The organism is Cytobacillus luteolus, assembly GCF_017873715.1.
In the GTDB taxonomy this organism is placed as follows: domain Bacteria; phylum Bacillota; class Bacilli; order Bacillales; family Bacillaceae_L; genus Bacillus_BV; species Bacillus_BV luteola.
In genome coordinates, this window is record NZ_JAGGKM010000005.1 from 115078 (window position 1) to 172748 (window position 57671).

The following is a 57671-nucleotide window of genomic DNA, read 5'->3' on the forward strand; positions in this document are numbered from 1 at the left end:
GAGGTAGAGATGTATGGCGAAGGTGTTAGAGATGCAGTTTACGAACTTAGAAGGTAAAGTTGCGAGAGTTACAATTGAAAACCCAATCGAGCCAGTTGATCCAATCGCACTAGCAGCTGCAATGGATACGATTATTACTAATGATGTATTCATCACTTCAGGTGGTGGATTTGTTGCAAAACATGGCGCACGCGTAGTTGAGCGTAATGTGGTAGATGTTGAATTAGCATAAGTGATAGGGCCAACTTTCTTTTCGAGGGTTGGCCCTTCTTTATAACAATGAAGGAGGATTTTTTATGGAGCAATGGTTACCATTCATTCAAGAAGTAGGTTTTCCGATTCTAGTGACATTTTATCTCTTGCATCGTATTGAAACGAAGCTTGATAGTGTCATAGAATCGATTCAAACCCTGCCGGTGAGAGTGTTGGAAGAACCGACGCAGATGAAAAGGACTGTGTGACTTTGGGGAATCAGGAGAGATGGTTAACTCACCTGGTTCTCTTTTTATGCACAAAAATAGGCAGAGTTTTTATTACTCTACCTACTAAAAACCTCTAGCTAAGTGTATTTATCATTGTCTTTCGAAGTTTCTTTACTGCTTCGCGTCTCCATGATTTAACTTTTTCCAGTGAAACCCCATGTTCTAAAGCAATCTCCTTACTTGTTTTGTCCTCGATGATTTTACCCTTTACCCACTTTCGTTGGTTCTCAGATAACTCCGAGCAATAGATCTCAAGAATATCCTCATTTAGTAAAATACTAGACCTCTCATCAACGATATCAAAATAACTTTCCTTTTTCACCCCTTGATGACGATCATAATAAGTAGTTTCCTTCGTCAGAAAAGTTTGTATCCTTCCCTTTATTGTTATATAGGCAAACGTCGAAAAGGCCCCCATATCTGGATTGTATCTTTTCTGTGCTTCCCACAAAGCAACAAGTCCAATCTGAAGATAGACATCGCGTTCCTTATAAATACATAGAGAATTTATGATTTTCAACACAAGAGGCTGGTGCTGTTCAACTATTTCTTCAAACGTCATTTGCTTAATTTCCATCTAGATACTTCCTTAAAGGAAGCGCGCTACCTATTTATTCCGCCGGTAGCTTTAAGATAAACGATTCTTTAAAGCATATCGAACAGGAGAAAATGACGTATTCAAAGGAGAGAAGGGCCCGTATGTTTCGTATCTCTAGGGAGTATGTAACGTATGAAGGAGGTGGGCTGGTTGGAATGTGGGGAATCTTGAAGTATTCGTGTTTTTTGGAAACAAAGGGACTTTTTCAGGGGTCTAGAACCGTCCCAGTGTTTCCGGAAAAGGCTTTTGTAGAATTAGTGGAACATTTGTAGTCTACCTTGGTTGAATTTTAATTGGATGATTGATTCGAGCATGTCTTGTGTAAAGCCCATCGATAGCAATTCGTTCATTGGGTATCGTGCTGTTAAGAGGTCATATTCTTCAATACACTGCACAAAGGATTTAAGAAGCAACGGGATATCTTTTTTAACAGAACCTAGACAATATTGAATAAAGCTATTTTCACTAACCTCTTTGTCCGCATTTTCAATTAGATTTTGCAGCTCCTCAATCTTCCCTTTTTGTGAGTAATAGAGAGCTTTAGGTAGGATGTGTAATGAATTAATTTCAACTCTGTCATATTCCTCAGCTTGTACAAGGCATAAGGGTAAAAACACGGATCGGTAAAATCCTTCATGAGGGATCGTAATACCATGCTTTTTTATAAACTCTAATGCATCATTTAATATTTCATAAAACTTCATCGGCTGATTATATTGATAGGTAGTACCAATATTATAGCGAGTTAGATAGTTCGTAAAATCAAGTATCGAATGTTCAAGTGCTTTTTTGAAATAGTTTCTTGCTTCCTCTAAAGTCTCTTCCGTTGGTGTACCAACTTTCATCACCAGGGTACCCATTTGATCATACCATTTATATTTAAAGCATTTTTTTAATAGAGTTTCAGGTAAATTGAAAATAGCATCTTTACACTTTTCTAATTGAAGTTTTGCTTTTACTGGATTCATTTCAATAACTAGATAGTAAAATGCAATTGTATATTGACGATACGCTTGTAGTTCTTCTGATTGAGTTTTGAATGAAATGACTTCGCTATAAAACTGCTCTCCATCTACCTTACCTTCACGATAATTTGAGAAGATTTCGTAAAAGTCAGCCCATTCACGGTCTTTTTGTTTTGACGCTTTTCGAATAATACTTATAATCTCCTTCTCGAAAGAAGGGTCTCGATTTAACCTTGCGATTTCAAGCATCGTTTTTAATGGTTGAATCGTCTTGTATTCTAACGATATTGCTTTTAATAAATTGTATCTTTCACTGTATATTGGAATAAGGAAATCTAGAACCTTTAGAAGCTCTTCAAGGCCGAGGACTCTTTCCCCATTCAAAAACTTATTTAGGGTGGAACGATTAATTTCCAGTGTTTTACTTAGTTCAGTAACTGTAATAGAGGTATCTGCCAATGCTTTACTTAATCTTGTTTTAATATGTAGATCCATTGTTGTGCTACCCTCCCGAAGTTGTATGATCTTTCAAATCTATTATACAAGAAAAATAGAAACATTTTGGGACAAAATCTCATCATAAGGAAATCTTATCCCAATATTAACGGATTTTAACTGAAGATAGAATTCATCAGGTAAAATTATAGACATTATATAAGTCATTAATGGTTACTAAAGGAAGGTTGACAAGTGTACAAGACGAGTTCTATTAAGTCATTAGCTGAGATTATTACGGCAGTAGATACCACAACTATTATTACAATTACAGATAAAACAGGTTTGATTACATATGCAAATGAAATGTTTTATGAAAAATCTAAGTATGACCAAGATGAATTAATTGGACAAAGTCAACGGAAGGTAATTGCTAATCACCATACAGATGAGTTTTTTAAAGATCTCTGGAATACCATTCGTCGGGGAGAGGTGTGGAAAGGGGAAATCAAGAATAAAGCAAAGGACGGAACCTATTTCTGGGTGTATGCAACCATTGTACCTTTTCTTAACGAAGCAGGAGAGCCACATCAATATGTATCTATTCAAACAGATATAACCAATCGGAAACAAACAGAAGAAACAGTAAAGAAAATGCTAGAACAGCTAACATTTTCAAATAATAATACGTTGTTAGATATTAAGCAGCTACTCACGGAATCTTCTATTATGGTGATCTCAGACACTGTAGGTAAAATTACATTTGTGAGTGATATGTTTTGTAAACTATCAAGGTTTAGCCGTGAGGACTTACTTGGTAGTGACTTTCGAGTTTTTAACTCTAATTATCATTCAAAGGAATTCTTTAAGGATCTTTGGACTACGATTAGTCAAGGGAATGTCTGGAAGGGCGATATTAAAAACAAAGCGAAAGATGGTAGTTGTTATTGGGTTTCAACAACCATTGTTCCGATTTTGGATGACTCAGGAAAACCTTATCAATTTGTGTCCATTTGGCATGACATTACTGCGCGCAAAAAAGCAGAAGACTTATTATTTAGGTCCGAAAAATTATCGGCTATTGGAGACCTGTCCGCAGGTATTGCACATGAAATCAGAAATCCATTAACTACGATAAAGGGTTTTATCCAATTTTTATCGCGTTATGAGGATGATCTTAAAAAGATGGAATATTTTCAGCTTATCAATGAGGAGATTGACCGAATTAACTTTATGGTAGGGGAGTTCATGGTCTTATCGAAGCCCCACGTTATTGAACGAAAACCAACAGCTTTACTTCCAATTATAAATAAGGTTGTCAAGCTTCTAGAATCAGAACTAACTAGCAATAAAGTTAGACTATCAATCAAATGTGAAGCTTCTAATATAAAGATAGATTGTGAAGAAAACCTAATGAAGCAAGTCTTCCTCAATTTAGTGAAAAATTCAATTGAAGCCATGCCTCAGGGAGGGATTATCTCTATATCAGTTTCTGTGACGGATACGGAGGTGTTTATTCATTTTAAAGATGAGGGAATAGGGATACCTGAAGAGAATCTTATGAAACTAAGAGAACCCTTCTTTACCACGAAGGAAAATGGGAACGGACTAGGACTTATGGTAAGTTACAAAATCATCGAAAATCATAATGGAAAGATACAGGTGGAAAGTGAAGAAAATGTGGGAACTACTATTACCTTGATTTTTCCAGCTATCTGCTAATTGGAGACATCCTAACTACATTTAGGAAAAGAAAACACCGATTTCCAATTAAGGGTAGGGGAAACGGAGACGCTTACAGGTGTATATACTTTAAAAAGGAAGGACATTTTGTCCTTCCCCTGTTCAACATTTATTGAATTAGTGGACTAGATTCAACTAAAAACCCATCCACATACTTCCACTGATTATCCTCAAGTTTAATAATATAAATCTTTTCACTAATGGAATCTGTAAAGTCTGCTTGATTAAGATTCTTCACCGTTTCAACATGTCTCACAACTGCTTCATGATAAAGATAAGAGATTAATTCTACTTCGACTGTTTCATAGTGGATATCATAAGTTTTAAACATCTCACTAACGTTTTGAAGATACTCTTCTCTGTTTGGATATTCAGAATGAATAGTAGCTGAAAAATCTTCTAAATCCTTGTTATTGTACGCCTCATTTGAAGCATTGATCATTTCCGTAATTTCATGTTCTTGAATAATAAAAGATGTTACATTTCTCATCATATAATAGTATCTTTCATACAATGCCTGGCCAGCTACTTCTGTTTCTACCTCATTTAGTAAGATAAAGAATTGTTCAATAGAAGGGTCAATGTTTTCATGCCAAACTCTCCTGTTAATCTGATCTTCTACCTCATCTAACTTCATTTTTGCAGAGACACCGTACTTCGTTTTTTCCAATTCTGTTTCACCAGGCGTTTTGAACGTGCTTAAGATGGCTTGTCTTGTTGAATAACCATACACTCGATATAGAAGGATGGCTTGTTTTCTAATTTCCGCTGACAAATCATGGTAGGCTTGCTCTGTAACCTCACCTATAGGGTCATTTGCATAAAGTATTGCATACTCATCTGCTTTATTTACAATTTTCTTTCCAGATGTAATGGCATCAATGTACCCCATTGCACGCTTATAATGAATACCCGCGTTGTTTTCTAGGCGTGTTTCTAATTTCGTTTTTTCTGAACCAGTCAACTGCCCAGCAGCTGCTTTTGCTTTTATGTAGGCATCCTTTGTCTGGTTAAAGATTTTCATATCTGGATATTTAATTTCCTTCGTATGTTCTACGGAAATTTGCCATTTAAGGGCACCGGCATGCTTCTCAGCCTCTGTGATCAGTCTTTCCACATTTGAAGATGCACTTGATTGAATGGGTGAAACTATAGATAAAAGTAGCATCACTACAATAGACAGATAAATATTTTTTCTCCCCACTAAAATTCCTCCTTAAAAAATTACTCTTCTATTAGACTATGGAAATATTAAGTGAGGATATAGTAAAGATAACTGGTAATGGTGGAATATCTAGTAAATCAAGGGTTTTAATATATCAAGGACACTTTTGAAGTATATGTAGAGGGAGATGTCTTTGAGGAGCGATATCAAGGACACTTTTGAACTGTGTGATGAGGGATATGTCTTTGAGGAGTGATATCAAGGACACTTTTGAATTGTATGATGAGGGAAATGTCTTTGAGGAGCGCTATCAAGGACACTTTTGAACTGTGTGATGAGGGAATTGTCTCTGAAAAGCGATATCAAAGACAAATGTGAACTTTTCATAAAAGCTATGTCCGTGAGCAAGAACTCTCAAAGGATATAATAGGGAAAAATGTATAATAAATGAATAATTTGTATAACTTTGTTATTTTATAGTCCGTTTGTTTGTTATAATAGTAATTAGTATAAATAATAACATCCCTATATAATCCACAAAAGTTAAAGTTTATCCATATACATATATAAAAGCATTTTATTGAATGTCTTATTCAGGAAAAGTTAAGTCTTAATAGATTTATAAATTAACAGGATTGGGAGTGTAGGCCATTTTTATTAAAGTAGAAAAAATAGCAGATTTAAATTCATTTAATCAAATATGGATGGATTGTTGGCTTGAAAAAGGCTATATGCTAGACCCCTCTTCAGACAAATCGGATAAATATATTATTCAGAATACAGATAAAACAAATGTTGGTACAATCGAATTTAAACCTTATACTATTAGTAATGAAAATAACATAAATACTGTGTTTCCTTTTAATGAGATAGCTAGTATTGTTACTAATCCAGAAAAAGTAGTAGAGATAGACAAGGTTGCTATACTGAAGCAATATCGTGGGAAAAATCTTGAGAGGTTAATTAAGTTATATGTGAGTTATACAGAGTCTAAAGGAATCGAATATTGTGTTGTTCTTTTAGAAAGAATTTTTTATAAGGCCCTAAAAAATGTCTATAAGATCCCATTAGAGTCTGTAGGGGACCCAATCTATTATAAAGGAGACCATGTTATACCTACCATTATGTACCCGCGCGCTATCTACTCAGCAAAAGATAATTATCAGCGGTTGGTTAACGTTGAATTAGAATACGAAAGACCCCTTATTAATAGTTAGGAGAAAGCTATGTTTAATGACAAGAAAGTTGCATACATATTTATAGCTAGTTTTATCGTGCTAAATCTTATATGGAACTATTTATTTGAAACGAACCAATTGTATTTGGACTGGGGCATTGCATTATTCCAAATCGTTGCTTGCGTCACAGCCTTTAGTTGGCTAGTGATCACTTTTAATAAAGACAAAGGGAAGGCAAGGAAGTTTTGGCTTTTTCTAGCATTAGGTATTTTAAGCTATTTAATGGGTATATTGGTATGGGCATTTTATTACTTTATTACATTGGACGTTTCTGCTGAGTTAGCTCTTCTTCCAAAGGTATTTTGGATCTTTCAGAATGTGTTCTATTTTTTAGCGCTGTTATTCATGATGAATGTCATGAAGAAAAATAATTTACTAACTATACGTTTTTTATTTGACATACTAATCGTAATGTCAGTAGCAGCAACCTTTATTTCACATTTTATCATGGGTCCTTTACTTACTAATGCTAAACATGCTTTTTCTATTATCGATTTACTATACCCAGTGTTTGATTTAGGTGTTTTAGCGGGTGTTCTAAGTCTTATTATCGCTTCCAATACATTTTTTACGAAGAGTACTTCTTATCTATTGGTTGCTGGACTATTAATTCAAGTTATAGCTGATTTGAATTTTTCATACTTAACTGTAAAAAATATTTATTCTGTGGGAAGTCTATCTGAGCCACTATGGATTCTTTCTCTTTTTGTCATCGGTTTAGCAGGGCTTCACCAGGAATCATTATCAAAGCAGGGAAGTATGACTTTCGTGAATATAGGTACTAAACGAAGTCTTTTTGTAAAGCACAGCTTTCCTTACGTAGGTGTTATATTACTGTCCATTTATGTTATTTCTGAAATTAGCCATAGTACACCTATTATAGTAGGCTTATTCATAAGTATCTTACTCGTTATACTAAGACAGGTGTTTACACTACTAGACAATGATAAATTAGTAACTGATCTTAATAACCTTAATGAAGCATTAGAGGTAAAAGTTAAAGAGAGAACAGATCGGTTAGTAGAAACGATTAATACAATGGAGCATCTTGCCTTCCATGATGTCGTGACGGGTCTACCTAATAGACGATATATCGAAAAAAGGTTGAGGCAAGCAATCGTAAATGCTAATCCTAAGAAAGGGAAAAAAATAGCATTCCTTTTACTAGACTTAGATCGTTTTAAACAAATTAATGATAGTCTCGGACATTCATACGGAGACTTATTATTAAAAGAAGTAGGTAATAGGCTAACTGATATTAAGCAACCAAATGAGCTAGTTTGTCGCATCGGTGGTGATGAATTTGCGGTATTACTTGAAAACGTCAACCACGCTAAGATCGATAAAAAAGTGAATGTGATATTAAATGTCCTTCGAGAAGTTTATGATATTCAAGGTGTTGATTTACATATCACACCTAGTATAGGAGTTTCGATTTATCCAGATCATGGAGAGAACTTTGAAGCCCTCCTTATGAAAGCAGATACTGCAATGTACAAAGTAAAGGACAGTGGAAAGAACCACTATACGATATATAATGAATCAATGGATAATGAATCTCAATTAACGATAGAAAATTCCTTAAGGAAAGCGATTGAGAGGGAAGAGTTTGAATTGCACTATCAGCCTCAGTTTATGTTAGAGAAGGGCCAGTTAATAGGAATGGAAGCCTTACTTAGATGGAATACTGCAAGCCAAGGATATGTTCCCCCATCAGACTTTATACCAATCGCAGAGGAAACAGGATTGATTCTTCCAATAGGAGAATGGGTTTTAAGGGAAGCCTGTAAACAATCTGTCGTATGGGAAAAGCAAGGTTTTGCTAGAATAAGAATTGCTGTAAATATTTCTTCATTACAATTTCAACAGAGTGATTTTATTGATTCAGTTGCTAAGATTCTTGCAGAAACGGAAGCAAAGGCAACTTGTATTGAATTAGAAATTACCGAAAGTGTTGCCATAGGTTTTATAGAAAATACAATTTCAAAGTTATCTAAATTAAAAGAAATGGGCTTTCACATTGCCATGGACGATTTTGGAACGGGGTATTCTTCGTTGCAATACATGAGTAAGCTACCAATCGACCGGATAAAAATCGATCGCTCTTTTATTTCTTTATTGAATACTAGCAATAAAAATGACACAATTGTGAAACTAATTGTAATGATGGCTAAAGGATTAAACTTTAAAGTCATTGCAGAAGGTGTAGAAACAGAAAATCAAAAAGCATTTCTTAAAAGCATAGATTGTGATGAAGTACAAGGTTATCTTATGAGTCGACCTCTAAAATTAGAAGACTGTAATAGGTTCTTAACTGAGACCGAGGGAAGGGTCCAACTTCCCACCGTGTTGATTTAAACAAAAAAAGCGAGTTCTCACTTTTGATAGTGAAAACTCGCTTTTTTTTTGGAATGTGACATTGGGCGGAACACGGGGACTGATCTCGTGTTTGTTTGTTTCGCTAAACGAAGCAAACACAAGAAACGTGTGCTAGTGTTTCAATGTTGAAGAGGAATACTGGTACCGTCTTTTTTGAAATATTACCAACCCAACTGTATGAAGTGTCTTTTTCTTTTTCCAAAAAAGCCTTATAATATCTTTATAAATCCAAATTGAGGTGATTTAAGATGGCCAAATCAAATGCAAAAAAATTGCGTAAAAAAATGGAACGAGAAGGTAGGAGAAACCCTGAATTAAGTAGAAGTCCCTTTGCACTTGTTGACTTGCGTTCCAGAAAAACGAAAACGAAAAAAGATGTTTTATACCGTAATAAGCACAAGAACCAGTTTTCCAAAGATGGAAGAGATGGTTCTTTTTATTTTGTTTTTCTCCTGAGTTAGAGTGTAATAGTAAAACTAAATTAGAAATTTTGTTCTGGTTGTTGTTAACATTCCATCAACTATCACAAATGCTAAAATACCTAAATAGATTACATATTATTACAAACAATAAGAAAATATGCCTATATTTATATTTTACTATAAATTCAAGAGAAAATAGGAGTAAATGAGTGATTATGTAAGGATTTTGGCCTGTAACCAAAAATTCAGAGATATGAAAAATAGAGTAAAATGTAGAAAAATGTGTTTTTTTGGAGGGGCAAAATATGAAGGAAATATCAATTGGATTGCTTAGTATTGTTAGCCATTTTTATTAATATGCTTTTCGAAACCTACACCATCTTAGTTCCTATCATTTTCCCCTTCACAGTTTTAGCCTTTTCCCTTTTGTTACTACGATCTAGTAAACGATATAAGAAAATAGTAAACGTTAAAAAAAGACTTACGTATATTTTAGAGTCTTTACCAGTTGGAATTATTACATTTGAAGCAAAAAACTCTGTCTATTCTCTGAATGTGTCAGCGAAAAAGATATTACAAGTAGATTGTCATGATGTGAAAAGAGTAGTCGATAAACCGACTGGGAAAGAGAATGAAGTGTTTTGGAATCTTTTATCCTCAGATGAAATGTTTCAGAATGTAAAATTAATATATAAAAGCTCAGATGGTAGTTATCGTATTTTACTCGTTTCTCAATCACCAATGATCAAATCCGATGACCATTTAATGGGGAGAATTTTTCATTTTATTGATGTTACTGAAGAAGAAGAGCGTAATAAGAGAATGTGGGAGTCCGAAAAGGAAGCTGTTCTTCGAGGGGTTGTGGCAAGAGCGGCCCATGAAATCCGAAATCCCTTAACCGTTATCAGTGGCTTTTTATCCGTTTTAGAGGAAAAATCAGAAGCGAAAGAATGGCAAGTTTCTCTTATGTTGAAAGAACTGGATAGGATGAATGCTATTGTAGACGATATGCTATTATTGGCAAAGCCTGGGGCACCTTTATTGAAGGAAGCTTATATTGAGGATATACTTAACGAGATTTTACCATTATATAATCAGTCACAAGACACTAAGAATATTCAATTTCAAGTGAAACTACATCCTGAGCCATTGCTACTAGATTCAAGACAAATAACTCAAGTTCTATACAATCTTATAAGAAATAGCTGTGAAGCAATGGGTGAGTTTGGTGAGATAAAGATTGAATCTTGTATTGAAGATGATAAGTACTGCCTTTTTATAAAGGATACTGGATCAGGGATACCTGTTGAGATACAAGAAAAGTTATTTGAACCTTTCGTTACCTGTAAAGAAACTGGTACGGGACTGGGACTGACAATTGTTCAGCAAATAATAGAAAATCATGGGGGAACAATTGAATTATACTCAAACTCAAAGGATGGGGTTACATTTTTAATAGTACTATCGTTAAAATAATATCTTTTTCACAAGAACCATTTCCAAGTCTGGATGAGATGGTTCTTTTTGGTTTTATTTTATAAGTGGATCAGAGCTGTTGTATATCCTTAGTATTTATTGACTAATACTTACCATTAGTAACCTTGTATGAATATACCAGTGACTTTAAATAGGGGATTATGATATATGAATAAAAGGGAATAGTTAATGGTAAGAAGTTTTTTTGAGCAGTCATTACTGTCATGGACGGTTTGAACAATCAAAAACGTAATATTAAGTCTAGGAAGTGATGTATTGCTAAGGATCCCATTTGATAATAAACAAAAAAGTATATATCTGTTACTTATTGCTCTTTTCACATTCGGGTGGTTAATTAAAACACTAATTTTCATTAGAGAAATGGAAATGGAACCACATATCCTCCTTCTGTTATTATCCTCGTTGAGTATAGGATTAGTAACAGTAGGCTTGTTATCAAATCATAAGTTCACAAATTATATGGCTGCCATTTTTTATATTTTAGTTTCATGCCTACATTATGCAGACGTTGTATATCAAAGGTATTATCATGCGATCTTACGAATTGAATTGGTGGCAGTAGCGGGACAATTAAGAACGGTTCATGATTCTGTTCTTTCGTTGTTAACCTGGAGTGATGTTGTATATTTCATTGATATTCCGATTCTCCTGCTTATTTTATTCTTAATAAAGCGGCCAGTCGTGAAAACAAAGCGTTATATGTTACTTCCAGGAATTCTCCTGCTACTTGTAATTTCTTTTACTTCTTTTAAATTTACCTACTCGGACCAATATAAAGTATCCTTAACAGGGGTGGTACCAGCCCATGTAAATGATGTCTTTAGAACACTTTATGATAAATTTTATATAGCAGAAACATTCCTTAAAGGGGAAACACTGAAAGAGGTAAGGGGAGCGCTTGAACAAAAGTTCGAAGAACAAAAGAGTTTGCCGGAATTCGGGAAGTATAAAGGGAAAAATTTAATTGTTGTGCAAGCCGAATCTCTTAACACCTTTCCGGTGGGTCTGAAGATTGAAGGAGAATCAATCACACCTAATATAGATGAATTGATAAACACAAGTCATTACTACCCCAATACCTTCTTACAAATTGGAAGAGGGAACACATCTGATGCGGAATTTGTAGCCAATAATTCTTTATACCCTATGAGTCATCTAGGTGTATATAAGCGATATCCAGACAATCACTATTTGTCTTTGGGAAATGTACTAAAGGAAAATGGGTACTCGACAAGTGCGACACATGGTAACCTCCCTGAGTTTTGGAATCGCCTCGCTGCTTACGATGCCCAGGGATATGAAGAGTTTTACCATAGTGAACACTCTAGCATTCGTTCAGATGAGATAATAGGATTGGGAATCTCTGACGAGAGCATGTTTACCCAAATGATTGACATTTATAAGCAAGAACAAAAGCCCTTTTATAATTTTTTTGTTACATTAACCTTGCATCGTCCTTTTATTTTACCTGAACAATATCAATACCTTCAATTACCCGGACACTTTGAAGATACTCCTACAGGAAACTACTTGCAAAGTGTACGCTATTTTGATGAGGCTCTAGGTATATTTATTGAAAAACTTAAAGAAGAAGGCTTATGGGATGAAACAATTTTCGTCATGTATGGTGACCATTATGGACCAGTGCCAAGTGATGCTGAAGAAATCTATGATTTAACAGGAGTTGTCTTTGATAAAAAGGAAAGCTTTAAAGTACCACTCATTATTCATCATCCAGGTCAAACGGAAGGTGAATTACACACATCAGTTGGAAGCCAAATGGATATTTATCCAACACTTTCTGTATTGCTCGGAATCAACCAACCACTAATACAACTAGGAACAAGTTTAGATGCGAATAAAGAGAAAATCGTTGGCTTTGCTTATGAAACAACAAAATATAGCTTTTACTCAGATGACTTTGATTATCTAGCTTCACATGACGGTGTGTTTGAACATGGTGTCTGTATAGACAATACTTCCAATTCAGAGATAGATGTAAGCTATTGTAGGGAAGGTTATGACAAAGTGCTGCAGGATATACGTCTCTCAGGAACACTTCTCAAACATAACTTTATAACGAAAATATTTGAATAGATGTTGTTTTAAAAAAGAAACCACCCGATATCAATGATCTGCATAATTAGAAGTGCAGTTCATTGACCGAGGTGGTTTTTTATTGGTTAGAAACATTGCAATCGTGTGATTGCGGCAACCATATAGTAAATGTTGTACCTTTTCCTTTTTCACTTTCTGCGTTTATTCTTCCCTTATGCAACTCTATCAAATTGTAGCTCATAGATAATCCTAGACCTAAGCCATATTTTTTAGTCGAATAAAAGGGAGTAGATAGTTTTTCTAACATATCTTTATCCATACCTATTCCATCATCACTTATTATTACTTCAATCCCGTTTTCAAGTTTACTCTGCTGGATAACAATTGATATGTTCCCATTAAAGTCCACAGCTTCAAAGGAATTCTGAAGAATATTTAAAAAGACCTGTTTTATTTTATCCTTGTCGATATAAACTTTATCTTTATAAAGAGCTTGGTAATGAATCTTTATGTTTTTACTTCTCCATTCATTTTCCATTAACGTCAAAATATCTTCAATTAGTTCATTTATGCCAACACTAGTCTTTACGATTTCTTTTTGTTCAGGTTTAGCCATCATTACAAATTGCTGAACTAGATTTTTTATTCTTTCTAATTCACTGAAGATGATTCTGAAATATTCATTTTGTCTATGGTCATCTGTTTTTAAATTTCTTTTAAGTAAATCTAATAACCCTATGATTGACGTGAGGGGATTTCTAATTTCATGAGCAAGTCCCGCACTTATTTTTCCTATTGCTGATAATTTCTCACTTACCATCAGTTGTCTTTCTAATTCTAATCTTTCTGTAATATCTCTAAACTGACCAAATACACCAATGATTTGGTTGGATTCATCATAGATTGGAAAAGAGTCAAACATAAAAATCCTTTTTGAGATCGATATTTCAATGTTTTCATACTTTTTTTTGTTTCGTAAAACAGTGCCCATATATTCGCCAATAACCATTAACTCAGTAACTGGACGATTGAGGATATCTTCTTTTTTACAGGCTAAAGTTGTCTCAGCATAAGGATTTATCTCAACTATTTTTCCTGCATCATTCGTTATAATGATCCCGTTTCGGCTGTTCTCAATCAATACCTGATTCAAAACTAATAATTTCTTATTCTGCTTCTTTACTTCAACCTCACGTTCAATGGAATCTACAGCAGACCGCAGTAATCCCAAATGGAAAGCACTTGACTGTTGCAAGGCCATCATGACCGAAATCGTCCCACTTATCTTATCTGAAGAATAAAATGGTACAGAAAAACAAGCACTTTCGTGTAAATAATGAAAGAAATGATCTGTTCCAAAGAGTTGTACAGGTTCCCTCATTTTTAGTGCCATTTCAATACTGTTGGTTCCTGCTTCGTCTTCCTTTAGTTTAATTCCGGTGGTTAAGCCTAATGATTCAATCTGACCTTTTATGGTCTCATCTCCGTAAATTTCTATAATATATCCTTCATGATTAGTAATAACGATCAAAACAGCTGTCCCAGCTAAATCAGATATTAATTTTGTCATAAATTTTCTTGCTACAGAAGTAATATCTTCAATCTCACCCTTCTTTTGCTCGAGCATACTTTTGGTAAGCTTTTCTTTAGGGGCAGAAAATTCATAAGGATTCAATTGGTGTTCAAAAAGACATCTTTTATGTGAATTCATGATATATGTTTCTCTAGATTCTCTCATCATTATAATCCCTATCTTCAAAAGTATTTGTAAGTAAGTTAATCAATTCAGATTATGATACTTTAATTTTAAAGGATAGTAAGATGCTTGTATATTGCTAATGTAACCCATTTATAATAACTTCCAAAGATAGATTAAACGTTTTTATGGAAATAGATAGTAAATATAATATAAGATATTACTAGAAACGAATATCTATAAACTGAAAGGTAAAATAACTATTATGAATAAATTAGTAAAAGAAGTGTTTGATTGGGTAAAAAGTATTCTTATAGCAGTTATAGTCATCTTCCTAATTTCCACTTTTATCACACAACATTACGCAGTCAATGGGGAGTCTATGGAACCAACTCTTGAAGGTAATGAGCCTAATCAGGATAGAGTATTGATTAATAAACTTGCTAAGCCAGATTATGGTGATATCGTGATCGTGGATAGTCGGCTTGAGAGAGAGAGGTCATTGAAAGATGAGATAATAGACAATCCTCTCGTGAAGCTTTTTAATGACAATAGCACAGAAACTAGTTTTTGGATTAAAAGAGTGATTGGCTTACCAGGTGACCTTATTGAAAGTAGAAATGGAAGTATCTATCGAAATGGAGAGAAATTGGAAGAGTCGTTTATATTAGAAGAGATGACGATTTCCTTTGAACCGGTAGTTGTACCTAAAGATGCCATATACCTTATGGGTGACAACAGGAATAATAGCCTCGATAGCACAGAAGTGGGACCATTCCCTATTTCAAATATTATAGGAGAGGTATATATTAGATTTTATCCTTTTAGTAGATTTGGATTGTTTTAAGCAACTTTAAATTGTATATCAACAAAAGGAGTTTTTACCCGCAACAATTTGCGGTAAAACGAAATGCGGATTTCGGTGCTAGGTCAGATGTCTTTTATTACACTTATCCTATAATCATTTTTATTTCGGGATGGGGTAGTAGATTGCATAATGTAAACAGACAGCAAATAATGAAAGAGATGATGAATTTACTTGAAGTTGATAACTTACACCAGCAATTTAAGTTTCTAGTAAAAGAGTGTTTAAATAGTAAAAGAAATTTTATCTTTGGAGAGCTCGCTATCCTTCATTATCGTATTTTTAAAGGGAAGGATAAGTTTATTAATAATAATAAGATAGCTGCAATTGTTGAACTTTTCATCATGTGCTATGAAATGATTGACAATTTAAGAGATAAGAAACAAATGAATATACCAGTATTTAACTCAATTGTGGTTAATAATGAGGTAGGGTTAATGGTATTGTGTAATAATTGGATTACTAGTATACCAATGCCTGAAAAGAATCGCGTTAAAGTAAAAAGAGCAATTCTTAATCACTTTTTAAATTATAGTAGTGGGAAGCCTCTGAAAAATGTTCATTCAGAAAAGGATTACATAGAAAGTGTTCGCTTAAAATCGGGAAAATTAACTTCTCTTGCCAGTGTAATCGGCTCATTGTGTGGGACGACTGATGAGAAGGACTTGACAACTGTTCGAAAGTATTCAGAACAAATCGGAGTCATTTCCCAGATAAATAAGGACTTAGAGAACATTTTAAGGACAGATGATGAAAATGATTTACTTAATTGGCCCAGCAGAACGCTACCAATTCATTATTTGTCACAAGGACAAAATCAGGAGTCACAAGATGTAATGTCAGCTATAAAGCTAGGTGAAGTTTACGTTGAACAGAAGTTACCACAATTAGTCGAAAAGGTAAAATGTTCGGGAGTCACCGATTATATTAAAATAGTTCACAAATTCCATCAACTTATAGCGTTGAGTTACCTTGTGGAATTAAATATAGATGAAAGTGATAGAAGACTTATTGAGGATTATATTCCGGCCCCTTAAATTACTCACCTTAACTAGAATTCCATTTTAAATATAGTATACTATAGTGGTAGACAGACTTCTTTAGAACTACCACTTTCTTGTTAAGGGATTGAAAAAATCGTGTTGAACTATAAAAAGTTGTTTATTTATACAACCCTCGTCGTTTCCTCTTTTCTGTTATTCTATTATGTTTTTCTTCTCTCGCAAAATCCTTATATAGGTCTTAGTGCAAAAGAGAAGGACGCTGAGAATAACTATATAGTTACAAAAATTTTTCCAAATAGCTGGGCCTATGAAACGGATATAAAAGAGGGAGACAAAATCCTCTTGCTAAATGGTGAAAATCCAGAGAAACACTATACATTGCGAATGTTTGGGAATGTTGAAAAGATAAATAGTCTAAGCATTGAACAAAATAATGAGAGTAAGACCTTTACTGTTAGTAATGAATCCAGTGTGAAAGAATTAATGATTCATCTAGTATATCCACTGGTCGTGTTTCTACTGTGTATTTCGCTTGGTCTCTATGTTTACTGGAGACATGAGAGCAATGTAACCTTTCATCTTCTCCTATTTATGATTTCGATTGGCATTACTTATTTAAGTGCCGGTGGTTCGGCCCGTGATGACATTTTAAGCAAGATTCTTAATATATCTTCTATGTTGTTAATGCCAGTATTTTTTATTCTGTATTTGAAAAGTTATTTTGAGTCTCGTTTTAACTTAGAAATTGTAAAAAAGAAAATAGTAATGGTTATACTTACTCTTTCTGTAGCTGTGATCGCTTTATTTGTTTCTAGTTTTTACTTTAACCAGATTTATAGTAGTACACTTACTGCAATCCTACTACTATTTGGCGTCCAAGTATTTTATATTATCTATCTACTAATTCGTAATTACATAAAACAAAACAGTCCTAAAGTGAAATTACACTTTAAAATATTATTGATCGGCTTCAGCTTGGCCTTTTTTCCTTTTATCTTCTTAAACATGATACCAGTAATAGTTGGTGGTGAAGAACTGATCTCGGGAGAACTTGGGGCTTCCTTTATTTTAATGATTCCTCTTACCATCGTTTATCTTGTTTTAGCTAAGCAATTTATCGATATTGATTTTGTCATAAGCCGACTAAGCTATAATGCTGTCATTTCTTTCATTTTTACGGTCGTAACAATGGTAAGTATCACTCTACTAGTCGATCATTCGTATTCTGGTATGAATTTAGTCAAATTCATGGTTATCTTGTTCTTAGCTTTGAATATCTTTTTGTATTTAATAAAAGATGTCTTTCATTACCAATTTAAAATGAGTGTTACTTCTGGTAAAAATTTTCACCAATATAGTCTCTATCGTTATATGGAGATGATTAAGAAAGAAAATTCAGAAGAACGTCTCTTTAAGGCACTTACTGATGAAGTGAAAAGTGTATTGAACGTAAAGGAAGCATCAGTTAAAAAGATACCTAGAGTGGGAGAACACTCTGAGATAGGAACTGTCTTGCAGGAGAAAGAAGCTTTTACTGTAAAACTTGACGATATAGCCGAATACCATCTCATCCTATCTAGTAGTCCTAAACCAAACGGTACGAAGCTGAATCGTGAAGAGAAGGAATGGCTCAATGCTATTGCGTACCATACAAATATAGCCTTAGAAAATATAAAGAAAATAGACGAACTAGTAACAGAATTAAGAGAAATAAAGGATTCCAAAAAAGGAAACTCCTCTTGGGCTGCAAAATTCATCTTCTCTCTATCTGAACAGGAAAGAATAAAGGTTTCAAAGGATATACATGATACGATTTTGCAGGAAACGATTTATCTTTATCGGAAACTAGAGGAATTAGAAGGATCAGATGACGCCAAGAAGATGAAAGAGGAAATGACTATGGTTCGTGAGATGCTGCTTGATAATATCTCCCTTATTCGAGAGGTTTGTCATGAGCTAAGACCTCCTTTCTTACTTGAAAATGGAATTCGCGCATCTCTTGAAGAACTTATTGACAAGGTTCAGTTACGAACGGATATTATAGTAGATTTTTATAGTGATTATCAGGCACCTATTGAGAAAGATGTTGATTTTTGCTTGAATATTTATCGGATATTTCAAGAGCTATTGAATAATGCTGTTAAACATTCAAAGGCTTCGACCATCCAACTAAGATTAGTTCAAGAGGGGGATACTCTTTCACTAGATTATACCGATGATGGAGTAGGGTTTGATAGTAATTATATAAAAAAAGAATCCCTTGGACTGATTAGTATGAAGGAAAGAGCGTATAGCTTTGATGGGACATGCTCCATCCATTCTGGAAAAAACAAGGGGACCTCTATTCAAATTATGTTTCCTCTTAAATTAGCAAAAGAAGCGCAGGTGATATAAATGATCAATTTATTAATCGTGGATGACCATCCTGCAATAGGTGAAGGAACGAAGCTTATCTTAGAACAGGAAGCTGACTTTAAGGTAGACTTCATAGACCCTAGTCTCGTTACAACAATTGATTTTAAAAAATACCAGGTATTTATTTTAGATTTATATATGCCTGAAATGAACGGGCTTGTTTTAACGAAGAATATTTTAGCTACTCATCCAGAAGCAATCATTCTTATTTATACTGGGTTTGAAATAAGTACGCATTTTACATTAATGATTGAAGCGGGCGTGCAAGGCTTTATTAGTAAAACCGCAACAAAGGAGCAACTAATCACATCAATTCGTTGTGCAATGAGAGATGAAGTTGTAATCCCACTGCAACTTTTAAAACAGTTAAAAAAGGTAGAGGCCAAGCCGGTGGGGAGTGAGTTGGAGGATTTCTCCTTGAACACGAGAGAACAACAAATCCTTGTCGAGGTTGCAAAGGGGAGTACCAATCGAGAAATTGCTGAAAATTTAATACTAAGTCAGCGAACAGTTGAGTATTGCCTAACAGGGATCTTCAATAAATTTGGGGTTAAATCACGAACCGAGGCATTAAACAAGGCAAATAAGTATGGGTTGATTCCGAGTCAGTTGATTGAAACAGAATGAACTGGGCATCAGGGGGACGGTAATTGCTTCACAAGATTAGTCCCTTTCGTTTTTGTGTAAAGCGCAAATGATTTGTTGGATAACTGATGTAATTTTTCGGTGCAATTCTACAAAATCCTACATACAATAGCTTTATAGAATTATATTTTTAGGAAGGTGAACGTATGTCAGAAGTTATCATTGAGAAGGAAATCCAACAGGAAATCATTGAAGAAGCTAAGCGGAAGGTAGAGATAACTTGGAAATCTCTCATTCTTTTCCTGTTATGTTACTTAGGAATGGGCCTAGCGGTTGGTTTAGTAATCGGGATCATTCAAGGTGTGTTGGGGGGAAATATGTTAGATACCCTATTCACGGGGTATAACGGTTTATTAATAGATGCAGCGATGTTCTTTGTTGTACTTCTTTTCTTTAAAAAAATAAGAGTTTCTGTTATGGCAGGAATGACCTTTAAACCGTTTAAGGAACGTAAAACGTATGTATACATGATTGCAAGCTTGCTCGTGTTTTTTGCTACACAATACATCCTTGTTGGAGTGTTAAAAGTGGATGATCCATCGGGCCAAACTCAAACACTAAATGTTGCAGGAGCCAGTGAGGGATTGTTACAAACATTCTTGTTCTTCCTAGCAGTTACCCTCGTTACCCCTATAAAAGAAGAAATTATCTACCGAGGCATTATACATAAGTTCCTTTCTGACCGTTATCACTTTTTAGTTGGCTTCTTGGTTTCTTCAATTATTTTTGGAGTTGCTCATATTGGCTATCCTATTTCAGCAACTATAATGGGAATGACATTCGTAGGCTTATATTATTTAACAAGAAGTTTAACCGTACCTATAGTAGTTCACATCATTTGGAATATAATAGCTTCTAGTTCATTATTTGTAAATTAACGGGTGTAAGGCGGTAGGCATAACTAGTATTTACTGGTTGTGTCTATTTTCTTTGTTAATCTTTTGTAATAGAATAGGTCCTTTTTCTGATGTATACTATAAAAAAGGAGGTGAAAAGGAATGATAGAACAAAGGCTTGATAAAATGGAAAATATGATTGCACAATTAATTCAAATGGTAGGAAATATGAACGAAAAAATGGACAAAAAGTTCGAAGTTGTAAACACCAAGTTTCAGGAGATGGATAGTAAGTTCGAAGTGAAGTTTCAAGAAATGGAGAATAGTAGTAATCTTCGCCATGAACAGCTAGTGGAACAAATCAAACAACTAGAAATGGATCAAGATTATCTATGGGAAAAGACGGCTAGAAATGAAAGAGAGATAGCGAAAATAAGAACAAGACTAGGTTAAATCTAACACTACATCGCACTCATTTCTTCATAAAAATAGCTCCATATTGAAATCCTCATCAGACATAAATAAAATCCATATCAAAAATGAGGTTCTCCTGGTTCATTTCGAACCAAGAGAACCTCTGTGTTTCTATCAATAAATATATTTCTGTTGGTGATTGCTAGGCAATAGTCAAAACTTCATGCTTACTTGCCAACTCAATGAAATGCCCCATACCGCTAATTTCTCCACCAACTAGCTTGTCTTCAACATTGTAATAATCCACACATGTTTTACAAGCTAATACAGGAACACCTGATTTTTCAATCTCTTGAAGATGGACCGAGACCAAGGATTGTTCAGTTAATGTAAACACTCCCCGATTCATTAAGAAAATGGCTACCGGCTTTTCCTCACGTTGTTTTAACAAGGTGAAAAAGGTTTCCAGTACTGTTTCACCAAGGTCTTTATCTCCTTTACCGAGTTGGTCTGAACTGACTAATATGACTTTGTTTTTCATGTGAAATTTCTCCTTTTATATGTAAACAAACTTTAGTTCATAGTTTATAGATTTAGTATGGTTGGTTAAAAACATGAACAATCAACTGATCCTTGAAAGTTTAAGCGTGAATTTGATCAAATCGCAGAAGTGTTTTAGATACATTGTGGGTGTCTTGTTTAATAACCTCACCAAAGGCCTTCAGGATATCTTCACGGTAAGCTATACCGCTTTCTTTCATAATTTCAGCATACGCCTTCTCTTGTGAAATTGCAGGTCGATAGGACCTAGGCGTAGTTAAGGCTAAATAAACTTCCACAATTCCTAGCATCTGTGAAAAGATTGGAACCTGGTCTCCAGAAAGTTGATAAGGATAGCCCCTCCCATCTATCCTTTCATGGTGATAGAGAAATATTTCCTTTATCTCATTCAGTTCAGGGACTCCAGAGAGTATTTCTTCAGCCATATAACAATGTTCCTCTACGACATTAAATTCAAACTCTGTAAGTTTCCCTTCTTTTTCAAACAAATAATCAGGTAATTTTACACGACTTACAAAATGCAGTAGACATAATAAGTCGATTTTCCAATCTTGTATATCTCTTAAACCATATTTATTAATTAGACGTTTTAATAGAAAGCTCATCTCATCAATTTCCTCACGAGAAGTTTGAGTCTTCCTTTCTACCACAGGTATGAAGCTATGTAAAATATTTATAATTTGCTTTTTTTGTTTTTGAAAATACAACTCACCGATATTCTCAGTATTCTGCTTAAAAACATGTAATATCATGAGTCCTAGTAATAGACTACCTATTCCAAAAAGGCTCCTAGAAATAATCATGAACAATTGTACTTGTTCATCGAATCCCTGGTAGCTTGGGTCGAGCACATTGAAGATAATAAAATAACCAACAAAAACAATAGACCAAACCACGGAAACCTGATGATTACCCAGTAAGTTAATAAACATAGGAAAGAACAATAGAAATACCCACATCTCGTTAAACTCCATTGGATTATATAAAGATACAAAGATAAATATAATAAAGATTAATAAAGCAGTAATTTGGTCTGTATACGGGTTGTTTCTCCCTATACTTCTTTGAATAATGTAAAATCCCCAATTAAATAGTGCAATGATAGAAAGTGTTACAAAAAAAAGCTTCGATAAAGATGATTGACTTAACATCCAGTTTACGAATCCAAAGAGAGCTCCAACGGAAAAGAGACAACCTAATAATACGATGATTAACTGACTGACAGGCTGTTTAGTAAGCATTTTAATAATCAACTAATTTTTCCTCCTTTTACTTGCAAGAAACCTTCTTGAAGAGCAAAAAGAACTGCTTGTGCACGATTGGACTGACCTGTTTTCTTTAATATATTTGAAACATGTGTCTTGACAGTAGTTTCAGATATATAGAGTTTTTTTGCTATATCAGCATTATTTAAGTTTTCAATAATTCCTAAGAGTACTTCATGCTCCCTTTCTGTTAATTTATATTTATCTATAAACTGATCCTTTTTATTTTCATTAGGCTCGTTAATTTTAGGTTGGAAAATTGAGTAACCGTCCATTACCATTCGGAGTGTATTTAATATTTTATCTGGTGATGTATCTTTCATAATATAACCATTAATTCCAGCCTTCATAGCCCGATATATATCTTCACTGTCATCAAATGCCGTTAATACAACAATCTTTATATTAGGTAGTTTCTGCTTGATCTTAACAGATCCGTTAATGATAGATGATCCAGGCATCTTTAAATCGGTTAAAAGAAGATCCGGCTTTGTGCGTATTGTTTTTTCCACTGCTTCATCACCATTACATGCCTCTCCGACAACTTCAAACTCCTGTGAAGCACCCAACAATATTTTTAATCCATCTTTTACAATTTGATGATCGTCTGCCACAACCACTCTATGCATAAGCCCTACTCCTCTCTCTCGGTATAAAGACAAGGACAGTAGTCCCTTTATTGGTTTCAGATTTTATTGTTAAGGTTCCACCAAGCTTTTCTATCCGATCAACCATACCGCCCAAACCGTAACTATCCCTCTTACCTTTTGATACTGCTAGATTTTCAATTCCCTTACCATTATCCCGAATCATGATTTTCCATTGTATACTTGAAACTTCAATAGATACTTGTAATTCAGAAGCATTGGCGTGTTTAATGACATTATTAGATGCTTCTTCAATCAAGTGAAAAATGGATTCCTCAATTTCAATCTTCTCCTCAGGTATCCAACCACTCATGATAAATCGTGGTTCTATATCCTTGTTTTCTGTTAATCTTTCAAGTAGATTTTCAACAGCATGAAATAAGTGAAACTGTCTTTTCTCATTCTTTAATTCCCCAATGTAGTTTCGAATACCTTGGTGAGTCTCTTTTACCTGAGTTTCAACACTATTTAATATGGACTCTAGCTCTCTCTTTGTATCTTCTGGGAGTTTATTTTTGAGTTGGAATAATTGAATTGAAATAAAAAATAGCTGTTGTGCTATACCATCATGGATATCTTGGGCAATTTTATCTCTTTCTTCTTTTAGTGCTTTCTTTTTCACTTCTTCTACTTGCTCAAGATTAGTTATTTTAATTTGCACCAATTGACTAATTAGTTTTGTGTAGATTTTTGTTGCCATAGATACTTGATTTGATCCCTCAACTAAAAGATATCCCCAATTCTTATCATTAAGAGCGTGAACATAAAATGTTTTTCTTTCACCACTGTAAGATGAAATATTTAAGACCCTACTTATCTTGGCTTGTCCGAATTGTTGAACTAAGTAATTATAGTAGTAATTTTGCTCCCAACTGTTATTTATGTGAGTGGCATATATGGGGTTTAGGCAAAGATAGACTTGTTTTTTTTCTACCATTCTAGAAAGTAATTTTTCATAAGATGGCAGTTCTTCACTTCCTGTAAATGAATAAAAATGTACAAGTTTTTTATAATGTTTTGATATATACGTTGAGTATAAATTTAGCGTAAATACCATACTATAGAATACAATTAGATAGAATGTATAATCTACGTTTTTAGATAAGTATAGTCCAACTGACACCTGATACAGACTACTTAAAACTATTGGAAGAAGTAACAGGAATATGGACGTTATCAGGTAGTACTTTTTCCAAGCGAAAAAGTTCTTAAACCAAAGTAGACTAGTAATTGAGTAATATAAAAACGGACTATCTAGTCCTCCGGTTTGCCAAAGGAGAAAGAGATTGGCACACAGATCGATTGTAATAACTAGCATAACAAGTATTTTATTTGAAAATTTTTTATTTATTAGTACACTATAATAAAAGTTAATGACCACTATTAGTAGAAATGACAGGTCAATTACTCCATCACCATTTGTGTAGGTCAAAAGACCTGTGAACAGGAGTACCCATCTTATTCCTATTACGAAAACATTTAGCTCTTTATATAAAGTAGACACACTTAATCCCCTACTTTTCTACATTTTGTAACCAATACAGAGACAGTATATCAGAGTAAACTTCAAAAAAATGTCACATCTTGTCGTAAGGAAATATTACTATAATCTCATACTGAAGTAGGAGGGGATTAGCACCTAAGGATGGTATACAATTGGGTAAGTTTGTAATAAACTGTTAGTAATTACAAAAATACGGAAATATACTTAAATTATATACATATAATTTATATTAAGAGGAACGCGAGGAGATACGACCTTTATCTGGGCACCTGGGTCGTATGGAGCAATTGGTGCAACCGACCTAATCAGACTACCTTCATTTGAAGAACTTGATTAGGTTTTTTTATGGGATGAAGGGAGGAACTTGAATGAAACGTTTGTTGATTGCAAGTGTATGTGCATTAGGAGCTACAGGATTTTTGCACCAAACTTATAGCTTTTCGACTGCAACAATTAATAATAGTACTGCATACTCAGTAGTTGATGAAGAAAATGCCCTAATTAGTATAAAGGCTGCTGATTATAACTTTGAAGCAGAAAATAACGGTAGTAAACCAGTAGAACCTACACTAACCATTAAAAATAACAGTTCTAAATCCATCTCTCTTGGCAATTTAAATTACATGAGTGATAATTTGTTGTTCACATGGAAGTTGCACAATATCGTAATACCTGCAGGTGAAGCAGAGACTGTATCTTTACTAGTTGTTAATACAGAACCGAGTGTAAAGTTAGAAGATAGTCTATATACTCTACCATTGCCATTCGAATGGGATGGTGGTGAGGCTATCATTAATACACAAATCTTTATAAAAGCTAAATCTAAAGTAGAGAAATCTAACAAAGAACAAGACAAGAAAAATTCAGGAGATCCAAAAGAAGAGAATTCTTCAAATGGCGAAGAGGAATCAATAGGTCAGAACGCTTTAGATGAAAATAAAAAAACTAAGCACGAATTCAAATCGGGTATCGATTTTCTAAAGAAGGATAAAGAAGAAAATAATTCGGGATTCACTAATTCTAAGGATATACATAAAGAAGAGTGAATCTTAAAAGTTATCGTTCAAAATTTATAGCTTAATGGTTAAATACGATAACGCTTCAAGGAGATGACGTTAAGTGAACTTAGAAACGCAAAAAAGCACCTTCAAGCCCGCCAGAAAGAAGGGCTTTTTCATTTTGGTTTCAGTCTGGGTTATACTGCTTTTTACCACTTTTTATACTTTAGTAACTCCAACCACAATAAAGCAAGAAACACTAGAAAACCTAATTCAAGACAAAACAATCTTTTCATACTCGGTTGATAGTAAACCAAGCACGCTCTACCCTGAAGGGGGACTTATTTCTCCTCCACCTAAAGTTGTGATTGGTTCAATCACTAATAGCATAGATTTATCAGTTGATAAAATAATTGTATCGAATGAACCTATACAAGTAGAAGGTACATACAAAGTAATATTAAAAGTCATTGCTGAAGAAATATGGGAAAAGGAGTTTAATCTAGTAGAAGAACAAGAGTTTAAAACTGAGGGCATAAATCTTGAGTTAATTAATGAAACTTTTAAGGTTGATCCACAGGCTATTCAAGATTTTATTGAACAAACAGAGAAAGAAGTAAAAGTTAGTGGTAAGTATAGTGTTCAAGTTATCCCAGTTGTTGAAGGTTTTATAACATATCGAGATAATGTCTATGCTTTAGATAAAGAAGGTAGTGTCTTATTTAATTATCAAAGTTATTTATTTAGCCTACAAAATGAAACACTTGAATTTGATAACGTAAGTGAAGTCATGAATACAATAGAACACTTGCGCAACTTTCAGTTATTTGGAATTCAGCTAGAGTGGGTTACGCTAAGATTGGCACTATTGATAATAACTCCACTTCTTTTTATTCCCATTATGTTATTATATCGAACTATTAAACCATTAGGACTACGTCAGTGGATTACTACAAAAAGAGATAGAAAAAAACATATCGACAATAAATATAAATCACATATTATTCAATTAACAGAAAAACCTGATATGGAAAATATGAAACCACTTCACGTTCCAACAATTGATGATTTAATTAGGTTAGCGGATGAAAAGGAACTGTCTGTTTTTACATACAAAGAGAAGAAAGATCAATCTATCTATTTCATATTAGATGGGAATTTTACCTATCTCTTTAAAAGTAGTTTAGCTACCTCTCATTCTAGTGAAATGGAGGAATTATAAATGAGTAAAGTGTTAATAATTGATGATCATCCTCTTGTTAGGCAAGGAATTCAAACAATCATAAGCATGGGGCAAAATTTAGAGTTTGTTGGTGAAGCTTCCTCGATTCGTGAGGCATTATCTCTATTAGAAGAGACTAAGCCAGATGTAGCTTTAGTAGATCTTAACCTAGGTAAAGAGTATGGACTAGATCTAGTAAAACAAGCTACAGAAAGAGGATATAAAGGGAAGTTCATTATTGTAACTTCTTCCTCCACAAAGGAAGATATTAAAAAAGCTAAAACCGGAAATGTTGATGGTTTCTGTTTAAAGGATGCAATGCCTGAAGACTTATTATATGCCATTGAAGTTGTATTAAGGGGTAGAAAATATTATGATCCAGCGTTAATGGAATATATGATGGATAATCCGGTTACGGATGTGGACAATAGTTTAGATGAACTTACCCCTAAGGAATTAGAAGTTTTAAAAGCACTTGGAAAAGGAATGTCTAATAAAGAAATTGCAGAGGACTTATTTATTACAGAATATACAGTGAAAAAACATGTCAGCCAAATCCTTTCTAAATTGGATTTAGCTGATCGAACGCAAGCTGCACTATTTGCTAATGCTAAGGGGATAGTACAATTTGATTTACATCATAGGTAACCTTTTCTTCATCCGCCGTGTACTCCGGCGGATTTGTTTTGCCCAATTTCGTCTGACTTTCTTATCGAAGAGCGGGTACATCATGATTGGAATACCTGGTAGTAGTGAAACTATTGCTAAAGCAAACCAGTAATTTATAGATGCTAATTGATATATTAACGATTTAGGGAGTAAAGGTAAGAAATAACCTATATGTACGGTAGAAGCAAATTGTCCTTCTACTGATGACTGAACAGTTAACTCTGGTAATACTCTATCCCCTTTTTTCATCCGAATTACACGTGGGTTAATTTTTATCTGAGGGTCTTTTGATGTAAACGTAACAGTTAATGGGAATGCACCTGGATGATGAATCTCCTTTAGAGCTATTGTTTTGGGTTCTCCTAGTTTAATTATACCTACATCACTACCCATTATAACACCTTCAGACTTTTTTGATATTTCGTATGGTAGTTTATAAATTTGTGTCGTAGAAAGCATTGTTCCTGCTAGTAATACAGAAATTGTTAAGCCACCGAAAATATAAAGATATTCGGATCCCAATTTTTCTTTCTTCTTTTTCTTCTTTGGCTTTTTAATAAGCTCAGATACAGCAATTAAAAATGTTATAATGATAACTAAAATAGGAAGAGTCATCGGATTAGTCTGAAGTTTCTTTATCCATTCCCCAAGCCATAAGGTGATATAACCGATTTTAGGTAATACTAAAGGGGTATTTCCAATTGTAATAGCTTTACTTACAATCCACTCTCTTTCTATTGGTATATTCCCACCATAAGATTGGTCAGTATAATCATTATTATCTCCTTTAGTAATATAGCCGGTACTGTCGTCCCCTTCAATGACTCTATGAAAAATCCAGCCCTTATCGCGGAGATCGCCTTCCTTTGAGCGGAATATATATATGTCACCAATGCTGATTGTATCATTTTTAGCTACACCTGACACAAAAGCCATATCTCCACGTTCGAATAATGGATACATGGAATTGGATTGAATAACACTAAAAATGATAGGACGGTTAAGGAGTTGAGATCCAATGGAGGCTGTGATTATTATGAAAAAAATTGAATAGAAAATTAAATTATATGTTAGCTTTAATTGCTTCCTCAAAAGTTATAGCCTCCTCTCTTCTGGGCCCATATATATATCTATTGTACATAAAAAACCCAATTAGTGAAATTCACTAATTGGGATATTCCTAACTAATTATTTTGCATTTACGTTAACTGTTAAAGTTGCATTTCTTTCTGCTAGCTTTGCACCTTTTTCAGTTTCGATTTCTAGGTATACAATTGACTCTTCACCTGGAGCTAATGTAACTTTTCCGTTCTTACCATTACTTCTGTTGTAGAATTCTTTCTTTACACCTTTTTCAAAAGCACCAAGATAAATGTTTGCTTTTGTGTCATATCCCCAACCATCTTTAGTAATAGTAAATTCAACAGTTTCTTTAGAGTTGTTTTTTACAGTAAATAAATTTTCCCACTTGTAATGACTATCACCTTGTACACCGAAGTTAGCGCCATTGCCTTTTGATAAGTTAATCTTTAATTTACCATCTTCAAGGAATGCTGCTCCATCTTTACTACCTACTGCTTCTGTGCTAGCTGGAATTAAAGCCACTAATGAACTATCTGTATTTGCTACTGTTAATGATGCATCATTCTTAATTGTCGCACTCGAGAATGCAAATGCCGCCATTACTGTTGATAAAGCAAGTAGTGCTACTACCATTAAAATACTCTTTTTCATTTTAAAATCTCTCCCTTAATTTTTTTTATATGTTTTTGTTTGTTAACCTTGTTTACAGTTTTTATTATAGGATGGATCACCTATGACAACAGCCCTCGTTAGTGGTAATTTAAGAAAACAATAGTGTAATCTTTTTGTCTACTTAAGGAGGGGTGGATGGTATACTTTTGTACCAGACCATAAAACTAGAAAAGGTAATGAACACGATAAAAAAATCCCCTAACTCGGTATAATAGAGTTATCGAGAAACTCTTACCAATTGGGGGATTTTTATATCATATTTAAGCTAAAAATGGAAAGTACATCTTAAAAGACAATAAGCCATATTATGAATGAGATAACTAGTAAACAAACATAAGCCCACGATAATTTCCGTTGCAAAGTATTAGGACCGAAGTTTGTAAATAAAAACAATAACGGCACTAGTGTCCACGGCAATAAAAGAAATAACCCCAGTAGGAATAGTCCGATTGAAATTCCGACGGAGGAAACCTCAAATGAAGTAGAAGTTAAATAAGCGGGTGCTGCTAGTCCAATAGGACAAAAAAGAAGAAATATATAACACTGAATTCGGAATGAAGAGAAAAAGGTATGTAAGTGATCACTACTTTCGAATAATTTAATCTCTATGTTTAGGTTAAAGTTAAGGTTTGAGAGTGGTTGACGTATTTTTTCAAGTAGCAATTGCAATTTGATTCCTCCTAGAAATTGAATTTTTGAATGGTCTCGTTTAGGTATATTCATTAGGAAGCTGTTTTATTAATGTTGATTTACATGAAATCCGATTACTAGGATGAGAGTAAGTTTTCTAAAAGATAGTTATTTATAGTTATTATTAGTATTAACATTAATAATCTTGTATAAACCAATTTATATTATAAGAATATTAAATTTGTTTTTTTATTCTAGTAATGATCATTTACTAAATTCTTGGTAGGTGGTTGGATTTTCCTTTTGAATAATAGTTCATAATACCTATATCATCTTGCGCAAAAGATGTAAATAATCTAAAATTAGATTATCCAAAGAAAGATAGAATCATAAAAATCTGATTAGGAAGAACCCAACTATGAACCTACTATCATTTTTCAAAGGTACGAAATTATATTTATCCATTTTAACGCTAGTCGCTTTCATCCTTCTTCTATCTAATATAACTTTTCAACCGCAGCCAAGTTGGATCGTTTTATTGCTATTAATTGGCTCTATTATTCTTCTTAATCACTATATGATTTTTCTTGCCCCTAAAGGGAATTGCCTATCCATGGACTCTTCCATCTACCTAGCTACGATTTTTTTATTTGGATTAGAACTACCTCTAACACTATTATTATTCAGTAGCATCCTTATTACTATTTTCTTTTATAAAAAAACTGCATTATGGAAACATTTGTTTAACATGGCTATGTATACTGTCATGATAACGGGTGCGTATTATACCTTTATTTTTCTAGGTGGAAATATAGGTTTAGTTAATACAGAAAGTTTAATTGCTTATTGTTTAGCTTTATTTAGTTATTTACTCATCAATGTATTTCTAGTAGGGATGTATTTTGTAGTAGACTCTTTTAAAAGCTCACTATCCATTATTAAAATGATTCTTAAGGACTCCTTATCTAATTATGTTATTACGCTAGCTTTGGCAATCATTTTTACGATGCTTTTAGGCTCTTACCCTATTTTGGGAACTATTGTTTTTACGTTTATTATCGTTATGCTATCACTCGTATTTGCAAGATATTTTAAATTGTATGAAGAGGTTGTCAATGATAAAAAAACAAGAGAACAGATACTTAATTCCTTACCCATTGGAATTATCACATACGATGATAAAACCTCTGAGTTTTCTCTCAATGCTCCTGCAGAAGGGTTGCTTAAAAAGGACAATCATGAAGTGAGTAGGATTGTGAACAGCTTAGAAGAAAAGGACTCGTTTTGGCAAATTATATCCTCAGAAAAGTCTGTTCAGAATGAAAAGATACACGTTAAAAATGATGATGATACCAAACGCGTTTTACTTGTTTCTCAATCTGCATTGAATGATTCTTACGACCACCTAACAGGTAGAATCATTCATTTCATTGATATAACCGAAGAAGAGGAGCGCGAAAAACGAATACAACAGTCGGAAAAGTTAGCTGTTCTTGGTTCGGCAGCAGCTAGAGCGGCACATGAAATCCGAAACCCATTAGCTGTTATCCATGGCTTTTTATCCTTAATGAAACAGAGCTCAGAGGAAAATTCGAAAAAATTACAACTTCCACTTATGTTAAAAGAGTTAGATCGAATTAATTCAATTGTAGAGGACATGCTGATGATGGCTAAACCAGGTGTCCCGACATTGAAGGAAGCATATATAGAGGATATCCTAAATGAGATACTGCCATTTTACAGGGAATCTCAGGGAACAAAAAATATCCAATTTGAGGTGAATGTTACAAGATTACCGCTGTTACTGGATACAAGGCAAATTAAACAGGTTCTTTATAATCTTATCAGAAACAGTTGCGAGGCGATGGGAGAAAGAGGAAAGTTATCAATTTATTCCGTTGTTGAGGGGAATATGTATCTCCTATTTATTAAGGACAATGGTGCAGGAATACCTGAGAATATTCGAGAGAGAGTATTCGAACCATTTCTCACCTCAAAAGAAACAGGGACAGGTTTAGGGTTAATTATTGTTCAACGAATTATTGAAAACCATCATGGAACAATTGAGCTATATTCTAGTTCCGAAAAAGGGACTACATTTTTGATATCCATTCCTTTGAAGGGCTTGAATTAAAAAGGAAAAAAGCGATAAACTCAAGGTTTATCGCTTTGTTACATTTTCCCCACCGATTTCTAGGTGTTCTTTTAATTTTGTGGATAAAGCTTTTCGATCCTCTTCAGAAACTACATAATAATAAATGCCGTTAATTTTAGCACCTTTTCCATTGATTTGGAATTGTTCAAGGTTATGACGCGCTTCTTTATAGTTTTTTTGAATATCCATCATTTCACTGAAGCTTAAGTTTGTTTTAATATTACTGCCAATAACATTAAGGATGCTTCCGTAGTTCGCTAAAGAAGAGAAGCTTGCTCCTTCATCTATAACAGATTTAATAATCTGTTTTTGACGATCTTGACGTCCAAAATCTCCACGAGGGTCATCATACCTCATTCGCGAGTATTTTAATGCTGTTTCACCAGTAAGGAAAATCTCACCCTTCGCAAAGTGTTCACCTTCATAGTCAAATTCAAATGTATTGTTAACGGTAACGCCACCTACAGCATCTACAATTTCTTTAAAACTTTCCATATTTACTTTTACAAAGTAATCAATTGGAATGTCTAAAAAGTTTTCAATCGTTGCCATTGCCATTTCTGTTCCACCAAAAGCGTATGCATGATTGATTTTATCCTGAAATCCTTTTCCGATGATTTCAGTACGCGTGTCACGAGGAATGCTCACCATTTGCATTGAATTTGTTTTTGGATTGACCGTTATAACAATAAGTGAGTCAGAACGACCACGATCATTTCCGCGTTCATCTACACCCATTAATAAAACTGCAATCGGATCTTGATCTTCAAAAATTACTTTTTCAATTCGTTTCTCTGAGTGTTCTCGTTCGATAGGTTCGTGCATGACTGTTACTGTATCTTGTAAAGATGAATATAAAGAATAGATATAGGCCCCTAGACCAAGGACTAATACCCCGAATATACTTAGACTGATCCATATCCACTTTTTCTTATTGGATTGTTTTGTACGAGTTATGTTTGTCATTATCATCGCCCTTTTATAAGTTAATTTACATTTAAATTATAGTGGGATTCGACAAATTCCACAAAAGTATAATACAAGTAATTCAAGGTATACATTTACAAAAAATGATTTAATTCTAGTATCGTTTCAAAGGTTGGAGGCTATTCATTATGAAATCATTTATCGTCATCATCATTACTTTTTTATCATTTGGTTCTTTGGTTTTTGGGAAAATACATTATGATAATAAGATAGCAGCGCATGCTAACACCACGATTGAAAATAAGGTAAAGGTCGAAACCACAGAAGTAAAAAATAACGAAGTAGAAGTTTCTCCAGAAGAGATCGTTGATTATTCAGCATTGACGAAAAATCTTCCTGAAGAGATTGTTTCTAAAATAAATGCTTCGGTGGGAAGTAATATGCCTGTAAACTTGGTCATCCTTGGTTCAAAATCAAGATCCTCTGATTCTTATGGTTGGCCAACTCTACTTAAGCAAAAGATAGAAGAAACGTATCGAGGCACTTTTAATATTACTATAGAAGAAATTAGTGATAAAACATCAATGGAGGTTGTTAATGATGACCTCCATCAACCAGTTGTAGATAGCAAACCGGATATTCTTCTTTTTGAACCCTTTATTTTAACAGATAACGGAATAGTAAGAATGGAAGACCTATTAGAGAACCTAACATTCATGTTAGAGGCTTTCAAGTCCGAAAATCCAAATATGCTTATACTGTTGCAGCCGGCACACCCGTTATATAATGCTAAATTTTATCCGAGAGAAGTTAATGAGTTTAAGAACTACGCTGAAGAAAATGAAATTACTTATTTAGACCATTGGACAGCTTGGCCAGAACAAACTTCACGGGATTTATTAGGTTATTTAACAGAAGATAGTGCTGAGCCAAATGAAGAAGGTCATAGGCTTTGGGCGGAGTTTTTAGTGGATTATTTTGTTAGTGGAAATTAAACGGATTTAAAAAGAAGGAGAATGGTTAAAAGTAACCTACTTTCCTTCTTTTATTATGTAAATATAATTCTATAGTTTCACATGCTATAAAGTACTACTATAACTAACAGCATAAATAAGAATAACCACATAAACGGGACCTCCAAAGGAAATGATACACAAACCGTCGAAGGTATGGCGTTTTCGATAACTGGCTGGCAAGTCAAGTGACGGAAGCCCCTATAGTTTTGCGTCACCATTTTTCAATGGCTTTGCCTTTTCGTACGATTTACGTGTTTAAATAAAGTATATAGTACCTAGTTTTTTTAGTGATAGAGTCTTTTGGACTATATTTTTAGATTTGAGGCTTAAAAGAAGGATTTAAAACATGGATACTATAAAACACTAATTATGATACATTAAGGTTTTAGAGAAATGTGAATATTAAACGTATTACTTTTTAAAAGGAGGATGTATCACTCTTTTGAGTGGGAATTCTCCTTTTAGTTTATTCAAATTTCACCAAGTATCATCAAACTTTGATTTCATCCGGCTAGAATTACCAATAATCACACATATACATAGTTTCTTAATCTCTATAAAATAATCAGTTTTATTATTTATCGACCGGTGCTTTTAAAGGAACGACATTTGGGTATTTATTCTTTACGGATAAAAAGATAGTACTAGTTGAGGTTAAACCCCCGTTTGGGAAGCTAAAGGCGCATACTTATGAATGTAGTAAATATGATGAAGTTGACTATGACATGCACAAAGTTTTAGGTATTGAAAATAATATGATTTACCTTAATAGTAAAGGACTATTTGGTAAAAAAGATCGAGTAACAGATATTACAGGTGGTTTTATGGGTATTTACGAGTTTGGTAAAATGCAAGTGAATTAAAGTTTTTAGCCTTTTTAGGAAAGTTGGAAGATGTATAAGAGGATGGGTCTTGAATCTATTTATGTTAATAGATTGGGCATCTAAGGGAAAGAACCAGTTGCTGAGCTGGTTCTTTTTTGTTATGAGCGAAAAAATGCGACTTAGTACCGAAAATTTGAGAAATAAGGCCGATAAAGTTACAAACGGGCCGATAAGGTCATCAATAAGGTCGAAAAACTTAATTTGATGCCACCTGTAGCTTTTAAAAAAATTCTAACAAGCGGCTAGATAAAGAATTATTTCATTTTTTCATGCCTTTAATGACTAAAAACGCAGTGACTAAAATAACTGCTATTAAAACGCTAACTGTAATAATGGTTTCAATTTTAAATAAGAAATGATGTAATTTTATCCCGAGTACCTCTCTACCTAACTACCCTTTTGACGGATCTCGTAGGAGAAGGTTACAGGGTACTGGCATTTTCTATCTATTAAACTTTTATATTTTTTATTTTAAAAAAGTAGAATTTTCAAAAACTATCATTCATAGACTTTTAATACAACAGCAATAGATTAATAGACGTACTAGAGTCATCGTGCTGGAGGAATAAAAAGTGTATGGAGGAAATTATGGCTAGGAAACTATTATCTTTATCATTTTTATTATTATTCGTAACCTCTTATCCACAGCAAAACAGTTTAGCTATGCATGACTTTATTCAGTATCTTTTATATGAAAATGAAATAGTCCACGTACAAGCTGTAACGGATATTCAAACGAAAAGTACAACAGTGAACCCTAACGAACCTTCTAAAAGTGATTTTGATAGATGGTTATATGCTGAAAATAATCAGGTCGCTGGTTGGATAAGTTCAACAAATGAAACTGTTACAGATATAAAAGGCAAATTTTTCACTAGCTCTACTCCTAAAATGCAAATTCGGAGAGGTGCTCATGATACTTATAAACAGGTGGGATTCCTAGAAAGGGGTCATATCGTAAATGCTATAGATAGATTTGAAAATAGTGTTGGAGAAACATGGATACAAATAAATAACGGCAAAGTCACAGGCTGGGTGCCTTTAGATAGTATGGAAGTTTTTAATGGGGACACAAATTATTTAAATAAAGCCGTATTCATAAAAGTGGATGCTCAACTAAGGAGAGAGGCCACTTACGATGCCCGAACTGTTCACATAATAGATAAAGAAAAACAAGTTGTAATCAAAAGTTCTATCATTATAAATAATGAAACATGGTATAGATTACAAGTTGAAGATAAAAGTGGTTGGGTCCATCACTCTGACATAACCAATGAGCTTACTTTGGCTCAAGACTTTAATGTAGGGCAAGAGGCTACTCATATTCGTAAGGGGGCTGATGCTAGTTATGACATAGTTTCAAAACTACCTATTGGACAAAAAGTTCAAGCTACGACTATGTTCATTAATGGGAAAAATGAAATATGGTATAGACTAGAGCTAGAGAATGGAAAAACAGGATGGATTCTAGGAATAGCTTTAACACCTTACAATGTTAAGAAAAAAGCAAAAGCTATTAGCACCATAGAAAAAGAAAAAGTTGCTTACTTAACAATAGACGATGGCCCAACTAGCTACACAGGTAAACTATTAGATATTCTTAAAGAATATAATGCAAAAGCGACATTTTTTATGCTAGACGGGCCTATGAAAACATACGACAGTGATGTCAAAAGAATGGTTGCGGAGGGACATGCACTCGGTTCTCATGGTGTTACACATGATAAGAACATTTTTTATCATTCACCAGCATCGGCAGTAAGTGAATTGCAGATTACTAGAGAAACAATTAAACGAATTGCCGGACTAAAATCTAATTTAATGAGAGTGCCATATGGTAGTGTACCCTATATGAAAAAGAATTACCGTCATGCGGCTGCCAATGAACAGTTTATTATGTGGGATTGGAATGTAGATAGCCTAGATTGGAAGTTTAATAGTTCGAGATATGTGGATTTTACCCTTGAACAAGTAAGAAGAGTTGAAGGTGCAGGGCAGTCACCAATTATCCTCATTCATGACAGGAAGGCAACTATTGATAACTTGCCAAAACTACTAGAAGCTTTAGACCAACTTGGCTATTCACTTGCTCCTCTAACTGAAGATATGCAACCCTATCAATTTAAGACAAAATAAATAAAGGTGCCTGACCCCCGCCGCGCTAAAGCTTTAACGCACCGGGGGTCAGGCCCCACTTGTCACATTTTTATGTCGAAAATAAAAAATCAATTTTTTTTGATAAAGGTATTGCATAATGAAAATATTGGTAATATAATAGCGTTAGTTAATCAAAAATAATTGATTAAAAGCGAAAAATAATCCAGTAACTGGAGTAGGCTAAGAGGTAAATTTTTTTAAGTTATAAATCAAAAAAAATTGTTTTAAAGGAGAGAGTGGATTATGTATAATCACCCACATTTATTATCACACATGGTGGAGTCAAAAAGGAATGAGTTAATTAGCGAGTCTAATGCATTAAGAACCTTTAGCAACAGACCAAAGAAGATATTCAGCTTTAGTAGTTTATTTTTAGATAAGAAAGAAAAAAGTGTAAATCTAGAACCTAGCTGTTGCGGAGCAACTAAATAGAGAATGGAGAATGAACGATGATTATAGAAACTTTTAAGAGTTTCATTGGAATTGCTTTAGAATTAACCATCTTATTTATCGGAATCTCGTTTTTAATTAGCTTAGTGCAAGGGTTTATCCCTTACAAGAAAATTGAAAAAATGCTAGTAGGTAAAAACAAAATAGTAGGTGCACTGTTCGCACTGATCTTTGCCTTCATTACACCATTTTGCTCATGTTCAACGATTCCGGTTGTAGTGAACATGCTAAACAAGAAACTACCATTTGGGCTCATTATGGTCTTTCTATTTGCCTCACCATTACTAGATCCAACGATAGTAACAATTATGGGAGTATACTTAGGCTGGAAGGTAGCCATTATTTATACAATCGTAACAGCTATATTTTCAGTAATAATCGGATTTACCTTGGAGGCACTTGGCTTTGAACGTTCAGTGAAAAAGGTAGTGATGACAGGATTTAATGAAGAAAATGAGAAAAAATTTGATGTTAAAAGTGCATTGAAAGAGACACTGGGATTAATGAAGAGTGTATATCCTTACCTTTTAATTGGTGCAGCAGTTGGTGCAATTATTCAAGGGCTTGTTCCTACTGAATTCATTTCAGGATTATTTGGAGAAGAACGTTGGTGGTTAGTGCCTGTAGCAGCAATCATCGGCATTCCATTATATATAAGATTGTCTACTATGATTCCAATTTCGCAAATTCTTATTATGAAAGGAATGGCACTAGGTCCGGTCATGGCAATGATGATCAGCTCTGTCGGTGCTAGTTTACCTGAAGTCGTTTTACTTAAATCGATCTTCAAGAAAGAATTAGTGTTTACCTTCGTAGGTTCAGTCGTGGTTATGTCAACAATATCAGGCTTTATCTTTTATATTGTGTAGTATAAATCAAAAAAAATGATTTTAATAAGGGGATGAAAGAAAATGATGAATTTTATTAAAAAGATGGTAGGTCAAGGTAAGAATGATGCAGATTGTTGTGGGATTGAGATTAAAGAAGTCAATGAGGAAGTTCAGGTTGAGAAAGCTGAGGATACTTGTTGTGAAACAACTGAAAAGAAAACTGAATCTTGCTGTGGATAAATATGTCTTTTGGGGCCTGACCCCTGGCGCGTTAAAGCTGTAACGTACTGGGGGTCAGGCCCTGTTTATTGTTTCAAAAATAAGCATATGGTTAAATAATAAGTGAGGATTTTGTTTGTAAAGTGTGTGGATCCCACATGAAATGAAAATATAAAAGGAGATTTTTATGAAGAAGATTTACATCACCAGAAAGCTACCAGCTGAAATCATCGATAAACTATCAAAGCAATTCAAAATTACAATGTGGGAAGAAGAAAATATCCCAGTGTCTAGAGAAGTACTATTAAATGAAATCAAAGACGTAGAGGGTCTATTTTGTATGTTAACAGATTCTATTGATAAAGAGGTGTTAGACCAAGCACAAAAGCTAAAGGTAATTAGCACTCTTGCAGTAGGGTATAACAACATTGATATAAAAAAAGCTAAGAACCGAGGAATCACTGTAACCAATACACCTGGGGTTTTAACTGAGACAACTGCCGACTTAACATTTGCCTTATTAATGGCTACTGCAAGAAGAGTAGTAGAAGCTTCAGATTTCCTCCGAAGTGGTGAGTGGGGAGCATGGTCTCCAATGGAATTAACGGGTCAAGATATTTACGGAGCAACCATTGGAATCGTGGGAATGGGACGAATTGGCGAAGCGCTTGTTAGAAGAGCAAAAGGCTTTGATATGAAGGTGCTTTACCATAACAGAACACGCAAACCGGAAAAAGAAGCAGAATTTGGTGTCCAGTATGCCGAATTAAAAGAGTTGCTACAGCAGTCTGATTACGTATGTCTCCTCCTTCCGTATAGCCCTGAAGTTCACTATCTCATCGGTAAAGAGGAATTATCTCTTATGAAGAAAACTGCAATCTTAATTAACACAGCAAGAGGCGGTATTGTTAATGAAGATGCTTTATACCACGCGTTGAAAAACCGTGAAATATGGGCAGCGGGACTGGATGTCTTTGAGCAAGAGCCAATTCCTCTTGACCATCCACTCTTAACACTACCAAATGTCGTTACTCTTCCTCACATTGGAAGTGCAAGCGTGAAAACAAGAATGACGATGGCACATTTGGTTGCAGATAATATCATTAATGTATTAAATGGAGAAGAACCAATTACTCCGGTGAAATTGTGACAGAAGGGGCCTGACCCCCAGTGTGTTAAAGCTTTAACGCGCCGGGGGGCAGGCCCCAACAGACAAAAAACTTGCCAATTTTCCGGCAAGTTTTTTTACCTTTTACCTATTTAATTTTGTGTGGTTGTTTTGTTGCTGCAGCAAAGATACTGTTCGCTAATAATCGGTAGCTGTGTTGAGTATGTCCTCTAAACACTAAGTCATTTGCGAATAGGCTAAAGGTAGTATCATTTACTGAAGTAGTAAAGGCTAGCGTTTGACCTTTAGCACTTTCATGACCAGGCCACCAACCAGCTACATAAAAGTCATCTTCATTTGAGATTTTTGCAAGAACCTGTGCTCCACTTGGTACTGATGTAATCCATGATCCAGAAGCTGTGTATAACAGTTCTTCACTTTCATAACCCGAGGTTACTAAATGATCCGTAACGTTAGCCTTTAGTAGACCTTCATGTGAAAGCTTAGTAGTCTTATAGTCAAAGCCTGAAAGTAGTTCAGCTTTTTTAACAGCTGCTAAAGCTCTTCCGCCAATACCTACATAGGTTTTTCCTTCTAACTCCTCTGCTTTAAATGCACCTGAGTCATCAATGATAACATCTGCTTCTTCAATATTTACAATTTTAAATCCTAATTCTTTTACAGAGAACGTACTTTGACTTGATCCAATAACAGCAACTTTAGGTTGTTCGAGCTTTACTGTTTTTGGCGTTTTTGTTGCTGGTATAGAATCAAGAACATATTTAAATCGGTAAGGTTGTAAATCTTTTGTCATAACAACAAAATCTCCCTTACTGAAACCATAATTATCTTCTATGATGTATTCAACCTTCTTTCCTTTTGCAAGAAGATTATTTACAATTTTCACCACGTCATTATTTGAGTTCTTAAGAACCTGTTTGGGAACAGAAGTGTCTAAATTATTTTCAACAAGAATCACATGGTTAACATTTTTAATAGGGATTGTTTTACGAGTAAATGCATCTTCAACGCGAACTTCTGCAATATCAAATCCTCTAAGTGCTGAAAAGTTTACAACGATAGGGTCATACATTGCATCCCAGTCAGAAACGTTGTCTCCTTTATAAAGCATTGCATTTGCAAGGCCACGTTTTGCTTGTTTCATTGGTACAACATATGTACCTTTTGGATAAATCTTTCCATCAATGTTAACTGCCTGAAGTGTTTCTTCTACTTTAATGCCGTTACGAATTAAATATTTCACCATATTTTTTGCTTCTAGGACATTCTTTTGATTTTCATCAACAGGAATAACATAGTACTCAGGGAAGAAGTTCTCCATATCTCCACGAATACGTCCAATCTGTTCACCGGCTTGGTTTACATAGTACTGGTCAACAGCACGGTTATCTTCACCGTCTACGCCACGTTTGAATAGCGTTAATTGATTTTTGAAAAGTAGATCCTTATTTTCAATAACATATTTTGTTGCACCAAGACCTGAATGTACCAAAGCACGTAAAGAATCTTGGCTTAATGTTGGTACCTCAATTGTATGGCCAAGAGAACCATGTAGCATTGCAAAAATTGCTGAGTATGCAGGTGTCATATCGTCCCAGCCATTACCCCAATCAGTTAAAGGAATAAAATAAGAATCTAAATTAGAGTTTGCAACTCCAGCACGACCCATTGCGTGTGCCTGATCCATCATCGAATCAATTAGTAAATCATATTCAAAGTTCGGGTTATGTGGTGGTGTAGCTGGTTCAATTAAGAAACCATTTACATAACCATGGCCATCAAGGAAAGAAAGTGGTGTCCACTTTGCTAATTCCTCGTTAATAGCAATAATTTCAGATTGTGTTTGATATGCATTGTCACGGTTTAAGTCAAATCCATTTGCATTTGCACGCGTGTTTGCCACACGACCGTCAGGGTTACTAACAAAATTGAATAAGAAAATAACATGATCTAAAGCATCGTTTACATTTAATGTAACAGTTGATTCTGTACCATTTTCATCTGTTGTTTTAAATGTAACTACATCTTCAATTGCAAACTTTTTTAGTAATTCAACTTGGAAGTCAACACCTTCAACTTCATCAGGGTGAATATTGTTAAGCCAGATTGGAACCTGATAATCACCAATTGTTCCTTTTTCAAGCTTTTCAAGTAATTTAGCAGGATTGTCTAGTGCAGTAGGTAACGTCTCGTTAAGGTATTTATCTACTGCTGCTTTGTCTTTTGCAAGAACAACAAAAGGTATATCACGACCTTGTACGGATTTTCCTAAGCTTTTATATTCTAAGTAGCGATCATTCTTTGCTTCAGCATCTGTGAAAACTTTGTCAATTGCTGGTTTAATCTCATCATACTTTAAAAATTCATCATATACATTTAGAGTAACAGTTGTTGAAGCTGTTAACGCTTCAGTTGCTGAAAGTGTTAGCTCGTAGTCGCCCATTAAGTCTGGGTACAGCACACGAATTGAACGTGGTGCAAGGTTATCTGTATCAAATGGTAGCCCGAATTCTAAAGTTGCTTCGATGACAGTTCCACTTGTAAAGTGAGGTTCTTTAATTACCTTAATAAAAGATTCCCCACTAAACGCTTTTGCATCAGCATTCCATTTCTTCCATTCTTCAAAACTCTTATCCCCAAATTTCCACTGTAAATCATCTAAACTTACTTGTTTACCAAAATCAACCTTTACATCTACTGTTCGAACCTCAGTAAGTGAAAGTAATGATTGACTGACCTCAAGCTCTACTGTGCTCTGAGCCTGAGCAGTACTTTGTACACTCGTTTGGTTTGCTAAAGTAGTCGGTGCTACTAAAGATAAAACCAAAAGGAGCGTTAAAAATGACGCTAAAAACTTTCTCATAACCTATCTCCCTTCAAACTAAAAAGTCTCAATATTGTAATTTACTAGAATACAAGAAAAACTATACCAAATTATTTCGTGATTGGAAAGAAAAAATATAAATTTTTTTGCATAAAAATTCAAAAGTGTGTCGAATGGGGCCTGACTCCCACCCCGTTAACGCGTTAACGCGCCGGGGGTCAGGCCCCGAACGTCATATTTTGTTCACAATATTGTAAAGAGGTGATTGCTGTCTTTTGTCGAAAGGTTTATTTTGAAAATAATTGAATTGGAGTGATTAAATGTCAAGAAAGCATCGGATATGTTTTCCTGGAGCAACTTATCATATTACAGCTCGGGGAAATCGAAAAGCAGAAATTTTCCTGGAAAGAGAGGATTATCAGAAGTATTTAGCTATTTTTGAATGTGTCCACAGAACAAACCCCATTACTTTACACTCATATTGCCTCATGCCTAATCATGTACATCTTCTAATCGAAACAGATAATTTACCAATCTCACTATTTATGAAAGAGCTTCAATCACGGTACGCAATTTATTTTAATAGGAAATATGATCTTGTGGGCCATGTATTTCAAGGAAGGTACGGAGCACAATTAATTGATTCTGTTACATATTTCCTAGAAGTCACTCGCTATATTCATCGAAATCCACTCGAGGCAAATCTTGTACTAGACCCTGCAAATTATTCCTGGAGCAGCTATCCCGCCTATTTATCTAAAGTTCAACATCCACTCATAAAGACTACAAAGACATTAAGTTATTTTCAAAATCCAAGATATATGACCTATAAGGAGTATGTTGAAAAAGAGGATAAGCAAGTTGGGGAGGTTGGGAGATTATTGCAAAAGTGACAACTATTGGTTTAAAAGGTGTCGATGGGTATCGTGTACAGGTGGAAGTCCAGACAACATGTGGTATGGAGGCTTTTAAAATAGTCGGTCTTCCAGACACCTCTGTACGGGAATCTAAGCAGCGAGTTTCTGCTGCCTTACATTCACTAGAAAACTATCTGGTAGACCAAAAAACGATCGTAAATCTATCCCCATCGGAACAAAAGAAAAATGGTCCGTTTTTTGATTTGCCAATTGCCATCGGCATTTTAAAAAGTATGAATGTCATAGAAGCTCAGATTGATAGCAATACTGGGTTCATAGGGGCATTGTCGCTAGAAGGTGCAGTTTTAGCAGTAGAAGGGATGTTACCTGCTATTTTGGCTGCAAAAAGAATTGGTCTTTCAATCTTATATATGCCTTATAGCGATAGTCTCCCTGCATTAGAAATTGAGGGTTTAGAAATCATATATATCTCTTCAATACAACAGGTTCTAAAACATTTGTCCGGAAAATCAATACCAATAATCCGCGGAATCCAAAAACCTAATATACAAAAGATATATCATGATAAGGATTTTTCAAGCATTATTGGACATCAAGAGGCAAAGCGAGCATTGGAAGTTTCAGCTGCTGGAGAGCATCAAGTTTTCATGGTAGGACCTCCAGGGTCGGGTAAAAGTATGTTGGCTGAAACTTTACCCTCCATTCTTCCACCTCTATCAAGGGAGGCGCAACTAGAAAAAATAAGCTTGTATGAGTTAGCAGGATTGGATTATTCAGATTCGTGTTTACCCCCAATTAGGGCTCCACATCACTCCGCTTCAAGTGTATCAATTGTAGGAGGTGGGCAATCTCCAAAGCCAGGTGAAATATCTTTAGCCCACCTGGGAGTTTTATTTTTAGATGAAATAGCTGAGTTTTCTAAGAAGACTCTTGATATGTTGCGACAACCAATAGAAAGTGGAGTCATAACAATCAGCCGAGTTAGGACAATTGTTAAGTATCCTGCAGCATTTTTGCTAATAGGAGCAATGAATCCATGCCCTTGCGGATACGAGGGGTCCACAACTCATTATTGTACCTGTTCTTCAAAGCAAGTTCAGTTATATCGTAATAAGCTTTCTGGTCCAATGAGAGACCGCTTTGATATTAATCTCACTATCAAGCCAGTTATCATTAGCCGTGAAAATTCCTCAGTTGAAGAGGCCTCAGAATCCATTCGAAAACGTGTTACAGCCGCTCGGGATCGACAATATGAAAGATATGGTCAAGACATTACAAACAACAGGGTCTCTTTTGAATTATTAATCCAGTCAGGTACTCTACCGAACCAAATACAAGAATTTCTACAACGTGTTACTATTAAAAATAAATGGAGTAGCCGAGCTCAAATAAAGATTTTACGTCTAGCCAGAACGATATCTGATTTAAAAGGAATCGAGAAGATTACTGAAGACTGTATATTAGAAGCGATTAATCTGCACCAACTGTATAATAAAGGAAACATTACCACCTAGATATCAGGAAATGGTCGTAGTACAATTATGAAAGGAGGTGATTTAAGTTTGGAACAGGAGAAAATGGAAGGAATGCTTTCTCAATTAATTGGTATGGTAGGGAATATGAGAGAGGATTTATTAGGAGTTAAAGAAGAAATCTGCTTAATAAAAGAAGATTTACAAGGAGTAAAGAACGATTTACAGGGAGTAAAGAACGATTTACAAGGAGTAAAGAACGATTTACAGGTAGTAAAAGAAGATTTACAGGATGTAAAAGATGACCTACAGGTAGTAAAAGAAGATCTCCAAGGAGTACAAGACGACCTACAAGGAATAAAAGAAGAGCAACAGAAAATGAAAGAACAAAATGAAATTCGCCATAAAGAAATAATGGAGAGATTCAATTTGCTTGCCATCGACCAAGACATCACATGGGAAAAAGCATCTCAAAACGAAAGAGAAATCGCAAAAATAAAGAAACTACTTGAAGTATAACCTTCTTCGAAGTATCCTCATAATATCCTTTTAAGATAATACTATTCATTCAAAATAGTGGGTTCTCCCCAATACTCACAATAGGGGAACACCCACTATATTTATTTAGCGCTTTAACGCGTCGGGGGTCAGGCCCCAACTCGAATTTTTCTTATTTTTGCTCGGCGTTCAAGTACGGCTTGAATAGGTGATGATGCATAAACGATGAATAAAAACTCATTCTTGTCATCATATTCTTGATTTGATAGCTGGTGTTTAACTTCAATTTTTAACCGATAGATTCCAGGGGATTCCGGTCGCCATTCAAACTTACTTTCTGCATTATATTCTCTTAGAACACCCCATTCTTCTCCATTAAAAACTGAAATGCGGTACTCAAGCTGATCTAAATTTTTAAACTCGATATTAACACTGTCCCCAGAATGAATGAATTTTTCTTTATCAGAAGTCATAGCTTGAAAAGTTGCAGGTGTGAAGATTGTAAAATCCATTGTTTCCTCATCATCAAACTCTTCTCTACTCAACTCATGTTTTGTTTGCATTTTTATTTTATACGAACCGGGAGCCTCGGGTTGCCAAGTAAGTTCCATAACTTTTGAGAAGTCTTGTAGAGTGTTCCACTTTTCACCATCATGTAGTAAATATCTTACTAGGTTAGCAGCCTCATCATTTGTTGAACTAAAAAGTGAAAATGGAGTGCCGATTGGCTGTGGACCATATTTACTTGAGGAAAGCGAAACAATGTGTGCTGGTTCAAAAATGGTATAGGTAAATTCTTTCTCATCCTCAGCATTTTTACTGGAAAGCGTATTTTTCGTTTCCACTTTTATTTTATATATACCAGGTTCTGTTGGAGTCCAAGTGAAATCTACTAACATGGAGTAATCCTTTACCGTAATCCATTTATCTCCGTCGAAAATAGAAAACCTCATCAAATTTTGGGATGTATCGTTAGTGATAGCAGTTAAATTTATTGGAGTATTTGTGGATTGTGGACTTTCACTATTAAATGAAACTGAGTTGATTTTAGCAGACACAAAGACATTAAAAGGAATGATTTTCTCATCATCAAACGATTTTTCAGAAGAAGTGCTTTTCACTTGAACCTTAATTTGATAGGACCCAGCTACTGTAGGCTGCCATAACAATTGATCTTTGGTCGAAAAGTCCTGTAATGTAATCCAGCTATCACCGTCAAAGATTATGAACTTATATAAGGAAGGATTTTTGTTACTAGTTGAAGCTTTAACTGTGATTTCTGTATTTTCTGGCTGAGGACTCAATTTGTCAACGTTGACAGTTTCTAACTTACTATAAGGCTCAAACCCATGACTTGCGGCAATAGTGTCAAATGACTCCGTTGTGTTTGTAATAATGACTGTTGTAAACTTTTCTACCCGTTCAAAAAGCCAACGAACCTCATCATCATGCATTCTCACACACCCAGCACTTGCATATGTACCAATGGATGCAGGGTTGTTATTCCCATGAATGGCGTAAGTCGTTCCATAGGTTCCTCGAGCATCTAAACCTAACCACCGATCCCCAAGTGGATTTCGTGGGTCACCACCTGGAATTTTATCCTTATAATAAGGTCTATTCTTTATCTTATTTACAATCCGAAATGTACCTTCTGGAGTAAGACTCTCACTCCTTCCGGTTGCAACTTTAAATACCCTTACAAGTTCTCCATTCTCATAAAAGGCAAGCTCATTCGTCTGCTTGTTAATAATAATTAACTGACTATCAGCATCAGCAGTAACAATAGACCCCCATGAAAAAAAACACAATAAAAATGATAGAAATCCCGTTAATTTAATCATACTACTGCCCCCTATATCTCCCTTATACACAATATATGTGGGACAAAAGAATTATTACAGAAAAAAAGCTTTAGTGATTTAAAGCGCTGGGGGTCAGGCCCCCGAGATAAGGACCCGAGATAAATGATAAGTAAAGATTTCCACCCAAGTTTAATTATTTATACCATTCTCTTACTAGTTTAATAATTATTTTTTAATGAGATATTTTTGTGAAGTTTTAAGTGATTTTTTAAATCGGATAGTACTAAAGGGCTAGAATTGCTTACTTCGCATAGTGAAATAGTTAGAAAAAGGTAAAGGAATTGTTAGACTTTTGTATGATTTCTATTTTTTGAAAACGTGGTTGTAATTCAACTAACACCGCCAAAATGTAAAGAAGTAAGGATTTTAAAATAAATAGATTTAAAAAGTGCGGACAATTTAAACTATAGTTTAATATCTGAATTTTTTAACTTTTAGATAACAATTCGTTAACTTAAAGTTGAAAATTTTCTGAATCTATTATGTTATAAATGTGATTAAGAATTTTAAATTCTTGAACTTTATATCTGTACTAGAAGGTGAGGGGTAGAAAGATCTATTTTCTGTGACGCGGTATAGAAAAAAATCTCCAGTGAATTTAAAAAAGGATTTAGTAAGGAGGACTTTAGATGAAGAGGATTAAAAAGGTGGCCATTACGAGTGCATTAGTGACTTCACTGGCATTCAGCAGTTATTCAGCAGTACATGCAGCAAGCTTCGATGATGTTACTGGGTTCGCGAGTGAACAATCGATTACAAAGTTAGTATCTTTAGGAATTATGAGAAATAATACAACTATTTTTAACCCTAGTGACTCAGTAAAAAGATCTGAGTTTAGTGCAGTAATTAATAGAGTAGTATCTCAGGGTAACCCAAATGTGGTAAAAGTAACAGACCTTGATGTTACGAATGGTAAAAACAATGCAGCATTAAAGATGTTAAATTTAGGCGTATTCAAATTAAATAAAAACGGTCAATTCCGTCCTGGAAAAATGGTTACATACTTTGAGCTAAGTAAAGCATTAGCTTTAGGCTTAGGGTTTAAAGCTTCGTGGACAAAAGATCCAGTTGACTATCTATACTTCTTAGATCGAAAAGGGGTTTTAGATATTGATACTGATTTAGATGCGGAAATTACGAGAGAAGATCTTGCTGTAGCAATTGACAAGTACTTAAAGGTAAAAGATTTTTACAACAATGTTTCAGGAGTTGTAGTAGAAGTAAGGGATACACATATCACTATTAAAAATGAATTAGGTGAAGAGACGTATAACTTCCATTCAAATGCTTCCCTATTCTTAGACGACCAAGCAAGTGAAGCATCTTCACTAGGTCTTGGAACAGTGGTAACTCTTACATTAAATAATAATAATGAAGTTGCATATGCAGAGGGAATTGGACTTGATCAATTCGAGGGTACACTGACTTATGATGCTGGGAAAATTAAGGTCGATACAAAATCATTAAATGTGAATTTAAATGCATATGTAACACCACTTCCAAATAACCCAGAAGGGGATTTTTCATTCACTATTTTAAGTAATTATATGAAGAACGGGGTTCAATTCTTTGGAACTGTTTTAACAAGTGTAGCAAATGATGAGGTTACAGTAATTACTGCTTCGGTTTCTAAAGTTGATAAGAAACCATTTAAAGTTACTGGTTCAAACGTAGAAGTAGATTTCTCTGGTAATGCACTTCCTAATCAAACTTTCACTGTTGATGATAGTGTAAAAGTTAGTGTAACTGAAGGAGAAACGAAGAAAGATGTAACACTTAAAGAGTTAGTAGCTCTTCAAACAAGTGGGAAAGTATTGTCAGGTACTTTGGAAATTTCAGCTGAGGGCGTTGTTAAAACGATCACTGCAACTGCAACTACACCACCTGCAAAGAACTAACTATAAATTATAAATAGGCAAGGAGGAATAATGAATGAAAAATTTCAAACAAAAATTAGCTGCAACTACATTAGCAGCAACAATTGCATTCTCTGGTATAGGATTAGTGAATCCGCTTCAAGCTGATGCAGCTCGTTCGGGTTTTGATCAAAGTAAAGTAGGGGGAACAGTTGTATTAACATCATTCGCTGATGCTGTTCGTTTAATCCCATTTACAACATCTGATTCTGCTTCAAATGATATTCAAGGTCTAATCTTTGATGCTCTATTATCTCAAGATATTAATGGTGCACCAATTCCGAATCTTGCGGAAAAATATACATTTGATAAAGCGAAGAACACATATACATTTACACTTCGTAAAGGTGTTAAATTCCATGATGGAAAACCTATGACTGCTAAGGACGTTGTATTCTCATACAAAATGTATATGGATCCAAAATCAATTAACAGTTACAAAGGTGACTTTGAGTCGATTGAGAGTGTTACAGCTAATGGTGATCATACAGTAGTTATTAAATTAAAAGAAAAAGATGTTTTATTCTTAACAAACGTTGTAACTGGAGCAGCGGTATTAGCGAGTCACCAGTTCCCTAAAGGCGTTGCGGATTACAACAGCAACAACAAAGTACACCGAAATCCAATTGGAACAGGTCCATTCAAATTTAAAGAGTGGAAAGCGGCAGAGCGTATCGTTGTAGTTGCTAACAAAGAGTACTGGAATGGCCGCCCTTACCTTGACCAAGTTATTACACGTATTCTTCCAGATTCAAACGTTGAAGCAATTAACCTATTAAAAGGTAGTGTTGACTTTGTTGAAGCGTTAGATGCGGCTCAATTACCACAGGTGTCTAAAAATAAAGCGTTAAAAACAATTTCTTATGACTATGGACGCTTTGATTTCCTTGGATTCAACTCTAAGGTTGCACCATTTAATGACGAGAAGGTTCGTAAAGCGTTAGCTCTTGGATTAGACCGTCAATCAATCGTATCAAAAGTTCAGTTAGGCCGTGCTTATTTAGCAAGTGGACCAATGCATCCAAAGATTCCTCAAAACAATCCAAACGTTAAAGCTCTTCCATTTGATATTAAACAAGCAGCTAAGTTATTAGATGAAGCTGGTTGGACTTTAAAAGATGGTGTTCGTCAAAAAGGCGGAACTAAAATGGAATTTGAGTTTGCGTATAACAATGGAAACAAAGTACGTGAGAAAATTGCACTTCTAGCTCAACAAAACTGGGCTCAATTAGGAATTAAAGTTACACCACGCTCTTACGAGTGGTCTATTTTCCTTGATAAATATGCAAAAGGTGAACTGGATATATTCCCACTAGGTTGGGGTGGATATGATGCTAACGTTGAGCACTCTGGGTTCTTCCATTCAAGCAACATTCCTGATCCTGCGAAAAACAAACCAGGTAACAACAGAAACCGTATAGATGATCCAACTATTGATAAAATCTTAGACCAATACAAACAAGAAGAAGATCGTAACAAGCGTATTAAGATGTATCAAGATCTGCACAAGCATATGGCTGATAACACTACTCTAATCTTCACTTATCATCCAAAGCTTACAGCTGGAGTTAATAAAGATTTAGCAAATATCAAAATGTCAATTTCTGATCCATACTTCAACATCGTTGATTGGTACTGGTCAAGCGCTAAGAAAAGAAAAGGGAATTAGAAGTTTAAGAGATAGCCGTCAGCGATTACGGTCGCTACGGCTTTCTTTGTAAAAAGAAAGTGGGGGTATACATGACGAAATACATAATACGAAGAATATTGCAAGCCATTCCTCTATTAATCATCATCTCAATTATTACATTCTTGCTAATGTCACTAGCTCCAGGAGATCCAACAGCGATGTATGAGAACCCAGAAGCCGATTCCACGCAAGACTTATCCGTAATAAGAGAACAATTAGGTCTCGACCAACCAATCTATATTCAATATTATAAGTGGCTGAAATTATTGGTACTTGAAGGAAATATGGGGTATTCATTTGAAGATGGCCGTCCTGTTATGGAGAAGATCTTTGAAAGAGCACCAGCAACTATGACGCTAGTTGGAACTGCTATTTTATTATCAACCATTATCGCTATCCCAATCGGTGTTTATTCTGCAGTAAAACAATATTCAAAAGTAGATTACTTTTTTACTGGATACGCATTTTTAGGAATTGCCGTTCCTCAATTTTTTATTGCATTAATTGTTATACTCGTATTTTCGTTGCACTTAGGCTGGTTCCCTGCGTCAGGAATGAGGGAAAACTATGATGCATTTGACTTATGGGATAGACTTTATCACTTAACATTGCCAGCACTAACACTTGCATTCGGTTTAATTGCAACAAAAACACGATTTATGAGATCAAGTATGCTTGAGGTTATTAAACAGGACTTTATTAGGACAGCTAGAGCAAAAGGATTAACGGAAAATAAAGTAATATTCAAACATGCTTTACGTAATTCACTTCTACCAATCATCACAATCCTTGCATTACAATTACCGGCACTATTAGGTGGGGCATTGTTTATCGAGCAGCTGTTTGCATGGCCGGGACTAGGAAGGTTAACAATTAATGCGATTTTCATTCGTGATTACCAAGTCATTATGGGAACGACAATGATTGTTTCTGTTATGGTAGTTTGTGCAAACCTAGTTGCAGATATTTTATATGCAATTGTAGATCCAAGAATTCAATATAGTAAGAATTAGTCAAGTGAGGAGAGTGTATCAACATGAGTCTTCCAAACCTATCAACGAATAATGAGGTTCAAGATAATATACTTTTACAAGAAAAAGAGATGAAGATTGAAAGCAGGAGGGCTGTTATATGGAAGCGATATAAAAGAAATAAGCTTGCTGTAGCGGGTCTGATTGTTTTTGCAACAATTGTATTTATTGCCATTTTCGCACCATTACTGTCACCACATAAGCCAGATGTTTATGATATTTTAGATTCAAATTTAGCTCCAAGCTTAGAACACCCATTTGGTACGGACAGCATGGGTGGAGATGTAATGACACGTGTGTTTTTTGGAGCACGAGTATCTCTAATGGTATCTATTCTTGCAATGATATGTACTGTAACAATTGGAATTATATATGGAGCTGTTTCAGGATTTTTTGGCGGCATTATTGATAATATCATGATGAGAATTGTGGATGCTATTCAATCCATTCCAACATTTTTCTTACTGCTGATTGTTGCATCACTTATCGTACCATCTATTTGGACAACTGTTTTTGTACTTAGTGTAGTGGGATGGACAGGTATGGCAAGGATTGTTCGTGGAGAAATTCTTACACTAAAAAAACGCGATTATGTAGAGGCTGCGAAAGCAACTGGAGAGACGCATAGAAGTACAATCTTCTATCATATACTACCTAACGCAATTGCCCCTATTACTGTTATAGCAACACTGGATATTGCAAATAACATTTTGGCTGAAGCTTCTTTAAGCTTTTTAGGACTAGGGGTACAGCAACCAACACCAAGTTGGGGGAACATGCTGACATCTGCACAAGATCTGTCAATTATTCAATATTATCCATGGCAAGCTATTTTCCCTGGCCTATTCATTATCATTACTGTATTAGCTGTTAACTTTATCGGAGATGGTCTTCGAGATGCATTAGACCCAAGACAGAAGTAGGGAGGTAAAAATATGACAACGACTGTAACAAAAAAAGAAACAATTGTATCTGTTCAAAATTTAAAAACATATTTTTATACGGAAGACGGCGTTGTGCCAGCAATCGATGGTGTAAGCTTTGACGTAAGAGTTGGAGAAACACTTGCGATCGTAGGGGAATCAGGAAGTGGAAAAAGTGTTACTTCCCTTTCTATCATGCGTCTAATACCTTACCCTCCTGGAAAAATTATTGATGGAGATATTGTTTTCCATAATGAGAGCTTACTAGAAAAAACAGACAAAGAGATGAGAGAAATAAGAGGAAATAAAATCTCTATGATTTTCCAAGAACCTATGACATCTCTTAATCCTGTTTATAAAGTTGGAGATCAAATTTCAGAATCTATCATTTTACACCAAGGATTGTCAAAAAAAGAAGCACATGAATTAGCTATAAACATGTTAAAGCTGGTAGGTATACCAGAAGCAGAACGTCGAGTAAATCAGTATCCACATGAATTAAGTGGAGGAATGAGACAACGTGTCATGATTGCAATGGCACTAGCTTGTCACCCGGAACTATTAATTGCTGATGAACCAACGACAGCATTAGATGTAACAATTCAAAATCAAATCCTTCAATTGATGAAAGAACTTAAAGCAAAGATAAATACCTCCATTGTACTTATTACTCATGACTTAGGGGTAGTAGCAGAAATGGCTGATCGTGTAGTTGTTATGTATTCTGGACAGGTAGTTGAACAAGGTGATGTTTTTACTATATTTGAAAATCCAAAGCATCCTTATACAGAGGGACTACTGAAGTCTATGCCAGGTGCTACCAAGAGAGAAGGAAAGCTTTATACAATAGAAGGAACAGTTCCCAACCCTTTACACCTTCCACAAGGATGTCGCTTCGCTCCAAGATGTGAATATGCAAAAGACCTTTGCCGACAAGAAATGCCAGAACTTACTATACTTGGTGAAGATGAAGTTGTCCGATGCTGGAAGAATACAGATCGTTGGGAGGCGTAATAGATGATAACTGTAAGTGAAAAACAATTAGTAAAACAATATGAAAATTCACAAGAGATTCTTGTAAAAGTAAATGATATAAAAATGCATTTCCCAATTAAGGGAGGCCTTTTGGGTAGAACGCAAGGTTATGTAAAAGCGGTGGATGGAGTTAGTTTTGACATAATAAAAGGTGAAACATTAGGTTTAGTAGGAGAAAGTGGGTGCGGTAAATCAACAACAGGAAGAGTCCTACTTCGATTATTAGAGGCAACCAGTGGTGAGGTTGAGTTTGATGGAGAAAACCTTTTTACGTTGTCAGATAAAGAGCTACGTCAGAAAAGAAAAGACATGCAACTTATTTTTCAAGACCCATTTTCATCATTAAATCCTCGTTTAACTGTTGGTGATACTATTTCACGTGTACTACAGATACATGGAATGGAGTCAAAAAAAGAAAGAGAAGAAAGAGTTAAAGAATTGCTTCAATTAGTAGGTCTAAATAGTTTCCATATGAGACGCTTTCCACATGAGTTTAGTGGTGGGCAACGTCAAAGGATCGGAATAGCCAGAGCTCTTGCATTAAATCCTAAACTTATTGTTTTAGATGAGCCTGTTTCTGCATTAGATGTTTCTATTCAATCACAGGTTGTAAATTTGCTAGAAGAGCTTCAAGAGGAATTGGGACTAACGTATTTGTTTGTTTCTCATGGTCTTAATGTGGTACGTCATATAAGCAAGCGTGTGGGAGTAATGTATTTAGGTAAATTAGTGGAGGTAGGAACTACTGACGATTTATTTGAATCTCCAAAACATCCTTACACACAAGCATTAATTTCTGCTAATCCAATTGCAAATCCAAGATTAAGAGATAAACCGAAGATTATTTTAGAAGGCGATGTGCCAAGTCCTATAAATCCTCCATCAGGTTGTGCGTTCCATACAAGATGCCCATATGCAGAGCAAAAATGCAGAGAGGTAACTCCGGAATTTGTAGACTCTGGAAATGATGGTCAGTTTGTTGCTTGTCATTTTCCATTGTCGTAAAAAAAAGTTTAATTTATTTAATAATATTTGGTAATATAATACTAGGCAAATAGTGGTGTTGGAGGAATGTTTTTGGAAAAGAAACTATTGATTATGGAACAAGATTGCCAAGTAAGTATTCACTTAGAACAATTTTTCGATTCTTTTTTTAGCGTGAGCAGTTTTAATAACGGCTTACAAGGCCTTGTAAAAACAATAGAATTAAAACCTGAAGTTATCATTCTCGACAACTCTCTATTAAATATAGATAGCCTTGATTTATGTCGTCAAATAAGACAAAGTGTTAATGCTATCATTATGGTTATTGGGAAAACGATAACTGAAGAACGAATTATAGAATATTATGAAGCTGGTGCTGATGACGTTATTGTATTTCCAATTAATTACAAAATATTATTATATAAAATAAAATCTAAATTAAGCCGGTCTCATTTAACTCAACCTAAAGAAGAGCAAGTCGATAATATTATAAAGTATGGAAATTTCACTCTGAATAGAAATACCTATAAGACTTATTATAATAAAGTGGAATACGCATTTACGAAAAAAGAATTTTCTATATTATGGACATTAGTAAAACATCAAGATGAAATTGTCACAAGAGCTGAGCTTTTAAAAGTAGTTTGGAGTTATGATCATTTTGATGATGATAGAATGATTGACACACATCTTAATAGAATGCGAAAGAAACTAAAGCAGTATAATATTAATTTAACGATAAAAACTGTTTGGGGAATTGGATATAAGTTGCAAATTGGTGAACCTGTGGTCGAAGATGTCGTTTCTCTTCCTTAGCGAAACTAAATAAAAAACTAAGAGCCTGTGATTTTGCAGGCTCTATTCATTTTCTAAGCTTGGGGCCTAAGCTTGGGGCCTGACCCCCAGCACGGTAACGCGTTAACGTGAAAAGAGATTTGTGCTATACTTACTAGTATCTTATTATCGCTTATGAGGACTTCCGAGCCTCTAGAGAGGAAGTTTACAATGTTTGATTATCATGTTCATACAAGTTTCTCTGCAGATTCGAAGATGCCAATGAAGGTGGCATGTGAAACGGCCATAAAAAACGGGGTAAAAGAAATTGCCTTTACAGAGCATATGGATTATTTCTATCCTAATTGCGACCTAACTTTTGAATTTGACTATCAAGAGTATGCTAGTCAAGTAGAATTAATGAGATCAGAGTTTAGTAAGAACTTAACGATTTTAAAGGCAGTTGAGATGGGTCTTCACCCTTCAACCTTCGAACGAAGCAATCACTTTATTTCCGAAAACCATTTTGATTTCGTAATTGGTTCCGCCCACATTGTAGATGATCTGGACTTGCATAATGGAGATTACTTTGAGGGTAAGTCATTGGAACGCTCACTTGAAATCTATTTTAAAACTGTGAATCAATATGTGAAGGAGTACGAGAACTTCGATGTTTTGGGACATCTCACGCTTATCAAACGTTATCTACACTTCGTAAAATCAGACTGGAAAACCATAAAGTGGGAGAATTACTTTGATATTGTTGAAGATACCTTTAAGGTGTTGGTTCAAACGAATCGTGGAATTGAAGTAAATATGTCAGGATATCGTTATCGTATCGATTGCTCATTACCAAACCTACCATTTGTAAAGTTATATAGAGAAGCTGGCGGAGAAATCATTACTGTCGGAACGGATGCTCATACAAAACATTTTGTAGGAAATCAGATTGATGAAGGATACGAACTGCTGAAAGCTGCAGGTTTCAAATATGTCACAACCTATAGGGAAAGAAAACCCAGTTTTATGGCGATTTAAATCCAAACAAAATCATACTATAGGTAAAAATACTTATATAAAACACGGGAACTTTGACCCTTTTTTAAAAAATAGCAGCTACTATATACTTAATTTATCAAACATAAATCGTACGAAAAGGCAAAACCATTGAAAAGTGGCGACGCAAAACTATAGGGGCTAAGGTCAATTTGACTATGCCAGCCAGTTTCCGAATGCGACTCCGTCGATTTATGGTCTATTATCGAGGGGGAAATCTATGTGTTTCGGGTAATCTATAAAGTAAAATATCTATATCACTATACTCAATGGAAGCAGAATCAAGTACTTAGTAGTGACTGTTTAAATGAGAGTGTAAAGCGTCTGCTTCAGTCAAAAGCATCCTATCATGAAAGAGCAGCAATTAACTATATGATGAAAATGTAAAAGATGAAGATTAAATCTTCATCTTTTTAAATGGACCTGGACTTACAAGCTCTCCTTTAGGCGTATTAATACACTATGGGTCAGGCTTCTTTTTCTATTATCCAATTCTTATCTGAACAACTTGGAGAACATATTTTTTATTGAGTTCCCCTTTTTAAAATAAATCTCGTCTCGAACTTTATCATTGATTGCCTTCCAAAGCATGATTTCCATCTCTGAAAGTTGCCTGGACTCTTCCTCTTTTATAAAAGCCGCAAAATAATCTAGAGGGACACCATAGAATCTTGAGATATCCGCCATAATTTCAAATGACACCGATTTACGGACTCCTTTTTCTAGCATACTTAAATATTGAAGAGTAATTCCCGTTCCTTTAGCTACATCTTCAAGCGTTAAATCCCGTTCCATCCTTAATCTTCGTAACTCCTGACCTAGTGGAGTAGACATGCAAATCGTCCTTTCT

The 57671-nt window shown here is 34.8% G+C and carries 50 protein-coding genes and 3 riboswitches; of the genes, 36 read left to right on the forward strand and 14 right to left on the reverse strand.

The window, feature by feature from the left end; all coding sequences use genetic code 11:
• Nucleotides 1–13 precede the first annotated feature (13 nt).
• Together J2Z26_RS15195 and J2Z26_RS15200 are read left to right on the forward strand one after the other, a co-directional pair.
• A complete protein-coding gene (locus J2Z26_RS15195) occupies nt 14–232 on the forward strand; it encodes a DUF2922 domain-containing protein (protein WP_193534670.1) in 219 nt (72 codons plus the stop codon).
• 64 nt (nt 233–296) lie between these two features.
• Nucleotides 297–461 (forward strand): YvrJ family protein, encoded by a 165-nt coding sequence (locus tag J2Z26_RS15200; protein ID WP_193534669.1) that lies wholly within the window; start codon nt 297–299, stop codon nt 459–461.
• A 94-nt stretch (nt 462–555) separates the two neighbouring features.
• Here the strand turns inward: J2Z26_RS15200 and J2Z26_RS15205 are convergent, their stop codons facing one another.
• Together J2Z26_RS15205 and J2Z26_RS15210 are read right to left on the reverse strand one after the other, a co-directional pair.
• Entirely contained in the window at nt 556–1059 is a 504-nt protein-coding gene (locus tag J2Z26_RS15205; protein ID WP_193534668.1) for a sigma-70 family RNA polymerase sigma factor, read from the reverse strand.
• Nucleotides 1060–1334: 275 nt separating this feature from the next.
• On the reverse strand, nt 1335–2540 hold the full coding sequence (locus J2Z26_RS15210; RefSeq protein ID WP_193534667.1) for an AimR family lysis-lysogeny pheromone receptor: 1206 nt from the start codon (nt 2538–2540) through the stop codon (nt 1335–1337).
• Between the two features lie 195 nt (nt 2541–2735).
• Between J2Z26_RS15210 and J2Z26_RS22430 the strand changes: the two genes are divergently transcribed.
• On the forward strand, nt 2736–4202 hold the full coding sequence (locus J2Z26_RS22430; protein ID WP_193534666.1) for a PAS domain-containing protein: 1467 nt from the start codon (nt 2736–2738) through the stop codon (nt 4200–4202).
• Nucleotides 4203–4332: 130 nt separating this feature from the next.
• Here J2Z26_RS22430 and J2Z26_RS15220 read toward each other — a convergent pair whose 3' ends face one another.
• Nucleotides 4333–5427 carry a hypothetical protein gene (locus J2Z26_RS15220; protein ID WP_193534665.1) on the reverse strand — a complete coding sequence of 365 codons (1095 nt, stop codon included), beginning with the start codon at nt 5425–5427 and terminating at the stop codon, nt 4333–4335.
• 665 nt (nt 5428–6092) lie between these two features.
• Here J2Z26_RS15220 and J2Z26_RS15225 point away from each other — a divergent pair.
• The 4 genes from J2Z26_RS15225 (at nt 6093) to J2Z26_RS15240 (ending at nt 13021) form a co-directional block, all read left to right on the forward strand.
• Nucleotides 6093–6605, forward strand: a complete 513-nt coding sequence (locus tag J2Z26_RS15225) for a hypothetical protein (protein WP_193534664.1) — start codon at nt 6093–6095, stop codon at nt 6603–6605.
• A gap of 9 nt (nt 6606–6614) precedes the next feature.
• Nucleotides 6615–8984: a putative bifunctional diguanylate cyclase/phosphodiesterase gene (locus tag J2Z26_RS15230; RefSeq protein WP_193534663.1), complete on the forward strand. Its 2370-nt coding sequence runs from the start codon at nt 6615–6617 to the stop codon at nt 8982–8984.
• Nucleotides 8985–9748: 764 nt separating this feature from the next.
• On the forward strand, nt 9749–10903 hold the full coding sequence (locus J2Z26_RS15235; protein WP_193534662.1) for a two-component system sensor histidine kinase NtrB: 1155 nt from the start codon (nt 9749–9751) through the stop codon (nt 10901–10903).
• A gap of 276 nt (nt 10904–11179) precedes the next feature.
• Nucleotides 11180–13021, forward strand: a complete 1842-nt coding sequence (locus tag J2Z26_RS15240) for an LTA synthase family protein (RefSeq protein WP_209794369.1) — start codon at nt 11180–11182, stop codon at nt 13019–13021.
• Nucleotides 13022–13100: 79 nt separating this feature from the next.
• On the opposite strand, the gene J2Z26_RS15245 is transcribed toward J2Z26_RS15240, so the two are convergent.
• Nucleotides 13101–14720 carry an ATP-binding protein gene (locus tag J2Z26_RS15245; protein WP_193534660.1) on the reverse strand — a complete coding sequence of 540 codons (1620 nt, stop codon included), beginning with the start codon at nt 14718–14720 and terminating at the stop codon, nt 13101–13103.
• Between the two features lie 223 nt (nt 14721–14943).
• Between J2Z26_RS15245 and lepB the strand changes: the two genes are divergently transcribed.
• The 6 genes from lepB to J2Z26_RS15275 all read left to right on the forward strand — a co-directional run bounded on the left by lepB (nt 14944) and on the right by J2Z26_RS15275 (nt 20896).
• Complete coding sequence (lepB, locus tag J2Z26_RS15250; protein ID WP_193534659.1) at nt 14944–15525, forward strand: signal peptidase I; 582 nt, start codon at nt 14944–14946, stop codon at nt 15523–15525.
• 143 nt (nt 15526–15668) lie between these two features.
• A complete protein-coding gene (locus J2Z26_RS15255) occupies nt 15669–16580 on the forward strand; it encodes a polyprenyl synthetase family protein (protein ID WP_209794372.1) in 912 nt (303 codons plus the stop codon).
• Between the two features lie 102 nt (nt 16581–16682).
• A complete protein-coding gene (locus J2Z26_RS15260) occupies nt 16683–18941 on the forward strand; it encodes an ATP-binding protein (protein ID WP_209794374.1) in 2259 nt (752 codons plus the stop codon).
• Entirely contained in the window at nt 18942–19589 is a 648-nt protein-coding gene (locus J2Z26_RS15265; protein WP_193534656.1) for a response regulator transcription factor, read from the forward strand.
• A 164-nt stretch (nt 19590–19753) separates the two neighbouring features.
• Complete coding sequence (locus tag J2Z26_RS15270) at nt 19754–20485, forward strand: CPBP family intramembrane glutamic endopeptidase (protein ID WP_193534655.1); 732 nt, start codon at nt 19754–19756, stop codon at nt 20483–20485.
• 120 nt (nt 20486–20605) lie between these two features.
• Nucleotides 20606–20896, forward strand: a complete 291-nt coding sequence (locus tag J2Z26_RS15275) for a hypothetical protein (RefSeq protein WP_193534654.1) — start codon at nt 20606–20608, stop codon at nt 20894–20896.
• A gap of 163 nt (nt 20897–21059) precedes the next feature.
• Here J2Z26_RS15275 and J2Z26_RS15280 read toward each other — a convergent pair whose 3' ends face one another.
• The 4 genes from J2Z26_RS15280 to J2Z26_RS22435 all read right to left on the reverse strand — a co-directional run bounded on the left by J2Z26_RS15280 (nt 21060) and on the right by J2Z26_RS22435 (nt 24834).
• Nucleotides 21060–21398: a DsrE family protein gene (locus J2Z26_RS15280; RefSeq protein WP_193534653.1), complete on the reverse strand. Its 339-nt coding sequence runs from the start codon at nt 21396–21398 to the stop codon at nt 21060–21062.
• A 100-nt stretch (nt 21399–21498) separates the two neighbouring features.
• Nucleotides 21499–22671 (reverse strand): HD-GYP domain-containing protein, encoded by a 1173-nt coding sequence (locus J2Z26_RS15285; RefSeq protein ID WP_193534652.1) that lies wholly within the window; start codon nt 22669–22671, stop codon nt 21499–21501.
• Nucleotides 22668–23312 (reverse strand): response regulator transcription factor, encoded by a 645-nt coding sequence (locus tag J2Z26_RS15290; protein ID WP_193534651.1) that lies wholly within the window; start codon nt 23310–23312, stop codon nt 22668–22670. The genes J2Z26_RS15285 and J2Z26_RS15290 overlap by 4 nt, the downstream gene beginning before the upstream one ends.
• Complete coding sequence (locus J2Z26_RS22435) at nt 23305–24834, reverse strand: sensor histidine kinase (RefSeq protein WP_193534650.1); 1530 nt, start codon at nt 24832–24834, stop codon at nt 23305–23307. The genes J2Z26_RS15290 and J2Z26_RS22435 overlap by 8 nt, the downstream gene beginning before the upstream one ends.
• 226 nt (nt 24835–25060) lie before the next feature.
• Nucleotides 25061–25145, forward strand: a riboswitch (cyclic di-GMP riboswitch).
• A gap of 57 nt (nt 25146–25202) precedes the next feature.
• On the opposite strand from J2Z26_RS22435, the gene J2Z26_RS15300 reads away from it, so the two are divergent.
• The 3 genes from J2Z26_RS15300 to J2Z26_RS15310 all read left to right on the forward strand — a co-directional run bounded on the left by J2Z26_RS15300 (nt 25203) and on the right by J2Z26_RS15310 (nt 27702).
• Complete coding sequence (locus J2Z26_RS15300; RefSeq protein WP_193534649.1) at nt 25203–25880, forward strand: hypothetical protein; 678 nt, start codon at nt 25203–25205, stop codon at nt 25878–25880.
• Nucleotides 25881–25953: 73 nt separating this feature from the next.
• Entirely contained in the window at nt 25954–27054 is a 1101-nt protein-coding gene (locus tag J2Z26_RS15305; protein WP_193534648.1) for a DUF5305 family protein, read from the forward strand.
• Nucleotides 27055–27702 carry a response regulator gene (locus J2Z26_RS15310; protein WP_193534647.1) on the forward strand — a complete coding sequence of 216 codons (648 nt, stop codon included), beginning with the start codon at nt 27055–27057 and terminating at the stop codon, nt 27700–27702.
• Here the strand turns inward: J2Z26_RS15310 and J2Z26_RS15315 are convergent.
• Both J2Z26_RS15315 and J2Z26_RS15320 read right to left on the reverse strand, forming a co-directional pair.
• Nucleotides 27688–28815 carry a signal peptidase I gene (locus tag J2Z26_RS15315; protein WP_193534646.1) on the reverse strand — a complete coding sequence of 376 codons (1128 nt, stop codon included), beginning with the start codon at nt 28813–28815 and terminating at the stop codon, nt 27688–27690. The two genes, J2Z26_RS15310 and J2Z26_RS15315, sit on opposite strands and share 15 nt — an antisense overlap.
• A 96-nt stretch (nt 28816–28911) precedes the next feature.
• The gene (locus J2Z26_RS15320) at nt 28912–29457 is read right to left on the reverse strand and encodes a DUF1102 domain-containing protein (RefSeq protein ID WP_193534645.1); all 546 of its coding nucleotides are present in this window, start codon (nt 29455–29457) and stop codon (nt 28912–28914) included.
• A gap of 1069 nt (nt 29458–30526) precedes the next feature.
• On the opposite strand from J2Z26_RS15320, the gene J2Z26_RS15325 reads away from it, so the two are divergent.
• A complete protein-coding gene (locus J2Z26_RS15325; protein ID WP_193534644.1) occupies nt 30527–32242 on the forward strand; it encodes a two-component system sensor histidine kinase NtrB in 1716 nt (571 codons plus the stop codon).
• A 27-nt stretch (nt 32243–32269) separates the two neighbouring features.
• Here the strand turns inward: J2Z26_RS15325 and tagU are convergent, their stop codons facing one another.
• Nucleotides 32270–33229, reverse strand: coding sequence for a polyisoprenyl-teichoic acid--peptidoglycan teichoic acid transferase TagU (gene tagU / locus J2Z26_RS15330; RefSeq protein ID WP_193534643.1), 960 nt, complete (start codon nt 33227–33229; stop codon nt 32270–32272).
• Between the two features lie 149 nt (nt 33230–33378).
• Here tagU and J2Z26_RS15335 point away from each other — a divergent pair, with 149 nt between their 5' ends.
• From J2Z26_RS15335 to J2Z26_RS15365, 7 genes are all read left to right on the forward strand, one after another.
• Entirely contained in the window at nt 33379–34185 is an 807-nt protein-coding gene (locus J2Z26_RS15335; protein ID WP_193534642.1) for an SGNH/GDSL hydrolase family protein, read from the forward strand.
• A 182-nt stretch (nt 34186–34367) separates the two neighbouring features.
• Nucleotides 34368–34451, reverse strand: a riboswitch (cyclic di-GMP riboswitch).
• A 480-nt stretch (nt 34452–34931) separates the two neighbouring features.
• Nucleotides 34932–35069, forward strand: coding sequence for a hypothetical protein (locus J2Z26_RS22170; protein WP_227413598.1), 138 nt, complete (start codon nt 34932–34934; stop codon nt 35067–35069).
• A gap of 609 nt (nt 35070–35678) precedes the next feature.
• Nucleotides 35679–37226, forward strand: coding sequence for a polysaccharide deacetylase family protein (locus J2Z26_RS15345; protein WP_193534641.1), 1548 nt, complete (start codon nt 35679–35681; stop codon nt 37224–37226).
• Between the two features lie 264 nt (nt 37227–37490).
• Entirely contained in the window at nt 37491–37679 is a 189-nt protein-coding gene (locus tag J2Z26_RS15350; RefSeq protein ID WP_193534640.1) for a hypothetical protein, read from the forward strand.
• A 17-nt stretch (nt 37680–37696) separates the two neighbouring features.
• A complete protein-coding gene (locus J2Z26_RS15355; protein ID WP_193534639.1) occupies nt 37697–38566 on the forward strand; it encodes a permease in 870 nt (289 codons plus the stop codon).
• A 42-nt stretch (nt 38567–38608) separates the two neighbouring features.
• Nucleotides 38609–38767, forward strand: a complete 159-nt coding sequence (locus tag J2Z26_RS15360; RefSeq protein WP_193534638.1) for a hypothetical protein — start codon at nt 38609–38611, stop codon at nt 38765–38767.
• Nucleotides 38768–38933: 166 nt separating this feature from the next.
• Entirely contained in the window at nt 38934–39896 is a 963-nt protein-coding gene (locus tag J2Z26_RS15365) for a 2-hydroxyacid dehydrogenase (protein ID WP_193534637.1), read from the forward strand.
• A 106-nt stretch (nt 39897–40002) separates the two neighbouring features.
• Here the strand turns inward: J2Z26_RS15365 and J2Z26_RS15370 are convergent, their stop codons facing one another.
• Nucleotides 40003–42738, reverse strand: a complete 2736-nt coding sequence (locus J2Z26_RS15370; protein ID WP_193534636.1) for a M14 family metallopeptidase — start codon at nt 42736–42738, stop codon at nt 40003–40005.
• A gap of 281 nt (nt 42739–43019) precedes the next feature.
• Between J2Z26_RS15370 and J2Z26_RS15375 the strand changes: the two genes are divergently transcribed.
• From J2Z26_RS15375 to J2Z26_RS15385, 3 genes are read left to right on the forward strand one after another with little or no spacing between them, the layout of a single operon-like run.
• The gene (locus tag J2Z26_RS15375; protein ID WP_193534635.1) at nt 43020–43592 is read left to right on the forward strand and encodes a transposase; all 573 of its coding nucleotides are present in this window, start codon (nt 43020–43022) and stop codon (nt 43590–43592) included.
• Complete coding sequence (locus J2Z26_RS15380) at nt 43589–45091, forward strand: YifB family Mg chelatase-like AAA ATPase (RefSeq protein ID WP_319638017.1); 1503 nt, start codon at nt 43589–43591, stop codon at nt 45089–45091. Before J2Z26_RS15375 ends, J2Z26_RS15380 begins: the two co-directional genes overlap by 4 nt.
• A gap of 48 nt (nt 45092–45139) precedes the next feature.
• On the forward strand, nt 45140–45568 hold the full coding sequence (locus J2Z26_RS15385) for a hypothetical protein (protein ID WP_193534634.1): 429 nt from the start codon (nt 45140–45142) through the stop codon (nt 45566–45568).
• A gap of 128 nt (nt 45569–45696) precedes the next feature.
• On the opposite strand, the gene J2Z26_RS15390 is transcribed toward J2Z26_RS15385, so the two are convergent.
• A complete protein-coding gene (locus J2Z26_RS15390; protein ID WP_193534633.1) occupies nt 45697–47391 on the reverse strand; it encodes a triple tyrosine motif-containing protein in 1695 nt (564 codons plus the stop codon).
• A gap of 650 nt (nt 47392–48041) precedes the next feature.
• Here J2Z26_RS15390 and J2Z26_RS15395 point away from each other — a divergent pair.
• From J2Z26_RS15395 to J2Z26_RS15435, 9 genes are all read left to right on the forward strand, one after another.
• Nucleotides 48042–49310 (forward strand): S-layer homology domain-containing protein, encoded by a 1269-nt coding sequence (locus J2Z26_RS15395; RefSeq protein WP_193534632.1) that lies wholly within the window; start codon nt 48042–48044, stop codon nt 49308–49310.
• Nucleotides 49311–49344: 34 nt separating this feature from the next.
• Nucleotides 49345–50997, forward strand: a complete 1653-nt coding sequence (locus J2Z26_RS15400) for an ABC transporter substrate-binding protein (RefSeq protein ID WP_193534631.1) — start codon at nt 49345–49347, stop codon at nt 50995–50997.
• 71 nt (nt 50998–51068) lie between these two features.
• Nucleotides 51069–52031, forward strand: a complete 963-nt coding sequence (locus J2Z26_RS15405; protein ID WP_193534630.1) for an ABC transporter permease — start codon at nt 51069–51071, stop codon at nt 52029–52031.
• A gap of 23 nt (nt 52032–52054) precedes the next feature.
• Complete coding sequence (gene opp4C / locus J2Z26_RS15410) at nt 52055–52972, forward strand: oligopeptide ABC transporter permease (protein ID WP_193534629.1); 918 nt, start codon at nt 52055–52057, stop codon at nt 52970–52972.
• A 12-nt stretch (nt 52973–52984) separates the two neighbouring features.
• Nucleotides 52985–53986, forward strand: coding sequence for an ABC transporter ATP-binding protein (locus J2Z26_RS15415; protein ID WP_193534628.1), 1002 nt, complete (start codon nt 52985–52987; stop codon nt 53984–53986).
• A 3-nt stretch (nt 53987–53989) separates the two neighbouring features.
• On the forward strand, nt 53990–55012 hold the full coding sequence (locus J2Z26_RS15420) for an ABC transporter ATP-binding protein (protein ID WP_193534627.1): 1023 nt from the start codon (nt 53990–53992) through the stop codon (nt 55010–55012).
• Nucleotides 55013–55084: 72 nt separating this feature from the next.
• Nucleotides 55085–55807: a response regulator transcription factor gene (locus J2Z26_RS15425; protein WP_193534626.1), complete on the forward strand. Its 723-nt coding sequence runs from the start codon at nt 55085–55087 to the stop codon at nt 55805–55807.
• 189 nt (nt 55808–55996) lie between these two features.
• A complete protein-coding gene (locus J2Z26_RS15430; RefSeq protein WP_193534625.1) occupies nt 55997–56803 on the forward strand; it encodes a histidinol-phosphatase HisJ family protein in 807 nt (268 codons plus the stop codon).
• Between the two features lie 109 nt (nt 56804–56912).
• Nucleotides 56913–56998: riboswitch (cyclic di-GMP riboswitch) on the forward strand.
• Nucleotides 56999–57043: 45 nt separating this feature from the next.
• On the forward strand, nt 57044–57208 hold the full coding sequence (locus J2Z26_RS15435; protein WP_193534624.1) for a hypothetical protein: 165 nt from the start codon (nt 57044–57046) through the stop codon (nt 57206–57208).
• A gap of 108 nt (nt 57209–57316) precedes the next feature.
• On the opposite strand, the gene J2Z26_RS15440 is transcribed toward J2Z26_RS15435, so the two are convergent.
• A complete protein-coding gene (locus tag J2Z26_RS15440) occupies nt 57317–57655 on the reverse strand; it encodes a helix-turn-helix domain-containing protein (RefSeq protein ID WP_193534623.1) in 339 nt (112 codons plus the stop codon).
• Nucleotides 57656–57671 lie beyond the last annotated feature (16 nt).

Bases quoted from the DNA above. Each gene is read 5' to 3' on its own strand.
- J2Z26_RS15195 (WP_193534670.1), top strand. From the start codon at position 14: ATGGCGAAGGTGTTAGAGATGCAGTTTACGAACTTAGAAGGTAAAGTT.
- J2Z26_RS15200 (WP_193534669.1), top strand. From the start codon at position 297: ATGGAGCAATGGTTACCATTCATTCAAGAAGTAGGTTTTCCGATTCTA.
- J2Z26_RS15205 (WP_193534668.1), bottom strand. From the start codon at position 1,059: ATGGAAATTAAGCAAATGACGTTTGAAGAAATAGTTGAACAGCACCAG.
- J2Z26_RS15210 (WP_193534667.1), bottom strand. From the start codon at position 2,540: ATGGATCTACATATTAAAACAAGATTAAGTAAAGCATTGGCAGATACC.
- J2Z26_RS15225 (WP_193534664.1), top strand. From the start codon at position 6,093: ATGGATTGTTGGCTTGAAAAAGGCTATATGCTAGACCCCTCTTCAGAC.
- J2Z26_RS15230 (WP_193534663.1), top strand. From the start codon at position 6,615: ATGTTTAATGACAAGAAAGTTGCATACATATTTATAGCTAGTTTTATC.
- J2Z26_RS15245 (WP_193534660.1), bottom strand. From the start codon at position 14,720: ATGAGAGAATCTAGAGAAACATATATCATGAATTCACATAAAAGATGT.
- lepB (WP_193534659.1), top strand. From the start codon at position 14,944: ATGAATAAATTAGTAAAAGAAGTGTTTGATTGGGTAAAAAGTATTCTT.
- J2Z26_RS15265 (WP_193534656.1), top strand. From the start codon at position 18,942: ATGATCAATTTATTAATCGTGGATGACCATCCTGCAATAGGTGAAGGA.
- J2Z26_RS15270 (WP_193534655.1), top strand. From the start codon at position 19,754: ATGTCAGAAGTTATCATTGAGAAGGAAATCCAACAGGAAATCATTGAA.
- J2Z26_RS15275 (WP_193534654.1), top strand. From the start codon at position 20,606: ATGATAGAACAAAGGCTTGATAAAATGGAAAATATGATTGCACAATTA.
- J2Z26_RS15280 (WP_193534653.1), bottom strand. From the start codon at position 21,398: ATGAAAAACAAAGTCATATTAGTCAGTTCAGACCAACTCGGTAAAGGA.
- J2Z26_RS15290 (WP_193534651.1), bottom strand. From the start codon at position 23,312: ATGCATAGAGTGGTTGTGGCAGACGATCATCAAATTGTAAAAGATGGA.
- J2Z26_RS15300 (WP_193534649.1), top strand. From the start codon at position 25,203: ATGAAACGTTTGTTGATTGCAAGTGTATGTGCATTAGGAGCTACAGGA.
- J2Z26_RS15310 (WP_193534647.1), top strand. From the start codon at position 27,055: ATGAGTAAAGTGTTAATAATTGATGATCATCCTCTTGTTAGGCAAGGA.
- J2Z26_RS15320 (WP_193534645.1), bottom strand. From the start codon at position 29,457: ATGAAAAAGAGTATTTTAATGGTAGTAGCACTACTTGCTTTATCAACA.
- J2Z26_RS15325 (WP_193534644.1), top strand. From the start codon at position 30,527: ATGAACCTACTATCATTTTTCAAAGGTACGAAATTATATTTATCCATT.
- tagU (WP_193534643.1), bottom strand. From the start codon at position 33,229: ATGACAAACATAACTCGTACAAAACAATCCAATAAGAAAAAGTGGATA.
- J2Z26_RS15335 (WP_193534642.1), top strand. From the start codon at position 33,379: ATGAAATCATTTATCGTCATCATCATTACTTTTTTATCATTTGGTTCT.
- J2Z26_RS22170 (WP_227413598.1), top strand. From the start codon at position 34,932: ATGCACAAAGTTTTAGGTATTGAAAATAATATGATTTACCTTAATAGT.
- J2Z26_RS15345 (WP_193534641.1), top strand. From the start codon at position 35,679: ATGGCTAGGAAACTATTATCTTTATCATTTTTATTATTATTCGTAACC.
- J2Z26_RS15350 (WP_193534640.1), top strand. From the start codon at position 37,491: ATGTATAATCACCCACATTTATTATCACACATGGTGGAGTCAAAAAGG.
- J2Z26_RS15355 (WP_193534639.1), top strand. From the start codon at position 37,697: ATGATTATAGAAACTTTTAAGAGTTTCATTGGAATTGCTTTAGAATTA.
- J2Z26_RS15360 (WP_193534638.1), top strand. From the start codon at position 38,609: ATGATGAATTTTATTAAAAAGATGGTAGGTCAAGGTAAGAATGATGCA.
- J2Z26_RS15365 (WP_193534637.1), top strand. From the start codon at position 38,934: ATGAAGAAGATTTACATCACCAGAAAGCTACCAGCTGAAATCATCGAT.
- J2Z26_RS15370 (WP_193534636.1), bottom strand. From the start codon at position 42,738: ATGAGAAAGTTTTTAGCGTCATTTTTAACGCTCCTTTTGGTTTTATCT.
- J2Z26_RS15375 (WP_193534635.1), top strand. From the start codon at position 43,020: ATGTCAAGAAAGCATCGGATATGTTTTCCTGGAGCAACTTATCATATT.
- J2Z26_RS15390 (WP_193534633.1), bottom strand. From the start codon at position 47,391: ATGATTAAATTAACGGGATTTCTATCATTTTTATTGTGTTTTTTTTCA.
- J2Z26_RS15395 (WP_193534632.1), top strand. From the start codon at position 48,042: ATGAAGAGGATTAAAAAGGTGGCCATTACGAGTGCATTAGTGACTTCA.
- J2Z26_RS15400 (WP_193534631.1), top strand. From the start codon at position 49,345: ATGAAAAATTTCAAACAAAAATTAGCTGCAACTACATTAGCAGCAACA.
- J2Z26_RS15405 (WP_193534630.1), top strand. From the start codon at position 51,069: ATGACGAAATACATAATACGAAGAATATTGCAAGCCATTCCTCTATTA.
- opp4C (WP_193534629.1), top strand. From the start codon at position 52,055: ATGAGTCTTCCAAACCTATCAACGAATAATGAGGTTCAAGATAATATA.
- J2Z26_RS15415 (WP_193534628.1), top strand. From the start codon at position 52,985: ATGACAACGACTGTAACAAAAAAAGAAACAATTGTATCTGTTCAAAAT.
- J2Z26_RS15420 (WP_193534627.1), top strand. From the start codon at position 53,990: ATGATAACTGTAAGTGAAAAACAATTAGTAAAACAATATGAAAATTCA.
- J2Z26_RS15430 (WP_193534625.1), top strand. From the start codon at position 55,997: ATGTTTGATTATCATGTTCATACAAGTTTCTCTGCAGATTCGAAGATG.
- J2Z26_RS15440 (WP_193534623.1), bottom strand. From the start codon at position 57,655: ATGTCTACTCCACTAGGTCAGGAGTTACGAAGATTAAGGATGGAACGG.